We start from the raw sequence: 57466 nt of genomic DNA, 5'->3' as shown, positions 1-57466 counted from the left end.
CGCAAAATTCACAACAACATAGAATATTACTTGTACTAGCTCGGCTTAATGAGAACAAAACTAAGGAAGCATCCCTGAATCTTGCTACTGATCACATTTCAGTATCTGCTAAGATAGCCCGTGCTGATTCCGAATTATTAAGCATTTGCAAAATTCAATCCTGCGATATTGGGATTTGTCCTTGTCATAGGCTGCCTCGGATGCATTTCTTGGAAGCACAGCCGCGTCAGCGGATCGTTGAAACATGCTTGGGCGGACGGGGCACTAAGCATGGAGAGGAATATTGACACTCGCTAATGCGGCGGCCCCCGCTGGGAGCGTTCCCTCCCACGTAAGAGATTACGGCAACCGTCGGCTAAGTCGTCGAATGCATCGCCCACAGCCTGGCTCTCGTTTGATGGCCGGCGAAGCTTTGCCCTCCTCCGATTGGCGCCAGCCTTCGCGGCAAAAGCGGGGATCGCCGCCTGCAATGGCCTTCCGATATGGACGATGTCCGCCGGCAGCCAGTCGGAGGAATGAATCATGAAACTCGTAATCTGTGCGGCCTTGGCCACTGCTTTGATGGCGATCGTCGGTTGTACCACCGACGACTACGATGGTTGTCGCGGAAAGGGCTGCCTGGTTGATCGGTCCCATAAAGGGAGCCGGAAGATAGACGACCGGCCGCAGTTCGACAGGAACGGCAATCCCAACTTCGATACCAGGGGCCGTTACATCGGCTGCCATGGGCTCGGATGTAAAGTCGACGATCCTGATGACGGGGATCAAAGTATCGACGACAGACCGCAGTACGACAGAGAAGGCAATCCCAACTTCGATACGCAAGGCAACTACCAAGGCTGCCGCGGCATCGGCTGCGAGGTCGATACACCGGACGATGACAGTTCATCGAACGATGACGATTCCGATTAAGGGGGGGCGAACAAGGAGGAAGCCAATCATGTCTGAATTCAGCGGCCTGGTCCGGCGACATGCCAAAATCGTTATGGTCGGCCTCACGGGGCTGGGAATGACGCTGACGTCCGCTTTCGCTGCGAATAACGCCTGTGACGGTATAAAGGTCGAAGTGACGAAGGCGCGCAAGCAGGAATATGCCCCTCTCGTCGTCTCGGCGATGACCAATAAGTTCAAGCCCGCTCAGGCAAAGTTCTTCACGATCATGGAGAGCGGCAGCTGGAGCGCCGCCTACGTCTCCACGCCGGTGAGCGACGACGGCGTGATGTTCTTCCAGACAGTCGACGGAAAGAAGCAGTTTCGCGACGTATGGGGCGGCTATGCCGAGCCGTCGGAGAAACCTGAACTGGTATCCTGGGCGAAGAAGCTCGGAGCGCCGCAAGACCTGGCAAAGTGTTTTGCCGAGACAGTTACGGAATGACGGTGATGATCGCTGGAGATTGCCGCGCACGCCGTTGGTGCAGGAGGAGAACAACTAGCGGGGGAGCGCTCCGGGCGCCGGGCATCTGGGACATAGGTTCATCAGCTGCAGGATGTGGAAAATGCGAAGTCTTCGAAAATCCAGACTGATCGTACAGTTCGCCCGTGCATTGGCAACGTCAGTGAAAATGACGGCCGTCGTAAGCGTAGCCGTCCCGCAAACGATCAATATTGCGCATGCCAGCAAGTATGATCTGCCGAAACCCTACGTCTCCCGGGCTCTTGATGCGGTTCTGATACCGATCAATCACGCCTCTCGGCACCGCTACCAGATCCCGCCAAAACTTCGCGGCGTGTATGTCCTGGCTGTTGCACCCCATGGCATTGCCGCGCGGCAAGGTATCCGACCGGGTGACGTGCTTGCCACAGTGCGGCATCAACCGATTTCGGCGCCGGGCGACGTCGACAGACTCGTTTGGGCCGCCCTTGCCGTGAGTGCCACCAGTTTCCTGTTTGGCGTGAACCGCGGGACAGAAGTCACAGACGTCGTCGAGGTCAACACCAACATCACCGTCAACAACTTCAACACCAACATCTCGGTGAACAATATCTCGCAATGGACGAGCGTCGACAATCGAGAGGAGTGGACGCAGATCGTCGATGAGTATGACGACGAGATGGAGACGGGCCTCAATGACACGAGCTATCGCGAGGACGACTCGCAGCCTGGCGACGCCAATCCGGACGCAAATGTGTCTTCTCCCGATGCTGACGACGACGATACCAGCACCGACACTGACGACAATAGCCCGGCCGACAGTGCCGACGACAACAGTTCCGATCAGGACGATTCGAGCGATCAGAACGACGATGAAAACTCAACGGACGGTGATGATGACAAGAACAGCACCGACACCGACGACGATAGCACGGATGACGATGCGTCGGATGACAGCACTGACAACAATGATTCCGATGATCAGGACGATTCCAGCGATCAGAATGACGATGACGACCCGTCGGCAGATGGTGAAGACGAAAACAGCACCGACAGTAATGACGATGCGTCGGATGACAGTAACGACGCTGACGGATCGGACGATGACGATGCCAACTAGCGGCGACCATGCCGGCAGTTCTAGACCGAGGACAATCGATGAAAACCGCGATGCTGACCGCTGCCATCGTTCTGGCCATGCCGGCTTTCGCATTTGCCCAGGACAAATGCTACGACGCCGCCAAGGACCAGGCCGACCCGAACGAGTGCGCCGATGCCGCGTCCAAGAAATCCGACAAGAAGCTCAACGAGCTTTACCAGCAGATCGAAACCCGCCTGAACGACGACGCGGATACCAGGACGCTTCTCGTTCAAGCACAGCGGGATTGGGTCAAATTTCGCGACGCCGAGTGCAGTTTCCAGACCGCGGGAGCGGCTGGAGGAAGCGTGATGCCAATGCTCATCGCGGAGTGCATGGACAGCCTGACGCAATCCCGTGTCAAAGATTTCGAGGGTTACCTGAAATGCAGGGAAGGCGATGCGAGTTGCCCCGTTCCGGCAGCGAACACATCACATGCCGTACCTGCCGTGGCCGATGAGAACGGCCAGGCCGGCCTTGCCCAGGCTGCCGACCCGATAACTATTCCGTTGCAACATGTTAGGGGCCACGGAAGCGCTGACGTCGTTTATCACAATCTCGGGATTGCGTTGGGCATCAATGGTGCCAAGCCTCGTCTGTTCGAATTCGACACGGGGTCGGATGAGTTCAACGCCGAGATCGATTCGAGTGTCCCTGGCGTAGAGCCGGTGCACGGCAGCAAGCCCGAAATGTACGCCTATGGAGACGGCACCTATGGAGATTGGGTACAGCAGGTCCGGTTCGACAGCCTGTCCTATTACGATCCGGATGATCCCTCGCAGCCTGTCGTAACCTTCGACGGTGGCTATGGCGCCGGTCGGGTGGTGGATTACGTCTTCACCAAGAGTTTCGGCTATCTCAAGGATATGAAATTGACGCAAAAGCCCGTTGGCCACCGCGGCGATACGCCGGTCTATGCGGATCTTAATGCGCGCAAGAGCATGCAGAATGGCGAACCCGGTGGTTCGACGACGTTTTACGGTGTCTTTGGAGCCGGCGATTTTCTCGATGAGGGGGACGAGGCCGCCGCTCCCGCCAGTCAGACACAAAGCGGCTATGTGGTCTCGGCCAATGCAAATCTTGGAAAGAAGACGACACCGGGCTGCGCTCCCTGCCTGACGCTGAATTTGTCCCCCAGTCTGAGATCCCAGTTTACGGCCCTGATGCCCTGGGGCGAACTGGATTATGAATTCCGCCAGAGACGATTCCCGCGATCAGGCGCGAACGCATCCAATCACTACGAAGGGTCTTACCATTATACAATTTCTTTTGACTATAAGGGAAAGAAGCAATCGGTTGATTTCAGTGGACCTGTTTTATTGGATACTGGATCGTCGACCTTTCTCGGTATCACCACAGAAGGCTTTTTTAATAAGCTTCGCTCGAAAGGATTTAAGCTTGATGAATATGATTATACGGTAGTCGATTTTAAGATTTTGGGATTTGAAGATAGTTTCAACAACAAGGAATACAGCGATGTCGTTATGGATCGACAAAGCGATGAGGAGGGGGGCAATGGAGTTGTTGTCGGGCTACCCTTCTTCCAGTCAAATTCCGTAATGTATGATCTGGAGAACAAGACGACCGCATATTCACCCTATTTTGTCAGCGCTGCTAACTTTACCACAGACGCGGCTGCCGAGGATCAAGTGCAGCTGAATCGCGCGACCAGCGATGCTGGAAGCAAAGGATGGCTCGGACTGGCCGGCATCATCTCCGGCGCCGGCGACTTCACGATCGAGAAGGATGCGGACGTGCGTATGACCGGGGCCAATACCTACACCGGCACAACCCATATCGCGGCCGATGGGTATCTTACTCTGGCCGGGCCGGGCAGCATCGAGCATTCCTCGCGCGTCATGGTCGACGGTGTGCTCAACATTGATCAGAAAGGAAACTACCTGAAGCCCTGGGGAGTGGCGCACTCCATGAACGATACGGCCATTCGCACCCTTAGCGGTAAAGGCGAGGTCTATCTGGGTGCGGGCAGACTGATCCTGACAGAAGCCGACGGGCAATTTGATGGAACCATCGCGAACTATGATGACGCCGGCGACAGCGGCGGCCTCGTGGTCGCCGGTGGCAAGCTGACGCTGAGCGGCAAGAACAAATATTCGGGCATGACGGAAGTGGCGGCGGGAGCGGAGTTGCACGTGACCGGCTCTTTGACCGGTGACGTTTCCGTCTCGGGACTGCTTGTCGTTGACGGAGAGGTCTCCGGCGAAGTCATGGTCAAGGAGGGCGGCACGCTGACCGGCTCAGGAAAGGTCGGCAACGTCACGGTCGCCGAAGGTGGCAAAGCTGATCCAATGAAAACCAGATAATCAGGCCATGGGCCGATCGTGGCAATAACGGACAGCTGACGAGAACATAGGGCGGGGCTGAGCAACTTAAGAGCTTGACTGCAACCGGAAAGGGAAATCGATGAAAATCGCGATACTGACTGCTGCCGTGGTTCTGGCTGCGCCGACATTCGCCCTTGCCAAGGACAAGTGCGCCGATGCCAAGGATCAGGCCACCATGAACCAGTGCTTCGGTGCCGAGTTCCAAAAATCCGACAAGAAGCTCAATGAGCTTTACAAGCAGATCGAAGCCCGCCTGAAGGACGATGCGGATACCAAGAAGCTTCTTGTTCAGGCACAGCGGGATTGGGGCAAGTTTCGCGACGCGGAGTGCAGTTTCCAGACCGCAGGCGCGGCCGGAGGAAGCATGATGCCAATGCTCATCGCGCAGTGCATGGACGGCCTGACGCAATCCCGTGTCAAAGGTTTCGAAGGCTATCTGAAATGCCAGGAAGGCGACATGAGCTGCCCTGTTCCGGCCGCGAACTGACACGTGCCACAGCTGATCTGATCACGATGATGTCGGCGGCGAGCGTGATGTCGCCGCCAGACATGAAAGGATGCGAGGGGCATCATCATTGCGTGAGGGACTTGAGGGAGGTGGATTATGAAACGCTATGGATCGTCGCTCGCATTGACAATTGCGGCATCTGTACTGTTGGCATGTGTCGTGCCGGCAACAGCCCAGACTGACATGAGCTTCGACATCAACGTCACGCTTTCCAAAAAGGCAGCCGCCAAGCTCGCGGCTGAAAAGGAGCGGATCGTTGTCTTCGCCTCCTATTACGGCGACCCGAAGAGGAGCGCCGAGAAGCGTGTAAACGAAATCGGCCAGATCGATCTCACGCCGCAGGACGAAGAGGTGGAGATACCGGGTACAGCGGGCCACGCTCACATCAGCGGCACAAAGGTCGACACGAAGCGTCTCGATTGGCTTGCCGGCCCTCCCGAGGTCAACGTCAACGTTGCGTCGGCGCGCAAGAGCAGTCCGGACAATCTGCTCAGCTGCGACTTCATCGACGGTCCACTAGGCGATGCCCAAAGGAAGACTGTGACGCTTCATTGCGGATTGATCGAAGAACATGTGGACACGAAGTTGAAGCCATAAGGCTTACAAATCATGCGCCTCGCCACCGGCGCCAACGTACATTACTCGCGGCATGACCTGCTTACTTCAGGGAGGCAAAGATTCTCATGCGCCCGCTGTTCGCTATCTGTTTCGGCCTGGTCATCATGTCCTTGCCTGCGACCGCCCATGCCGAGCGCCGTTGTGGTTGGTACTCCAGCCCGACACCCGGCAACCTCGTCCTGACCGACAGTGACGGGGATTGGTGGATCCAGATGCAGGGACGACCGGATCCCAAAGGCATCGACAATGTGCCGGCCTTTGACGAGCGGCAATTCGTCGAGACCAATGTGCCTGGTTCGGGTCACGGCTACGGATGTGCGTGCATGAACGTCGTAACCAACGCCAAGCAACAGAAGATCACCAGAGTGATCTCGGGCCAAATCCTTCCGCTGCTGCGCTGTCGCAACGACAGATCGCTGCCTAACCCGGACGGATAGTTATTAGATATCTTGTGGATGCCATGGCTGACGGTAGGGCAGCCTAGAGCATTGGATCAAGAAAAAGCCCGGCAAACCGGGCTTTTTCTTGGGTCTCTGAAACCGCATCAATCGGTTCGAAACGGGAATTTGGTGCCCAGAAGAGGACTCGCACGTCTAAATCTGCTGGCACCGTAACCTGCTGATTTTGCTAATCAACTTAGCCACAGTCAATGACTCGACTATCACAGAGTCTGTTACAGGCCAAGCGTTGGCATTTCGAATGGCCGAATAGAACGATCACTCTTCAAAGCCGGTCGATTCTGCCTTGAACTTAAGCTGCTTCGCGTTGTCGCGGACGACGCTCACCTCGCTGTCAGGAAACCCCCCAGGCGCTTCTGCCGCAATCTCCAGGGTGAGCTTGACCTTCGCCCCTTGCGTCCGCTGCAGTTCCATCACGACGGCGTTGAGGATCGTGTCGAAGGACTTTACGGGCCGCACCATGTCAATCTCGACAGAGCCATAGAAGCGGGCCGGCTGGCGCGAACCGGGAGCGGGCGGAGGCGTTTCAGGTCCGCCGATGCCGGGTGCGATTGTGGTGGTCGGGCCACTGGTGGTCAGTCCAACAGTCGTCGGACCAGGCCCGCTTACCGCCTTTTGAGCCTGTGCTGCCGCTACGTCCTTTCTGACAATCACTGCACCGGGTGAAAAGCTCGTTGGCGCCAGCTTTGCATAAACCGGCCCGACGTATTGCCCCGTCGCCTCGTCATATCCGTCGGCATAGCCGAAGAGCGGATCGGCGCTCGAAACACCTTCGGCGATCGCGCTTTCGAGCACGGCCGGATCGCGCAGCTTCGGCAGGTAAACATAGGACGCAAACCATTCACGCAGGTCGGCGATCGCAAGATGCGCCTTGTCGACCGGCCATAGGCTGTCCAGCTTCGCCATGAGCATCTTCGGGCCGAGCGTGTCCTTGACGATGCTGTCTCCGCGCGGCGAGATCTTTTCGTAGATCGACGCGGCGATTGACGGGCGATCCTTCGCCATCAGCGTCGTCTGCTCGATTTCGAACGGCCTGCCGTCGAGCTTGGCCTCATCCTTTTCGGCGTAGAGGATATGCGTCCAGGCCGAACGCACAGCTTTTTCCGCGGCCTCTTGATGCGACTTCGCCTTCTCCTTCACGTCGGCGGCCTGCGCCTGCGTCAACTGCCCCTGTATGGTCCTGTCGTTGTTGATGGACGCCCAGGCCAGCGCCTTGCGCACCACTTCCCGCGCGGTCGCGAGCAACGCCTCGTCTGGTGCCGCAAAGATCAGCGTGTTCCGATAGCGCCGCTGGGAGGTCCGGCAGCGTGTCAGCGCATCGGTTGCGGCATCGATCGCGGGCGAACTCTTTGCGGCCCTCGTGTGCGTGGACGCGGGACCGAGGAGGACGAGCGAGAGGGCAGCGGCTTCGTCGACGGTGGCCGGATCGTCAGGCGCCGCATGCACGCGCGCGAAATTGGCCTTGCTGCCGGCCTCGGTGATCAGGACGCGAAGGATCTCGGCGTCGACTTCATGGGCTGGCAAGGCGGTGGCGCGTTCATCGGCGAGCCGGTTCAGGGTCGGTTGGGTGGAAAACCAATAACGGCCTGCTTCCTCGTACAGGTAGGTGGCGCGCTCGTGCAACTCACGAAGCGCCTCGCCGAATATGGCGATCTGGTCGCCGGGTTCGGCGGCGGCAAGGCGGATCGCCTGACCGCTGAGTCCGGCATGTGGCTGACCGACCGTGGGTGCGGAGCAGAGGAAGATCGAGCGCGTGGTCCGCGTCGCGGCCCGAGCTTGCGACAGGCGCCGTGACGGATTGGCTTCCATCCGGGCGGGCAGCGATCCTTCGCCGTCGACCTCGCTGTCGACGACAGCCGAATAGGCGGGGTCCAGCGGGTAGATCACACTCGCCTTGACGCGCTCGTCGGCGATCGGCACGCGCCCCGGCAGGATCAACGGGTCGCGCGCCCTCGCCTGCCACAGCACGCTGACGACGTTCGCCATGAACCGCAGCACGCCGCGGGTGCGCTGGAAATTCGGCAGGGTGGACCAATCCTTCGACAGACGCTCGAAGAGTTCAGGGTGGATCGGATACGAAAGGCGCAGCAACTCCGCATAGCGCGCTTCCTTGGTATGGGCCGGGAACTCCGCAGCGTTCTTCCTATAAAAATCGTGGAACGCCTTGACAGTCTCGTCGCGGGCCTTCTCGCCCTCCGCGTCGAGTTGCTGGAACAGACGGCGGCGGACGATCTCGTATGTTTCGTTGCCGTGCGCGGCGAGCCAGGGCGAGCCGGTGCGGCCAAATACCTTTTCGAGCCGCTGCAGCGCAGCGACGCCCTTTTCGCCGCCGGCCTCCAGCTTGCTTTCCGGCAGCGAGCCAACAAGCAAGACGTTGGAAAGCATTTTGACGGCTTCGGTCAGCGACTGGATGAACGACAGGAAGGCCTCGAACCGTTCGTCGGGAAGCTGGCGGGCAAACGCCACGACCTCGTCGAGCAGGATCACGCTCGGCCCAGCTTTGCGAAAGACCTCGACCATGAGTTCCGAGCCCGGATTGGTGCCGGCGGCCTCCGCCTCGCGCACGAGTTCCAAACCGTCCTTGCCCGCCAACCGCCAGGCGATATACCCCCAAAGCGTGCGCACCTTTGGACCGTCCCGCAGCACCAAAGCGGAATCGACGCCCTTGGCGGTGCCGACGAAAATAGCCGTTTTCACCGGCTTCCAGTCATCGATGCCGAGCGTGTCCGCGATGTCCGAGACGCCCGCGAGCACGGCAGGATCGGTGGCATTGGCGAGGTGATAGAGCGCAAGCATCGTATGCGTCTTGCCGCCGCCGAACGAGGTCTGAAGCCCCAGCACCGGGTCGCCGCCCCTGCCCGTGAGACGTTCGAGCGCGGTACGAAGTACCCGCTGCAGGCCCTCGGTCAGGAAGGTGATGCGAAAGAAGTTTTCGGGCGTGGCGTAGTCGTCGCTCGCCTGGCCCATATAGACCGCGGCGAGGTCAGCGGCGAACTCCGATTGCTTGTAGCGGTTGGCGAGCACGTCCGGATGTGGAAAGGCAATTTCGATCCAGGGCCGCAATGCGCCTGCCGGCGTCTCAGCATCGTCCAGGCCGAGCGACAACGTGCCGGGTTTTTCCGGCACCGGCGCCGGCGTGGCCGGTGCGATGCCTGCATCCACTTTGGCAACGTCGTCACGGCGCTGCTCGCCATAGAGTTTTTCGATCTCTTCTATGTCCTTCTTCGGCCCCTTCACCGCGCGGGCAAGACAGACCATAGCATCGAGGTAGCGCAGCGCCTCGGCGTCGGTCAGCGGCAGCGCCAGATGCGAGGTGGCGTTGCGGGCATCGAAGGCGGTCGAGAGAAAATTGCGGACCTTGAATTTCTCGTTGCGCGCAAAGGCGTCGTCGAAGACGTCGCGCCACTGGTCGATCATGGTTTTGAGTAGGCCGTAGCCGTCCAGCGGGTCGAGCGGGCCCGATCCCTGCGCGCGGCTGGCGAACATGATCCAGCGCTTGCCGAGCTTGGCTTCCATGCGCTCGGCGATAAAGGGTTGAATTGCCTTTTGCAGATGGAACAGCCCGTCCTGAACGCGCCTCAGCGTCTCTTTTTCCTTAGTCATGCCCGCGTCTCCTAGCCAAATGCGTTCAGCCGAACAAATCCCCTGTCGTCGCAGTTCTCAGTTCGTCGGAGATGTTCGCCGAACGGTCGAGAAGATGCGGCCACTCTTCAGCCAACTGGTTGTAGACGAGCGCTTCGGCGGCCCAACCCCTGTCCGTAGCTATCCTGAACAGCCGGTCGAGCAAAGCGCGGGCATCAGCAGCTTTCGGTCCCATTTCGGCGATCAGATGCGCGGTGGCCTGGGCGCCGCCTGCCGGGTCGTTCAATGCGCGGGCGACATGCTGCACGCACTCCCAGACCGTCAGCGTCCTGTCGCTGGACGGCGACCAGGCGGCCGAAAGCTCCTCGCGCGGCCGCAACGCCGCTTTGCCCTTCAGATCCTTGAAAACATCGGAGCCAAACAGCGAATTGATCGACGTGTTCTTGGCCGTCGCCAGGCCGATCAGTTCGCCCGAGGCTCGTGCGTCGAAACCGTAGGAGCCGAACCAGGTGAGCGCAACCTGGGTCTCGGGGTCAAAACTGGCGACGATCTCGTTGTCGATCTCTTCCCAGACGCGATTGATGACCGAAAGCGCGGTCTTGACCGGCATGACACTGTCGTCGTCCTCCAGCACTTCCTTAAAGCGCGTGAAGACGCCCATGCCGGGGCCGATCACCGATTGTTGCATGTCGACTGGCCCGACCCCGGCGACGCGGATTTTCGCGATCGCGGCGGGCAGATCGCGTTTCAGCATGCGGATGAACTCGGCGCGGGTGGCGACGCCGGCGGCAGATGACTGCTTGCGGCAGACAAGGACAACGGAGGAGGCGAGAGCATTCATTCCCGCCTTGAGAGCATTAGTTGCCTCGGTTCTCACCGGCCAGGTTCCGTCCACGGCCAGCCCTGCGTCTACAACAGCCTGCAAGAAGGAAGCCCATCCTGCCGACGTAATACCCTCCTCCGCCGCTTCGGACTGCTTGAAGGCATAGTAAACCGTCAGCGGCTCGCTATCCGTCGCGGCCTTGCGCATTGCAATCAACGCTTCGCCCATACCCTTCATAAAGAAGGCTTCTGCCTCGGCCTTTCCGTCATGGCGGTATGGGGTCGCAATAAGTTCCTCGTCCTTGGGCGTAGTAAGGCGGCGGAAGAGATCGGGCCACACTCTTGCAAGTGATCGCTTGAGCCAGACATAGAAAAAGTCGGAGAGGTCGGCATAGCCAATGTTATCGTAGTAAGGCGGATCGGTTGAGATAACGACGGGTCGGTCAGAGAAATTATTCTTTTGCGCGGCCAAGTTCTTGATTGAGCCAACCGACCCAAAACCAAGATTTTGCAAGTTCTCGGCGACTGAGACAGCCGTGCCCGCAATATCCCCGCCTGCTCCCGCCAAAGGGTTGGTTTCAGCAAACGACCATTGCATTGGAAGCGCTTGACGGCCCATTGCTCCGGCCAAGCGCCCCATACCAGTCTCCCAGATAGCAAGGGAACAGGACCGCGTTGAGGATTTGCTCACCGCAAACGCTAGATACGTCGCCATGGCGTCCGCATAGGCGGTTGCGCCCGTACTGCCCGAATGTAGCGGCGCATCGTCCTCCGCAAGATCGGCATCGCGGGCATCGGCCAGCACCTTCTCCCGCGCCTCGGAAACCAGATCGGAAAACGTCGTCAGGGCCACAAGCTGGCGCGGGGTGAAGAGCGATGCGAAGGTCCGCATCCCGTAGTTCGGCGTCTTGAAGTCGCGGGGGTTATTCGGCAACTCGCCGTCCGGCTCCCATTGAGGTCTTGCCTTCTCAGCCGCCGTGACTTGCGCCTCCGTCGGGCTAAGATAGACGCGCGCCCTCTGGCCTTCGGCGACTACAGCCATAAGCCTGACGCCGAGCCCGTTCGTCTGCCCTTGTTCGCGAACATAGCTGAATGACATTGAAGAGCCGGAGAGGATGCAGGTTCCGCCCTCGCTGCGGCCAATAGTGCCTTTCTTCAGTCGATCTTCATCCGACTTGGAGAGCTTCCCTGTCTTCACCTCGAATCGCCAGCCGTCTGGCGGCGCGGCGGCGTCGATCACCGGCTCGACCCAAGCCTTCCGGCCCTCCTTGGTGGACAGCATGAAGGAGGAGACGAGCGGAACCATCGCGCCCTTCGCGGCCGGGTCGGGCGAGCGAACTGTGCGCGCCCACAGCCAAGCGATGACAGTCGCTTCCGATCCGTCTTCCAGCTTTACTTTCGGGTAGAGATGGCCGATGCGCTTCTCCGCCTCGTCGCGCATCCATTGGCCGTAGTAGCGCACGTCCTCGGCGAGCCCCTGCGCTCCCTTGCCGTTCCAGCGGCCACCGCGCTTCAGTTCAGCTTTCGCCTTCGGATTCACCGGCGGCCGCCCACCAAATTTCGGCGGAATCTCGACCAGCGCCTTGCCGATCAGCACCGCGACCGGATTGAGGTCGGAGCCATAGGCGCGCAAGCCAAGCCGCTGTGCTTCGAGCGGGATCGAGCCGCCGCCGGAAAACGGATCATAGACCGGCGGCGCCTTGGTCTGGAGATAGTCGAGGATCGCCTTGCCGTCACCCTTGGCAGGAGGTTCTTCGTCTAGGCCCCATGCGACCGAACGTGCGATCTCGAAACGCGCCGCATCCAAGATCGTCTCGTCGTTCGAGGCTTCCCACGGCACCATGTCCTCGATCACCTTGTGCAGCCGCCTGCGCTCGGCCTCCTGCATCTCTTCGGTCGGAAACCGGTCCGGCCAGGAGGACGGGTCATCGACGAGTTGCGCAAACAGCACCGCCCGGCAAGCGGCCAGCGGCCGCCTTGCCCACCATAGATGCAACGTCGAGGGATGGCCGTGACGGATCGATTTCTCCCTTGCAGACGCCTTGTTGATGGCCTCCAGGGGGATCGAGACTTCGATAAGCTTTTTGCGGGGCATCGCCACGGTGGGGTCAGGCATCTTCGACCTTTGCGATTTCATATCTGTATGGCTCGACCCTGGCGATCCGAACCGCGTCGCCGTCCTTCATCCCGGTGCGGGCAAAGAAATCCGCCACCGGAGAACGCGCTCGCAAGATCCGCTTGGTTCCATCAATGTCGGTCTCGACCCTCTGGCCGGGGACGAACGCTATTGAGATCGTCCGCTTGGCGAGTTCGGACTTGTTGCTGCCGCCGATCGCATCCTTCGGAAAGAAATCGAGCGGCAGGTAGAGGTGGTTGTTGCGGAGATTGCCACCGGTCACGCGGACCAGACGCACGGAGCCTGTCTGCCCGCGGTCGAGGTGAGGACGCAATTGCGGGCGTGGAGCTCTCGCGGCCACGGGATGCTGGGCGGCAATAACGGACAGGGTGGAGGCGGCAGGTTTGTCAGCCGCGTCATCAGGCCGGATCGCCGCAACCACGTCATCCCTCAGATTTACCCAGATGACCGCGCCATAAGGGTGCTTGTAGGGAACTGGCTTCGGCAGCGCCTGCGCATTGCTCAGCACCCACGGTGTCCGCCAACCGTCATCGAATGCGATCTCCTGTCGAGCAAGGGGGATGCGGTGGTGTTGCTCGGCCGCAGCGTAGGCATCTCGCGTTTCGATGGAGGGCAGCGAACCTGCCACTTCAGCCGTTCCAACCACCGCCCCACTGCCCTTCCTGATAAGGGCAACCGGCCCGCGGTGATGGCAGGCTGTTTTTCGCATCTCCCAGATCTTCTCACCCTTGAGGATGAGGCCGATCCACGGCTCGTCTATGATCAGTCCCTTCAAGTGCTCCCCCTGCAATTTCCACGAAGGCTTAGAGAGCCTCGCACCCAAAGTCCAACGGCCTCCGAAGCATTCCACTTAGCCAGGCACTGACCCAAGGCTGATCAAATCCGCGATGTCGAACACCACGGCCGTTTCTGCAAAGCCCATTTCTCGTTTGAAAAATTGCCGCACATAGATGGGGTCACGCGCAAAGCCATCTTCGATTTGCACGATCGCCAGAATGAATGCCTCGGGGGCATTGAGCGAAGACAGTATCTCGTTCTTGGTCAAGATCACGTCACGGCCTTCTGCATGTCGGCCCTTCACCTCAATGAAGCGGAGGTGGGCGGCTCGTGGATCGCGACTTTCGATGTCATAGCCCTTCTTTTCTGCGGATACGTCGCGCGGTTCATTGCCGAGCATTCGCTCAGCTGCCATCACCGCTCCCATCGCGAGCTTTTCGATCACCGCACGGGCGACTGGGTCTTCCGCAAAACCGTCGGGCTTCGCCTCAGTTGTGGGAGTTACGCTCGTTCTCGCCTTCAAAAGGCCAACTGGGATCACCAGCGCGGCTCCCTTTAGGACGGGCGGTAGCGCCGAGATCTGGCGCTCGCGTTCGAGCTCCGACTGCCGACGGTGCAATCGTTCGACCAGGCGCGCCGCCGTCGCTTCAGCGTTCTGGGCGTTGATGCGCTGTTCCTTGCCCGCGCGCTCCTCTTCCCGAAGCCGTGCGGCGCGGGCATCCCAGTAATTGATCTCGCGGTTGAGCCTTGCGCGCACCTCGCGCTCGACCTTGTCGATCTCGGCGATCCGGCGCGTCCGCACTTCATTCAAATGCTGCGGCACCAGCGCGCGCACGGCATAGCCGAGCGCCCGCGTCTCGACATCTCCCGACAGCCAAGGGGCCGAAATCACGTCGGCGAGGGTCGCACGTTCCTCGGCCGTAATCGGCCGGCAATCGAGATACGGCGCCGGGCCGCCATCGGTCGCATCACCGTCTTCCTTCAGGGAAAGGAATTGTAGGCGCTGGGAAATCGTGCGCGGTTCGCCAGAGCGGCCCGAGCGGGCATCGCGGACCGCGTGTTCGAGATAAACGAGAAGTCGTGGCTGTTCGCCTTCGTCCGCCTCGTCCACCAGCACGCCGCCCTGCGACAGAAGTGGCTGGAACCGTTCAAGGATAACATCGACCAGCGCTTCCAGAAGCGGGTGACCGGGCGCCACGAGTTCGGCCTGCGGCTGACCGACGATCAGGGACTTCTCGAAGGTGATGCGGGCGTATCGATCAAGCACCGGATCAGACCTGCCGATCAGCCGGTCGCGCTCCTTTAGAATCGAGGGAACGCGCAGGATTTCGAATCGGCCCTTCTCGCGCTCGGCGATGCGCCCACCGAGCAGCGTGAAGGCCTCGCGGAAGAACGCGCCGATGAAATGCGGTTGCAGGCGGCGTGCAGCCGCCCGCTCCATCTGTTCGCGTATTTCGGCGACTGAGTTGGGGCTCATGCCCTCGGACGTGAGTTTCCGTTCGGCCACGAGCCTCTCGATGGTGTCGACATCGACTGCACCGTCGACCTTGCGGAAAAGCTCGGCCTTCGTCTCCGGGCGGTCGCCGTAGCGGATTGCGTCGACCAGGAGATCACGCAGGGCGTGGCCTTCGAACAGTTCGCCGAGGACGTCGTAGACCTTGCCGCCGAGCGCGGCGCGGGCCTCTTCCAGCTTCTCAAGCAGGCGGCGATAGACTTCGCCCTCGCGTGTGTTCGCCGCACATAGGTTCCAGAGGTGGCAAACCTCGGTCTGCCCAATGCGGTGGATGCGGCCGAAGCGTTGTTCGAGGCGGTTCGGGTTCCAAGGTAGGTCGTAGTTGACCATCAGATGCGCGCCGCGCTGAAGGTTCACGCCTTCGCCGGCAGCATCGTTCGCGATCATCACGCGTACGCGCGGATCGGAATTGAAGGCGGCGATGGCGCCGCGCCGCGCTTCACGCGCGATGCCGCCGTGGATGACGACCACAGCCGACGGGTCGCCCACGAGCGCGCCGATTTTCTGTTGCAGATATTCCAGCGTGTCCTTCGGCTCGGTGAAGATCAGCACCTTGCGGCGCAGGCCAGTCGTCGCATCAAGCATCAGCGGCTCGTCAAGGATGGATTCAAGTTCGCGCCATTTGGCGTCCTGGCCGGAAAGCTTCAGTCGAAGAGCGCGGTCTTCGAGATCCTTGAGGATCAGGATTTCGGCTTCGAGTTCCGCGAGCGTGGCGGCGGCCGTCGCCTGATCGATGATCTGTTCCTCGGCCTCTTCCGCCTCCGCGCCCGGAACCTCGTCGATGTCGTCCGGATCATAGCTGGGCAGCACTGGCGCATGGGTCAACGGTGCCGAACCGGTCTGACGCATCACTCTTTCTTCGCGCAGGCGGTCTTCCAAGCGCTTCCGGCGGCGTTCCAGCGAGCGGTGGATTGCGGCCGGAGACGAAGCCAGGCGGCGCTGAAGGATCTGCAAGGCGAAGCCAACGTTTGATCGACGCTTGTCGTCGCCCGTTCGATCCGCGCGGTTCATTTCTTCGCGCACATAGGTTGTTACGGCCTGATAGAGATCGGCTTCGACTGGCGATAAAGCGAAGCTCGCTGTATAGGCCCTGCGTTCAGGAAAGAGTGGTGTTCCATCGAAGCGATAGAGTTCTTCCTTCGTCAGGCGCCGCATCATGTCGGATACGTCGGCCTTGTGAACACCTTCACGGAAGCGGCCCTCGAAGCGGTCGGCATCGAGCAATCCCATGAATAACTGGAAGTCGGCCTCTTTGCCATTATGCGGCGTTGCCGACATCAGAAGGAGGTTCCGCGTGCGCGTCCCCAGCAGCTTGCCGAGCTTGTGGCGCTGGGTTTCCTTCACTTCACCGCCGAAATAGGACGCGGCCATGCGATGCGCCTCATCGCAAATGATCAGATCCCAATCGCCTGCGGCTTCGAGCTTAGCCTTCAGTTTGTCGGATCGGGCCGCCATATCCAGACGAACGATAAGGCGATGCTTTTCGACGAACGGATTGCCGGTGACGGAGGCTTCGATCTGATCGCGGGTGAGGAGATCGAAATGCAGCCCGAACTTTTCGGCCATTTCCTCCTGCCATTGCTCGACAAGGCTTCCGGGCGCGACGATGAGGCAACGTTCAAGGTCACCTCGAATCAAAAGCTCTTTGATCAGGAGCCCAGCCATGATCGTCTTGCCTGCGCCCGGATCGTCAGCAAGCAGAAAACGAAGCGGCTGTCGGGGCAGCATTTCGCCGTAGACGGCAGTTATCTGGTGAGGAAGCGCCTCGATCTGTGAAGCGCTGACCGCCAGATAAGGATCGAAGAGATGGGCAAGTCGAATGCGATACGCTTCGGACGCCAAGCGCAACAGGCCACCGTCCGCGTCGAACGCGTAAGCACGGCCAGCGGTTATGAATTCAAAGCCTGTTTCTTCGCCACGGTAGACGAGTCTCTCTGCGACTTTCCCACCAACCCGGAAAACCAGATTAAGGGCATCGGTTCCGAATTTGGAAACAGAAACAACCTCCGCAATACCTGCGGCATCGAGACCTTTGATTCGCGCTCCGGGCTTGATTTCTTCGAACGTGTTCATGCGACCTGCCTTTACAGGATAGATCAACGAAGTGTGCAAAAAACGCAATCAGGTCACCATCGGTGTTCTCGCGCCGAGGCAAGGGCCGAACCGAACTGGCGTCAGAAGCCTTGTATGCCGAACCGAACTAAACTGGGGAAAAAGAGAACAAGGGTGGCTTGTCGACGACAATGCGCCAGGAGCGGCCATCGCCGACCCACTACTCAGACGTCGCATTTTTTGGGCCGGTAGCTGCCAGTGCGCTATCGGATAGCATTTAGCAGAAGCTGCCTTCCGATTGCGACCTCATCCCGGACGCTATGCGGACGCTTTGCGCCAAAAGAAGATATCAAGCCCGCCAAGCCGGTTGAGAGCTTTCCAGTAGAATTACGGCTCAACAGTTTGGAAAGGGAAGACTTCACCTGTAAGTTCCGCCCGTCAAAACTTAAAATGGCAAATGATTCGCACAATGCACGTGGTCGCAGACACCCTCGATGACCTGCTACGGAAAGTCTACCGACGGCTCGTGCGAAAGAACGATGTGGTGTCGCCTAGCAAGGGGCAGACGGTCGAGGAATTCGGCAACCTCCTGACACTCAAGAATCCGCTCGCCCGGCTGAGTCGAACCGAAACCAAAGGGACCGTCTTCAGCTGCCTCGGAGAGTTTCTCTGGTACATGTCCGGGTCGAATTCGCTCGAGGTCATTGAGTACTATATCAAGGAGTATGGGAAATATTCTGACGACGGTCTGACGATATTCGGGGCCTATGGGCCACGGCTGTTCAACAAGGGCGGCATCGATCAGCTGGCGTACGTGCTGGCCAGGCTAGAATCTATACCGGCTTCCCGAAAGGCGGTCATCCAGCTCTTCGATGCAGGCGACGTTGTAGAGCACCACGAAGACGTTCCCTGCACTTGCACGCTTCAATTCGTAGCTCGATCCAACAAGCTTCATTTGAATGTGAACATGCGGTCCAATGACGCCTTCAAGGGGCTGCCGCACGATGTCTTTTCTTTCACCATGCTTCAGGAAGTAGTGGCTCGGACACTCGGTCTGGGACTGGGCCACTATCATCATTCCGTCGGTAGCCTGCATCTGTATACGGACGATCTTTCGAGGGTCGAGCAATTCCTGTCGGAGGGCTTGCAGGACGACGTGCCGATGCCGTCCATGCCGCAGGGCGATCCGGCGGCGGGTCTGTCCGCTCTCAAGGACGCCGAAAAGGTCATTCGCACTACAAAGACGATACCGGTCGTGACACCGGGAATTCCGGCATACTGGCACGATCTCATCAGGCTGTTAGCGATATTCGGGTCGTCTTCACCGCGAGAGATAGTCAAACTTAAAAACGAGATGTCGTCGAAGACCTTCGAGAATTTCATCCGCAAACGGCATCTACAACGGATTCAAGCTACCGACCTGCCTCTTTTCGACAGGATAATGGAGGAACTGAATGCAGGGTCTTCACCGTGACCGGATCGACCAGATTCAGACTGCGATAGCGAAGTTCAGCGCCGAAGTGTTCCCGTTGATGGGCGTAGTCGGCGCGGCCGAGAGGCGTGCCTGTGCAGAACAGTTGGTGTCGAGCATGAGGCGCGTTGACTACATCAGGGGCCTTGCCGCTCGTGACATGGACGCTCGGCGTGCTGATCCCTCGCACGATCTATTCGACCCATTGATGGCCGCCGCGTTGGCTGTTAAGCGCGGGAATGTGGACGAGGCCTGGTGGTTGACGTTCCTCGGCACGCATTTCGGAAAGCATATCGAAGACGGCTGGCGACTGACGCGCGACTTCTATGGAGCGTTCGGCACGCGCCCTTCTTGGACGTGGCCGGAAGCCTCACGACACCCAGCCCAGCTGAATTCCTGGCTTGACGAACAGTGGCCCGCACTCGTCAATGATGGCGTCCTTCGCCGGTTCAGCAATCATCGGAAATACGAGAGCAAGTCTCCGGCGCAGATGAAAAGCGTCTTGGGTTCCTACATAGAGTTCGTCACCACGCATGGAGATCATAGGAGACTCATGCAAGATGTCCACAGGACCGTGGGCCAGAAGCCGTCCGAAGGTTTCCACGAGCTCTATCGAAGGATGGCCGCCGTCAAGCGTTTCGGTCGGCTTGGCACCTTCGATTTCCTTGCGATGCTCGGAAAACTGGGCATCGCACCGATCGAGCCGGACGCAGCCTATCTCACGGAAGCCACCGGTCCGTTGAAGGGGGCCAAGCTGCTCGTGTTGGGCGATGCGGAAGCCAAGGCCGATCCACGACAGCTCGAGGAGATTCTTGATAGACTGGACGCCGAGCTCAAGGTCGGCAAGCAAGTCTTGGAGGACGCACTGTGCAACTGGCAGAAAACACCGGACCGTTTCGTCTTGTTCAGGGGGTGATGCTGGGCGTGCCCGAAACCACGCTTGGGTCGCGAGACAACTCTTTCCAATCGTAGCGACGCTTCAGGAAATTCAGGCGGTTTTCCGCGAGAAGCTTCCGATGCTGCATCTGCCCGACCACAATTCCAGGGGAGGTTCCGGCCCTGAACGCAAACCGGATGACATCGCGTTGGTACGGTTTCACCCTCGGAAGTTCCTCGGCTAACTGTTCGGGAATAAGCATGCGCTCCGAAAACCGGTTGGCCTCCACCTCTTCCGACTCCATGATGCCGGAACCGTTTTCGAGAAAGAGATGGTTCTCTCCGTGCAGAACCAAATGGCCCGATTCATGGAAGAAAGTGAACCAGAAGTGATCGTCGGAGAGGTGACGGAAACTCAGTTGTATGACCGCGCGGTCGCCGGACAGTATCCTGGCCGCGCCGCTGGCCCGGCACCCCTGAGGTGCCCGGGCAACTACGACCGCCACCCCGACCCCCGCGCATATTGCCCTCAACCGTGGCAGGAACTGGCCCGGCGAATTTTGCCTCATCAATGGCCGGATTTCCGAGAGAGCTTCCTTAAAGGCAGCGGGCTTCCATGGAGCGCACAGCATGTCCGCAGCCTCTCGCTCTCCCTGCCTCAGCCAGGCCAGGGTGGACAAGGTATTTTCCGTGAATGAGGAGCTCTTCCGAAACCCCACTGAATTCATGACGCCGTGATAACGCGCCTTCCATTCCGAAAAATCGCGCAGGCCAAAGAACGACAACGCGTTGGTCAGCATTTCTTCCTTCGATGCTGTTTTTCGTATCCAGCCGGCTGTCATCATGTCCTTCAAGGGCAGCTCCCTCAACCAGACAAGTGCGTCGTCGAAATCCGAGGCAGAATTTTTCGCTCCGGATTTCCGGAAATCGCTTTCACGGTTCAACCAGAAGGAAACCGAGGCCCCGAGATTTTCGGCCAGAGCTTCGGCAAGTGATTGGTCAATAAGTCTATCGCCGCGCCGCAGGGCCGCGGCAAAGCCCGCGGTCTCGCCAACCATGTCTTCGAATTCGGCTTCATCGATACCGCGAAGGCGAAGGACGTCAGCGATGGTGTCCCATGGCGACGATGACCAATCCGGGTTTGGAGCACCGGTCATTCGGTTGCCATTCTGGAAATCTCCAAGACCTTCACGCGCACCACCTTTCCCCAATCTATCTTGCCGGAAGCTGTTGTCGGATTCTGGATATGGTTGCCGACCAAGATCAACTCGAACCCGTTGGCGAGAGACACATGCATCGCTTCATAGCCTCCATCACCGACCACGCGTGTGCCCACAAGTAGGTCCAACGCGGTTTCAGCAGCTCGAACATCGGCGATACGCTTGTTGAGTTCATGCGCTACGTCGGGCCCCAGCACAGCAAGAGCGCGTCCACGCTTGATGCAAATCGTACGCAACTGTTCGTCTTCGAACGCGAGGTCCACTGGGCCTACCGTGAGCCAAGCGGCTCGGTCGTTGCTGATTCGGCCAACAATAGCGGCATGGATATAGGATCACTAGATCACACCATGAGACGCGCACAGGCAAATTGTATGTCCTTCGACGTTGGAAAGTTCGTGGCGGCTGCATAGCCAGATCTTAATTCTCTTTGCGAGGGTAAGCGCACCTCTTTGCGGCTGCTTAACGTGTCGTAATACCGATAAGCTGCAGGGCGAGATGCTTGATCAATCGCTAGGATAGGAACTCATGGCCGGTGATTGGAAGGAGTATCAGGAAGAAACGGCGGAGTTCTTCCGTTCGCTTGGTCTGGCAGCGTCCACAGACGTGACGATGAAAGGCGTCCGGACAGAGCATGATGTCGATGTGCTGGTGGAAATCGACATGGCGGGGTTCACGGTCAGGTGGATTGTTGAATGCAAACACTGGAAGCACCCAGTAAACAAGCTTCACGTTCTGGCCCTCAGGGAGATCGTTTCCGACCTGGGGGCTGATCGAGGCATTATTCTTTGTGAGGTCGGGTTCCAGTCAGGCGCTGTCGAAGCAGCCAGCCTTACCAACGTCCAGGTAAGCTCGCTTTGCGAGTTGAGCACGTCATCCCGTGATGCCATCGCTTCCTTCCAACTTAGGGAGTTGTTTGATCGAGCCGGGGTTTGCCGCGAGAGATATTGGCAGATTCCTAAAGCTAGGCGCATCGAGAAGGGTCTACGCCCCGACCTTGGTGATGCGCACCTTTACTCCGGCATCTTTGTCGTGGAGGTCGTCGAGAGGTATCTCAGCCTTGCCTTTCGGGGAGCGTTCCCCATCGCTTTGGATCTGTTCGACATTATGAAACTCGATCGGAAAGCACCCAAAACCCTCAGTAACCCCAGCGAGGTTCTTTCAGCGTTCGAACCTCTGATAGCCGAACTGGAGGGTATGCTCGATGCAGCAGAGGGATAGTTCATCTTTTTTCGGAAGAACCGCGCGGCCCATATCTACCGAGGCTTCAGCGCTCGTTTCGCGCCAACCTGCTTGCCTGCATTCCAAGCTCGTCGTTCCTGCACTGCAGGATCATATTGTGACAGTCCCATCGCATTTCTCCATCGACACCATTGGCCCGAGGGAAAACGAACGATCGAAGACACCTTTTGGGCGGCAAGCGGAACGCCTGCTATAAGAGGGTAAGCTCGGGAACCCAGTCGTCGCGCATATGGTCAAGACCGCGGATCAGCGTTGACCTATGCGTCCGCGTGGAACATCGGCAAACGATTTCCGAGGTCGCCGCGCGCGAGCCGCCCCTTGGACCCGTTTCCGCACTCAGTGCAGTCGAAGGACCTGCGTGGCGAGTCGAGCGAAACGTGACGCGCGCGTGGATCGAACCGCATGTAGGCCGTTGACGCATCGCCATTGGTCAAGCCGGTCATGTAGAACAAGAAGTCATTGGCCGCCTGCGCCGCACCGACAGCGTTGAGGGTGATGACGCTCGGCGATGCCACCTGCTGCTCGTCTACGTAACGCTGTGCGTTGCGCTCCCGTTCGGTCTGCGCTTCTTCCTGAAGCTTGGCGCGATTGATCAGCTGGTTACACCACAGACAACCGCATTCCGGTGTGATCGGACGGACAATCGTATGAACGCCCGTCAGCTGTCCGGTGGTCTTATTGTGGACGACCTTGCTGCCGACCTGCACACCCGGGACCAGATACTGATGGACGATGGCGTTCATCAGAAGCCGCGCGCGCATGGTGTCGGCAGCAAGAAACAGGTAATCGCAATCTAGAAGCTTGGCCGCGACCTCCGGCTGCAAAACGTCTGCCTGCAACGCTTCCACGATCGCCGAACGATTGGCCGCGCGGATAACGCGCGAGGCGATTCTCACCTTCGGCGTCGCGGTCGATGCCGCGAATCGGCGCATCCATTCCGGCCACGGAGACCGCACAAGAAAAGTCCGCGCATCCCACCGCGTTGCGCCAACGACACGCGGCAGGTTAGTGACCTCGATACGGTCGGGATCAATCAAGATGAAATGCCCGACGCCGAGATGGGCCAGATACTGAGCAAGCAGTGATCCGACGCCGCCAACGCCGATGATGCCCACTTTCGCGTTCGCCAAAATATGCTGCCCCGCATCTCCGAAGAGACGAACCTGCCGGTCATAACCGGCATCAGCCACGTGTGGGATGGTCGGCGGCGCGGGTGCAATGATCCGACGGCGGCGGCCGATGATAGACGCGTCACTGATTTCGACGCGGCTTTGATCGGGCAGCCAGACGTCGCCCGCAACCGCTTGGTCTGCGAAAACGAGCGCGCCCACAGGCATGCCGCCAGTAAGATCGAGCAGGGCGGGATAACCACGCTCGTGGCTACGGAAATCGTCTCCCGAGAAGCCGACACTGGTCGAGCCGCCATGGTTATGGATGGCAAGATAGACCAGCTTTTCGTCGCGGCATTCCAGAACCCGTTCGCGGATGAAATCCGCGCGCAACATCCGATAGCCGCGCTTTCCTGGCACGTAATCCACGCCATCCCGCGCAAGAAACAAACTGCGTGCAAGAAGCCGGATTCTGCCATCCGACGTGCGAGCCATCCCGGCTGCGATGACCGCGCCGTGTTCATCATGATCGCCTGGAAACAGATGGGCATGCAGGCGGTCATATATGCCTTCAGGAATCGTCAGGTGCCAAGAGCGGCCCTTCAGCGGGATTTCAACCATCGCAGCACCTTCAAAGCTTTCAAGAGAGGGGTTTCAAGGTCGGAACCGGCATCACGCTTATTGGCCCGCCGCGAAATCTGAACCGCTGCGCGTGAGCCGATTACGTCGCCGACGACGACGCCGGGCTGGGGGAATTGATGTGAGGCCGTGATGGCTTCGCCAAGATCGAGGCCGTCGGCCCGCTTCAAGTCGCCGCGGACGAAATGCGGATAAACATCGGCATAGGGGCAGGCGTGGGTAATGTGGAAACCAACCCAGGTATCTCCCTGTGCGTAAGGCTTGCCGAGCACCACACCATCCACGATGACGACGGCTCCGCCGTCCTTGTCCGGACCGACAAGGACAGCGCCAGCGCCGAAATGGCGTTTGATATCGTCAACGGCCTCGGCCACTTCCGGTGTCATCGCCGCGACCATTAGGAATTGTCGTCGTCGGCAATGGCGACGTACTTCTGGCCTTTCTTCACCTTCACCGGATCATTGTCGCCGATGATTTGCGTTTCGCCATGGCGCTTCTCAAGGCTCAGCACGAAGTCGAGCTGGATGTTGACGCCCTGCGCGATCGCCGCCTGCTTGATGTCGAGACCGGTGTGTTCGCCACGCTCCATCACCACGCGCTTCGTGTTTACCGAGATTTCCACCAGCTTCTCGACCGCACGAATGCGAAACTTCTCCAAGCCGGGCGCGGAAAGATCGACCATCTGGTCATCGTCGATTTCCTCGTCGATCTCATCCTCGCGCTCACGCACGACGATGAAGCGGTCGCGGTCCTTGTTGGCGAGACGCTTGAGAGTGATCCCGTTGATGAAGGCGACCAGCCATTCCTGACGAACGCCTTCCAACTCGAAAAAGAACGCCACATCCGTCTTGGCAACGATGAAGCGTTCCTTGCCGTCACCGCGCAGATCGGTCGTTTCGTTGAGCCGCAGCGGTTCGAGATCGCCGCTATCCAGCCACTGGAGGACCGCGTGGTCCTCGGCGGGCTGATGACCCGCGGCCATGACGATCTGCTGGCCGGTGGGCTTCGGGTCATCTATGTCAATGACGCGAAAATCAAGGTCCGGCCCCGAAACGTTGATCTTAAACCGCTCCTGCTGGCCGTTCAGAGCGGCCCTCTCCAATACATTTTCCATGTGAACCCCTGTTCCTTACGTGTTGACCGTGAGTCGCGAATATGCGACCACTGGATTACATGTAAGACACCACAGTCCGGATGGGCTGTCAACCAGTGTCTTACATGTCAACCACGAAGGAGGAGCCTATCGTATGGAAATCCTGGAAAACCTGGGGCGCCGCGTCATGGAAAAGCGGGGCACACAGGGTATCCGAGCTGCCGCAAAGGAAATCGGTATAAGTCACGCCACGTTATCTCGAGTCGAACGGGGATTTCTTCCAGACCTCGAGAACTACAGAAAGATCTGCAAATGGCTTGGAGTGGAGCCGGAAGGTGCAGCGCTACGATTGGGTGGGTCCCCTCGATCGGGGGTTGCGCAGGTCCACTTCAGAAAAGACCCAACAACTTCACCGGAAACAGCTCAGGCACTCGCGGAGCTGATTCTGGCCGCGCAGCGGGCTTTGCTGGCGGAGAAAAAGCAGGGGACTTAAGAATTGTCGCTTCTTCGTCGGGGGTTCAAGACATGGTGCGAGAACGCAGCGCGTGGCTATCGCCGCGAGCTCGGCCTTGACCTGCATGGTGCTTTGAACGCCCGACAGCTTGCCGCCCCGAGGGGAATCCGCGTCTGGGCTCCTCATGAAATTCCCGATCTCTCTGAAAACGCGCTTTATCAGCTTACAAGGAAAGACCCTTCGGGATGGTCGGCTGTGACCATCTGCGTTGAGGACATGTCGTTGATCATCACTAACGACCGCCACTCCCACGAGCGTCAGAACAACAGCATCATGCACGAGCTTTCTCACATCATTCTCGAACACAAGCCTGGACGCGTTTTCGTTTCGAGCACCGGGCAGATGTTGCTGAGCGAATATGATCGCGTGCAGGAGGAAGAAGCGAACTGTCTCTCAGGAACGCTACTCGTCCCTCGCGATGCGCTTCTTCACGTTCTCGATCGGGGCTCGGACATTGTCAGCGCGGCTCGACACTTTGAAGTGACCAGAGACCTGCTCCAGATGCGAATCAATCTGACTGGTGTCGGGCGTCAGCTGGCCGCGCGCAAAGCCCGATAAGTGGTCGATCCGTAAGGAATTGGATCGTCTCATTTCTGGCCGATGGCACGAAGCTGGCGAAGCCCGCGACGTGGATCCGACCTAGTCCAAGCGCCTAGCGCCTCACAGCTCTGTTAGCCGCTCAGCAATCGAAAGGCGTCCGAGCTTTGTCGCAGCTATGGTCAGGCATTGTAGAAAGTTGGTCTTCTCCATCAGGTGCCGGACTTCTTCTCGCGGATTGTTCGCCACTCCGTGCTCCCTGCGCTTTCGCGCTACGCTCGCCTCATAATATTCGCAGAAAATCCGGTCGCGCCCGAGATAGAACGCCGTTTCGAGGTCGGCCAGTTTCTCTGCGGGCAACCATTCGGCCAATCTCGTCACGACGTCGGCAAGGACGGCCATATGTTCTTGCATCGCCTCGAACCGTCCAGGCCCGAAATAGTCCAGGCTCGAACTATCGGCCGGCGCTTCTCGTTTCGGATGTACGCGGCGCCATTCAGCTACGATCCCAACGATGTCCTCGTCGGACAGATGCAGTAGCGGGGTCTCTACGCCTAGGATTGCTGACATCTCCCGGTTTTCTTGAACCTTGTCGAGTGCCAATGAAAACTGGCGGTTCCCCAGACTAAAGCGCTCCTTGATAGCCGACTTCTGCAGGTCAAACTCGTCTCTGTTCCAGCGATCTCGCGGAGGCATCAGCTTGGCGATCGTCAGCAAGTCGCTCCGAGAACAGCGACTCGTATAAGAGCTGGTCGCTCGTTCGCTCAGAAAATCCACCGTCCGATACTGGAGATCGGCAATTAGCCTCTGCAACACGCGCAGGCTAGCTTGAATGAGCTGCAGATTGGCAAGCGTGTATTTCGCCATGCTCGGATCGTTGTCGCTGTTACGGTGATACCGCAATTCCTGACCGTCGGAATCAATCCGGGAGAGGCTTTCAATGAAGGGTTCGAGCGCGGCCACGGTATAGCGAAGCTTCTCGTCGCCAATACCAGCTTCACTCAGACGGTCCCAATGACCCTTTATGTTGTGATCGCGCCTACGCCCGTTTCCGTTGACGACATTGACCGCGACGAGACGGTCAGTCGCGAATTTCAAGGCCAGTTCGATTGCATGCCGCGCATTGTACAGGATTGGCAGCACGAGAGTGTCGCGTTTGGCGAACATCTGTTTTTCGATGACTGCGTCAACGAGCTCGATCGCGGCCTCGATGTACCCATCAATGTAATTCTCTTCTTCACCCTGTCGCCCGATGCACGCGTTCCAATCGGGATCTCCGACAAATTTGAAGAAGGGATCATTTGCGTAAGGACCGGCCTCATCCATGTTTTCAAAGTCTCTCTTTACGGTCTGCCGCTAGGGCTGTTTGTAAGGCAGGAATGGCCGGACATCGACTCTGGGCGCCCGCTTAAAGCCGGCCGGGCTTTTTTTGAGCCGAGCCGCTTCGACGTCTCGGTCCTGAAGGGCTCACCATGGCGTGTGGGGTCTGCGGCCATAAGGCCACTGGGGCTAAACCCTCCGCCCTGCTCCGGCGAAAACCGGGCGTGCCGTCGTTTCGTTTCTGCTCGAACCGAGAGCGGCAATGTCTGCTTTCTGGAAGCAGAAAAGCTGGCGTCAACGACCGACATGAGGCGCAGGCTGTCATGCACGGCTCCGTTTGCGAGAGTCTGCTTCGGGTCAAACAATGTCCTTCATCGGATCTGCTCCAGGTGGAAGGGTCAATGGGCTTCGAGCTGCGACTCGGCATCGCGTCCACGATCTAGTAGCAAATTCGATTCGAGCCGCCGGGGACCCTGAAAATCCTTGTTCGAGTTTCGATATTGGCAATCATCCTCTATCATCTTGCAAGGACGATATTGGATGTACCTTTGTTCGGCTAGTCCGCAGGAGGATTGGATGGCGCGCATTCCGACGGATTGGGGCTTGCCGGACTGGCGAGACGCTAATGCGTACGGCAATGTGTCCGTGTGGTGTGACCATCGGTGGCGATGGGAGTTCACTCGTCGGCGTGACGATATTCGAAAAGCCTTTCTCCAATACGCTGACGAAACCCACAAATCCCTCATGGCCTCGTCGGGGTACGCGGAGATACGCCCAGAGGATGGCAAGACCCCTGACGATCCCGGCTTCTTGGCGATGACGCCACTTAGGGCAATGTTCGGTATGACTGGTATCCCGAACCCCGCCATTTCAGACCAGCCATTGCTAGAGGGTCTGTTCACAAAGGAGCACGGGGACGCCTACGAAGGCCACGGCAAGGATTACTTGAAAATCGACGAGTGGACGCCGGTGTTCTTGCCCGAGGGCACGCTGGCTATTGTCTTCGATCTCCTCCGGCCGCTCGCGCCGCAGATCGAAGCCGCCCGGGCAACCCTGAAGCGTTACGGAAAGCCTCGACAGCGGCGAAAGCCTGATAGGGTGAGGGTGTGGCTAACCTACCTCCGGGTTTTAGATGCCAGAGAGGCAAAAGCTAGTCTAAGCGAAATTGCGAGCGTGGTCCTGAACAAGAATAAATCGGACCAGGACAGTGCTCCCCAAGCTGCCAAGGAAACTTGGGATCAGGCTCGAGCCCTAATGTTTAACTGGCCAGATTAGGACTTAATTCCGGTTCACCAAATCCTCGGATATGTCCCAGCCCATCCATCGACGCCACACGGCATTTATGGATGGAGCGGAAGACACGTCGCGGGCTGGTGGGGAAACTCGCCAAATCACCCGTGCCCAGGTGACCTTCTTCTACGACTTCATATGTTTCGTAGAAGAAGGTGTTCCCGAAACTCTGCTCCTGAACACGGTCCGCGGGAACGCGGCCGAAGCGTGAAACGAGTCAGTTAACAGGAGTTTTGTGATGACGACGCAGATAACTTTCAGCCCAGAACCTATGATGTCTGAGGTTGTGGCAGCCTTGATGAAACACCCTCGCATTTCCACCCGCCGCCTGCAGGAACAAGTCTCTGCACTGAAGACGGCGGAGGAATGGTCCGGTAGGCGCCTCCAGTGCATCCAGGCGAGCGTCCCGGCCTTGCGGGATCTTTTCGAACCCCTCGAGTCAAAAGCGTTGGGCGTTAGCCGCAAACGCTTGGCCAACGTGAGGAGTCTGTGCTTGAGCGCGCTTGCAAAAAGCGAAGCGCTTTCTGGCACGCTGGCCAAACGTGCGCAGCGTCGCCCGAAGCCACCGGAGTGGGCAGAGCTCTGGAACAAACTGCGGCTTCCTGTCCAGCAGAACAGCCTCTCTCGGCTGGTCAACTGGTGCAGCCGTGCCGGCATCGCTCCGCATGATGTGAATTCGCGGGTTATCGACCGCGTCATGGCCGACATGGCGAACACGTCGCTACGGCCAAACCAGTATCAAGTTCGTCGCACCATGACAAAAACCTGGAACGAGATCGGCGATATCTTTCCGGAAAAGAACCTCCAGAAGGTTGCCGTGCCGCCATCCCGGTTGCGTAGGACGCGCATCCCAATTGCGTCGCTCCCTCAAGGTTTCATGGACGACTGGCACGATTTCGCGTGTTGGGCCAACGGCAATGACGTGTTCGCCGATAAGCGCCGGCCTCATCCACTTAAGCAGTCTACCCTCGACATTATGTTCTGTCGTGTGCATCTCGCTGCGAGCTTGCTTGTCGCAACAGGAGTCGACGTTGCGAGTATCTGGAGCTTGTCGGATCTCGTCGGAATCGACACCTTCAAGAAAATTCTCCGTCAGCTTCATGCGAAGACGAAGGGCCAGCCCAATTATGACGCGTTCTTTACCGCAACATCATTGATTCAGATCGCGCGCGAATGGGTCAAGGTTGCTCCTGATCATCTCGCGAAAATGAAAGAGCTGATCAAGGTGTTGCCCCGGCCTGAATTTGAGATGAGCCGGAAAAACAAGCTTCTTGTGCTGAAATTCAACGACCCGGTCCTCTATGAGCGTTACCTGACGGCTCCAGACAAGATCTGGCACGAAATTCAAAGAGGCTGCAAACGAGGTCGTCTGCGGTTGGCTGAGGCCCAGGCCGCGCTGGCGTTGAGCGTCCTGATGTATATGCCGATCCGGCTCGGAAATCTGACTTCGCTGGCCTTCGATGAACATCTGTTCCTCCGGCAGGATGGAACATCGACATTGTTGATCACCGCCGCAGAGACGAAGACCAAGGAGGATGTCGAGTTCGACATTCCTCCTGCGGTTGCGACACGCCTGATCGAATATCGCGATGTGATCGCACCGGCGGTAATCGGTCGTAAACCGAAGTACTTGTTCTCCAATGTTGACGGCAGCGTGAAAGGCTTCGCTGGGGTTCGCTATCTCGTGCAGCGCTACCTTAAACTGTACGTGGGCATCCACATGAACCCACACGCTTTCCGGCACCTGGCGGCCAAGTTGATCTTGGATCAAAATCCTGGCGGGCACGTCGTGGTGCAGCATCTTCTCGGCCACAAGAGCTTGGCGACGACTGCCACGTTCTATGCCGGCCGGGACACACCCCGTGCCGGGCGTCACCATCATGCGCTCCTGACAAAGGCGCTCGACGAGCGGCGTGCGAACCGGGCTCGCTCAAAGCTCGCCCGCCCGAGCCGTCGTGCAAGTGCGCAAGCATGACGCGCCATCTTAACATCGGCATGCCATTCGGCGATTGGCCCGTGCGGGACCGACAGCTCTTTGCGCGTGCATTCGAGAATGTCGACGTCTTCGAGAGGAGGCCAGCCCTGGCCCCCTCAACCAAATACGGTCGGAAATCAGACTACGGCCGGTGGCTTGGCTTCCTGTTCCAAGCATTTCCGGAAGCTCTTGAACACGCGCCTCAGGAGCGCGTCGATCAAAGCCGGGTCGAGGACTACGTCGCGTATCTGCGCCAAAACTGTCGCGACACGACAGTGGCTCACTGCCTGGGGCGATTGTTCTATACGGTCCGAGCGATGTGCCCCGATCATGACTTCCAGTGGCTCTACCGCACGATGAGGCTGATTGCCGTAAAAGCTGAACCGATCAAGCACCCTCAGGTCTTGAGTTCGGATCTCTATCCCATTGGCTTTCGGCTAATGGATCGTGCCATGGTCAAGGCCAAAGCTTTGGGGCGCCTGACGAAGAGTAGCGCTATGGCTTACCGCGACGGTCTGCTGATTGCCACACTGGTTGAAGCTCCAATGCGCAGGGGGCCTTTCTCCCGCCTGACTACCGACGACCATATCGTTCGGGTGGGCGCGCAATGGTGCCTGGCCGTGCCGGCGGAACTGACCAAAACCAAGACGGCACAAGAGTACCAGCTGTCTGAGCGCCTGTCGGCCTACGTCGACACCTACCTCGGGCGCATCCGCTTGGCGTTTCCGGGTGCGGACACACACAATGGACTGTGGCCGTACGAGGGGCGACCAATGACTGACAAGATGATCAGGAGGCGCATCATCAAGTGGACACGGCTCAGTCTGGGCTTTGCCGTCAGTCCTCATCGATTTCGGAACGCAGCAGCAACGTTGATATCGATCGCTGACCCTGCAAACATACGCGTAGCCAAAGATCTGCTGGGGCATCGATCGTTCAGCATGACCGAAAAGCACTACATCGGCGGGGCCCAGGCTCGCATCGCGGGTCGGGAGCTGGCGGCCGTGCTTACGACGCGCGCCGGCCTTAGTACGCGCTCCGAGTAAACTTCCCGCCTAATTAGCCCTTACCAGCGGCAACGAAAAGTCATCGTCCCATCGCCCGGCCCGAGCCCGGCGATGGGAGAGAAATATCGACAACGGAATCCCAATGACGAATGTGTCGTCCTGGAAACGAAATCGACCAAGACTGAAGGGCGCAATCGTTTTGGCGCGACGCCCAGACGAGAACGGCCTCGTCGGTCTTATCGAAACCAGCCTCTTCATGGTTTGGTCAGCAACGCGCGTTCGCTTCTGGTGGACGGACATCATTAGCGACGCCGCGCTTGGCCTTAGGTTCGATGTCGACAGCATGAGAGATGCCGAGGCACACGCCAGACATTGCCGAGAAGAACACCCGAACTGGGAGATCACAGTTTGGGATGTGCACGATGAGAACCTTCCAATCTCAATCGATTGGAACGCATGGGCCGAGGCAGATGACAAATACAGCAATCGGAACCCGACGTTTGCGATAAAAGAATGAGCTGGTAGGGGCGCAATTACGACGCCTCGGGCATAAGATCGTCCTGAGCGCCGAGTTTCAGCGTTGCGAATGCGCATGGGAATTGACCAAAATCGGCCAGTTTAGCCCATGAGCCGGTGCAAGAATCTCTTGACTTTTCGCAGAAAGTTCTTTACGGTTCCAACTAAGTCCAAGCTACGGGGTAGCGGCGACTTTCCCCCACCCAATACTCTTAAAGCTCAGATGCGAACGCATGCGTCAGCTGGCTTTGATCTGCGCTTGAGGTCTAGGACTGCTCCTGTGTGGTCCTTGGCGCTTGCTGATAGGGGATTCTGGAACCACAGTTTAACCAAGGAGCCCACATGCCAACGCATGATAACTTCAACGACCAGCAGATGGCAATTTTGGCGCGGGCATCGGTTTCGCGACCGCAGGATCTTCCAACACCGGAGGAGAGGCTCCATTTTGCCAACACCGCGACGTTTGCGAAGCCTGGAGAGCCAGGCAATGAGCTTCGACTCAATCTCGACAGTCGCCGAATGGAAGAGGAAGGCGTTCAGCCCGTCTCGCGGATCGAGCTCCAGCACAAGGTCGACTCCGTTTCGCAAGGTCGGTTTGAGCGGTCGACAAATTGCTCAACCAGGTCGATGACTGACGCCGAATACGTTGCTTCGATGCGTGCTGTGCTGCCTTTTGCCGACGAGGATTCGGCAGTGATCATCACCAGGATGCTTCCCCACTACATCAAAGCCGATAACTAAATTTTCCGCATAGCAGAGCGGCTGACCGGCCAAAGGCGAATGGATCGGAATAGCGGGTCGTGACCCGAAGCAGACTCTCGCAAACGGAGCCGTGCATGACAGCTTTGCGCCTAAAAATGGACGTCAGGCTCGTACTTGCGTTTCGCCAAAAGCTGACATTGTGGGGACGGGGCGGTTTTGTGCGCCCAGCTGTCGGCGCGGTTCGCCAAGGAGTTCTATCTGCGGGCGGAGATGGCTTTGGATTGATCGTCGGAAATGATCAGTGGCCATCTTTCTCTGTATCTTGCTGTCATCGATCAGCAATCGCAGGTGTCCTATATGTCACCTCTAAACGCCGCAGCGGAACTCACCATCTAGGCCGCTTCGCTCTAAGATCAATAGTCATCCGCCCACCGCCCCAGCGGTCAAGCCGCGCACAACAAAGCGCTGCGCGACCACGTAAAGAACAAGTGTCGGGAGTTGCCCAACGAGCAGTGCCGCCGCAGGAAGGTTCCAGGACACAAAGTATTGGCTCAGCTGCACTGGCAGAACGCCCACCGAAACGGGCCAGCTCGAGGAGCTGTTGAGTAGAACAACAGCGAAAAGGAACTCGTTCCAGATGTTTATGAACTGGAGCACCAGAACGGTGGCCAGCGCTGGGCCACTTAGCGGAATTATTATGCGCAGAAGCACGCCCGTATCGCTGCAACCATCCAGGCGAGCGCTCTCGTCAAGCGACCGCGGGATGCCAGCGAAGAAGCCGCGGAAAATGAGCAGGCTAAACGGAATTCCATAAACTCCGTGGATCACGACGAGGCCCGGCAGCGAACCCGCAAGCCCGATCGACCCGGCGATTCGATACAGCGGCAAGATGACCATCTGCTGCGGGACCATTAGCCCAACCAGGAAGAAGACAAAAATTGCGTCAGCGAACGGAATGCGGCGGCGCGCGATGAAAAACGCGATCGGAAAGATGATCGCCACATTGATAAGCGCGCCTCCTGCCGCAAGCACGAGGCTGTTGCCCAGCAGGTTCGGCATGTCGAGCATCTTCCACGCGCGAGCGTAGGCCTCGAACGTGGGCGGCAGGGCAGGAGAAAATGGACTTTCGCGGATATCTGCGTCCGATTTAAACGACGTCTGCAGCGAGAGCCAGAAGGGATAAAGCCACACCAAGACCACGATGCCAGCTGCCACCGAGGCGGTGATCGAGTACCGGCGCTTCGAGCGCGGTCGCGAAGTCTGCTTGCCGGGAAGCACTGTCTCAGGCATACGGAGCGAGTTTCGCTGACGAGGCCGACCGCTATCAATCATCTGATGCTTTATGCGTTGCCACTCGGCGAACATAGACGATTGCAAACGCGAGTCCGAGGAAGAGGATGACTACAGCGATCGCGGCCCCGTAGCCTTGGTTAAGGTTCACGAACGTCTGGACATACATGAGAAAAGCCAGAAGCGAACTCGCATTGTCCGGACCGCCCTTTGTCACAACGTAGATAAGATCAAACGACCGAAGCGATTGAATCCCGGTCAAAGCTATGAGGACAACCATGGCTGGCCGAACCCCTGGCAGCGTAACATGGAAGAATCGTTGGAGCCTGCTCGCGCCATCGAGTTGCGCAGCTTCGTACAGCTCCTCCGGGATCTGCTGGATGCCAGCGTTGAAGAGCGCCATGCTCAGACCCGAAAACTGCCACGCAAAGACCGCAACGAGGGAGTACAGGACGAGGTTCGGATCGCCGAGCCAGTCGTGGGTCAGGAAGCCGAGGCCGATCTTGTTGAGCGCGCCGTTCAGAGCACCGAACGAACTGTTGTAAACCAGCGAGAACATGATGCCCAGCGTCACTAGGCTCATCGTGCTCGGTAGGAATATGAGTGCCCGCAGAAGAGCTCTCCCGCGGAGCGCGGGCGAGTTCAGCGCAGCGGCATAAACCAGGCCGATCGCGACCGGCACGGTCATCGTTATCACGGTCCAGATAAGCGTGTTGACGAAGGCCTTCCGGAACGCCCGATCACCCAGCATCCGGGTGTAGTTGTCGAAGCCCACCCATTCCGGCGTCGTGAAGCCATTGGTCTTGTATAGGCTCAATCGTGCGGTCATCACGATTGGGACGATTACGAGAGCCATGTAGCCAATCGCGGGGACTATTAAGTAGAGCATGGGTTGCCCTGACCATTGGGCAATCCAAGCCCGCTTGGCTAAGTTCGCGCGCGCCGAAGGTCGCCTTACCATGTGAGGCCCCGGAACCGTTCACACATGGTCTCCAGCCTAATTCCTGCGGTCGGTCACGTCCTGCACTCGCTTCGCTGCCTCCGCCGGCGTGACGGTGTTGTTGATGACGCCCTGGGTGGCATCGAGGAACTCGTTCGCGATCTCGGCGGTGAACGCAAGGTCTACGTGCATGAAGGTGTCTCCCGTCTGCGAACTCATGAAGTTTGCTAACTTGAGCATGACGCTTGGTAATTCGAGCGTCGTCAGGTCGACGTTGATGTTGGACGGGAATAGTCGGCCACCCTTCGCCAGCATCGCCTGCGCCTCCATAGAGACGTAGTAGTCAACGAAAGCAGCCGCGGCATCCTGGTGCTGCCTGTCCGACTTTGCGTTGATCATAAGGGTATTCTCGGCATAGATTTCCATCGTGCTTTGCTTCCCGCTCGCGGCGGGGAAGGGGAAGTAGTCGATCTTTGCTGTCGAGGCCGAGTTCCACTCGGCAAGCGTGCCTGGAAACCAGTTGCCCTGAACGTTCATCGCCGCCTCGCCCTTCGTCCACGGGATGGTTGACTCCGCATAGCCGATCGAGTTCGGTGACCCGTAGTAGTAGTTCGCCTTGGACCAGTCTGCGAGCTTCTGCCAGGCCGCGACAAATGGTGGGTCAGTCCACTTGGCCTTACCCGCGACCAAGTTGTTGTAGACCTCGGGACCGTTCTCGGCCACGACAATCTGTGTCCAGTAGAATTGGGCCTCCCACTTCTCCTTGTTCGAGAGAATAAAAGGAGCAATGCCGTCGGCCTTGAGCTCGGCCGCAGCTGCCTCCAACTTCTCAATGGTTGTCGGAACCAGAATGCCTTCCTTCGCGAAGATATCAGGCTGGTACCAGACGGCACTGCTGGACATCATCGTGGGCACGAAGTACTTCTTGCCGTTAAAGGTCGCCAGGCCCTGGCCGAGCACGTTTAACTCCTTGTTCCACCCGTACTGCGAGTAGTAGCCGTCGAGCGGAGCGGCAAAGCCGGCGTCGATAATGTCCTTCGCGCGGCCGCCCGCCCATGAGTAGAAGACGTCCGGCGCGTTGGCACCCGTCAGCTGAGTGATCTGCTTTGTCTTGTACGTCTCGTCGTCGACAGTCGTCCGATTGACGTGGTACGTCCCTTCGAACTTCCTGTTGAACGCCTCCACGATGGCAGCGTCGGCGTCGTCACCGACTCCGGTCACGCGGGCTGAGTAGTCGATCTCGACGGCGCCGGAAGAGCTGGCCCCGGCGCCGACCGTCAACGCGACCGCTAGCGCTGCGATCCGTAATCTCTTCCTCGCAATCATGAATGTCTCCTCCCACTTGAGCCGATGGTTTGGCAGTGTAGCGCACAACGCTTCGGGTTAGGAGCGCCCTGTCGCCCCAGACTGATCGGTTGATCCGGAACATAACGAAACCAATTGAAAGAGACACGGAAACGGGCCGGACAAAGCCGGCGCTCACCCCTGCACACCCTCCACGAACCGGACTGCACCAAAGAACGGAGCGAACCGCGCTGTTGTGCTCAGTCAATCCGTGTTGCTGAGCCCGGATCCCCGTGGCATTGGCGTGTCATACTTCCGGAAGGGCGCGCGTGAGACAGAAATCTAGGCCCGAGATGCCGGCGACCGAAGAGGTTACCGAGGACATCCGCCGCGCCACGCGAAAGCACGATTCGGTGGAAGAAAACTGGGGAATCGGCTGACGGTCGAGCAGCTTTCGTTGAACCATAGCCCTTCACCCAACCCATGAACTCGCGCCGGCTGTGCCGGCCGGTATCTTGATAGTTGACCTTCAATGTCGCAGGAGACAAATTCTTATAGTGTATACACGGCCACTACCGTCGCTCTACCCATATGCTTCTAGTTGTCTTGTCGAATGTGCTCCGGCTGACTGAGTCCTCCTGGACAGCAGTGACTGTAAACCGCGCCTCCCCGGACGACACCAGCCGCCGAAGGGTCGGGCATCGCTGGAGGAGTTTCTCCTCGATATCTCGGGCCTGTTTTCCGTCGTGGCTGATCTGCGTCATTACGACGACGAGGTCAAAGCTACGCAGGCCACCCTCCGTGCTGACTTCGCCTATAGTGATCGGTTCTCCCGAAAACGGTGCTGCCAGGGATCCTTCAAACGTCGGAACGCGCGCCACATTCTCGGTCTCATCCAGGACGTCGTCTAGCGTTGCGCCAGGCAGGACAACCATCCTGTTGTCCAGAGGATCGAACAAGGTTTGGCTTATTCTGCCAAAATATCGAAACGAGGGTCGCGAGCAAGTTGCTTCTTCTAGGCGGAAGATGTCATCGCTTTGGTACCGGATGATGGGCTGCATCTGAACGAATGGGAAGAGCGCAGTAACAATTAATCTTCCCAGTGGCGCTTCATCTTCTTGGTCTGATTTGAAGGCAATCAACTCGGGTACAATTACCGGATCGAAATGGAAACCGTCGCAGTGCTTGCAGTAAGTCGCTCCGCCGAAGCATTCGCTCATACTATAGCGGTTGTGGATCTCGACGTTCCCTCACCGTTGCTCTAACCAGAGTCGGTTGGCCGGCGTAACGTATTCGCTCGTCAGGAATATCTCCCTGATCGGCTCCATCAGGTCCCTATGACCGTGCTCGCAGAGATAATGCGTCAAGACATTGAGTTGCGACACCGTTCCGACGATACTCGAGACACGCGGTGCTACACCCTCTAGCTCAAAATCCCTGGCCAGATAGGCGAGAGGGCGGTGAATTTGGTTCAGCGATATTAAATCGCTTTGCAACGCGAACACGGGAGACGGGACGGGCGTATGGACGCCGTGGCCAATATTCGAGAGGTTAAGGACAAGCGGACGCGCCCCTGAATTTGTCGGGGCCGAGAAGGCTTGCGAAAAAAACTCATCAATAAACGCGAACTCCTCGGCACTTCGATGTAAGAAAATAGAAGTTCCGCTCGTCCCTGATGTATTTTGGATAGCTGCACAAGTTAGGTTTCTGGCAACTGACGAAGATCCGGACTTTCGAAGCATCTCTCGCGTCACGATCGGCAAGTTCGGCAGATCCGCGACACTGAAGGAGGTCCCAAAGGACTGGTCCGCATACAACAACCTGTAGAACGCGGTGTTTTTAATCGCGTTAGCAATCGTTAATGGAAGGAGCTTTTCCCATAAGGCAAGATCCATGGCAAGTGTCCTTCCGCCGCGCAATAGGCGTACAGAGCCCGCCCCTTCGTCGTCTATTTGAGCCGACTGATAGCCATCGCTTCGTTGACTAACATCTGCATATGCGCTGCACGAATCTGAACCGCTTCGCCCACTGCGCCGTTGACCAACGTAACCGCCTCCGGATCGCCGTTCTCCACAGCCCTGGTGTAGAGATTGAGGAGTTCCACAATATCCACATCCAGCGAGACCGATTCAATTTTGCTTTTCATCGACGCCTCCTTTGGTTAGAGCCTCACGGATTGCTTGACTTAGCGATCAACGGTTGATTTCGGAGCCTAGTCCGTTCGTTAGCCGTGATCTAAAATCTGCGTTTGAGGAATGTCAACTGTTGATCGGTGTCGGAGCCCATCAACTGGAGCATTTGGAGTTAGAGATTCCGGCACCGGATTCCCTTAGCTGGGAGGAGCGGAGCCGATGAGTTCACCCCAGACACTCCGTCTTGACCCGCGAGCAGAGCGGGCCTATTAAATAAGCTATGGCAACACACCTCTGATTGGCCGCGCCTAGCGGCATTGAGCGAAGCGCAGTCCTGCAAGATACGCAGGGCCGTCACTTGCACTTGCCAAGCCAAATCAGAGATTCTAAATGCCCACGCTCTACCTCACTTGCGGTCTTCCCGGTTCAGGGAAGACGTCGCTCGCCAAGATAATCGAACAAGAAGCATCTGCCCTCCGTCTGACCGGAGACGACTGGATGCACAAGCTTTACCCCGGCCTCTCTACTCCAGAAGCAGAAACTGGTCCGTACCGAGGTAGGGTCGAGAGCCTACAATGGCAGATCGCTCTGCGTGCCATCAGGCTTCGGTGTAACGTTGTCGTGGATTGGGGACTGTGGTCACGGGCAGAACGCGACACCTGCCGGGACGAAGCGCGTGCAGCTGGTGCCCGCGTCGTCCTCTGCTTCCTCGATGTTCCGTTTGACGAGCTTTGGGAGCGGCTCTCCCGGCGAAACGCCGAACTTCCAGTCGGCACATTCGACATCGCGCGGGCAGACCTTCTTAGGTGGTCGAAGCTGTTCGAGCCGCCAACCTCCGAGGAACTGGCGCTTTATGATCGGGAAATCCACCCCGCGACGACGCGCCACGGCGCCGGCGCATTCTGAGCCGGGCATCGTAGGTGCGTCCGGATCGGCTCTTTCATTCTGCGTAAGATGACACGAGATCTTTAGCAGCATTCTGGCGGTCTTGCTCATTGTGCGAAGGTCTGCTTTGGGGCGGCAACATAACGGCAGCTATCACATGAGCAGCACCCGAAATCTGACCATCCGGAAACGGCCCCAAGGCTGCCGGGCGCAAGGCGCCTCATGTACAAACCCGCTCCGCGGGAGGGTCGCCTAGTTGTGGGGCTGCGGTAAATCATCGTCCGTGAGCAGGTAAAGGCTGCTATCAGACGATGAAGTTCCTTCAACGAGAGGAACTCCCCATGGCTACTCGCTTCAACGAAGGCCGACGTGAGGGCGTCCCAGCGACGGGGCGCTCTGTTTTTATTCGCGCGACGTGCGCGCTATCCGCCCCGCTCCGCAGTGTCGCCTCTCGATCCCGCCGAACCAAAATCCGCTCGCCTATACCCAAATGGTGGGAATGCGCTATGGATGCCGTCATGAGACAGTCGCCTGGCAAACTTGGTACGGAAGCGCGCATCTACGCGAAAAATCTCGCTTACGAGATTGCTCGACGAGAGAGAATAGGCGCGCCTGCGCTCGATCCCCGCGGCAACGCGACGACGTGGCGCGATGCGCAAGTAGCGTTGCGTCATGCGTTCATGGATGAAAGATCGCCGCCGCGACGGGTAAAGCTTCTTGATGCCGCTGCCACGCGTCTGGAGCGCCTCCCTCCCTCTGATCGTGGCTTTCGCATCGCGCTATTTTTGGAAGGCAACCGGCAGGCAACGATATTCGATCTGCGCATGCTGGTGCATGGCAGCCATCCGCTTCAAGGGTTGGAGCACGAAAGCGGAGTAACTGCACTATGCGCCACCTTCACTACAAATCGGGGCAGGCGCGACGCTTTTGACGTCGCCCCATCTGTTTACATTTCAGATCACACCATCGGGCGCCTACGCGAGCGTTCTGAGCAATGGAGTACCCCCGAGGCTGGGTTAGCTGCTCTGCATATCGCGACAGTTGCTGCCGATCTTGCGCGTCCTGACCATCGGTTGAGTTTCTTGAAAATGTCTTCGCTGTCATGTGCGATCGATGGAGGTATCCTTACGGGAGCGATGCGACGCAGCCCCGTCGACGATGGGACCGTCCCTCTATGGGACGTCCGCACGCTGCTTGATGACGATTTCAAACTCGATCCGGCGACTGTTCAGCAGGCCAGTCAAGTCGCCGAGCTTGTCACTCGCGTCCTAGTAGGTGGCGAGAACTGGAAGACGATCAGCCTTCAATCGAGGAATGGTGACGCTATCGATTTCGTTGAACCGCGCGAGGATCATGTCACGGCGACGCTGCGCGCTCGAGTGGGGGTCAAGAACTGACGCGCGGTGGGCGGCGAACGAAAGACCATCCTTGTTTTCCGGATGAGAATGCGCCACGTCCATCTGCATCCAAAGAGGCAGTGATTTTCCGTTGCCAATCTTGGGCCGGAAGCAGGCGTTCTATGTGCCTCGCGACGAATGGCAGCTATCCCACCCTCGGTGCCTGAAGCGGACAGTCTGGAACCGGCCCAAATGCAACGTCTGAGTAGTGGTTCGGCGATGACCGCTTTCGTCGCAATCAGGAAGTTATGAGCTTGCTACAGCGCAGACGCGTAGCTCTAAGTGTCTCAGGACGCGCCGCGGCGAGGCGGCAGTTCGATCTTGTCGAGCGATGATGCCATAAGCGCCAAGGCGATATGCCTATACACACCTGAGGAGCTGCTGTCGGTGTGGCCCTGGATAGCGTCGGCCACGCTATCGGGTATGCCGACGCGCGAAGCTTCGGTCTTGAACCAGTGCCTCAGCGCATGATTTGGAGCCTTGCGCGGGTCGGAAAACCCGTTCGCTCGAATCCAGGACGCCAGCCGGTTGGCAACACCTTTCGAGGCGTGCTTTCGCTTTGGATCGCCTGACGAGCGGCCATAGAAGAGTGGACCCTGCCCCTTCTCCGCCACGAACTCCAGGAAGCCAGCTTTAAGAAGCGCAGGATGGATCGGCACCGTCCTTTCGCTTTCGGCATTCTTAAGGCTACCGGCGTCGCTGGCGGGCATGATCTTGACGACCTGATATCCGTTTTCCTCAAACACATGACCGCCGTGGAGCTGCGCGACCTCCCCAATTCGAGAGCCCGTCGCGGCTGCCAGCCACGGCAGCCACTTCTTCCAGGGGTCAGAAGCATTGCTGGCCAGGTCCAGCAGACGAGCCACCTCCTCGCCGCTGTAGCCGAGCATCTTCTTGCCCGCCTTCATCTTTCGCGTGAGCTTGATGCCCTGGGAGGGATCGGACGCCGCGAGCCTGTTCGCCACGGCAAACCTGAACAGCGCACGGGCGCAGCCGAGATAGCCTCGCGAGATGGTTGCCGCCGCCTTGTCGGCTTTGACGAGCTTGTCTTTCCAGCCGACGATATCTTCGGCGGCGATGCGAGTAATGTCGTCCGCCTTGTCGCCGACAAACGACTTGAGGTCCCTTGTGATACCCCGCCAGCTCGAAAGCGTGCTGGCGCTCGGATCGGTTTCCGCCTCCCAGCGCTCGAAAAGTTCATCGAGCGAGATCGGCTTGGCGGTTGGTGCCGGCGGCAGGGAACTGCCCAAGCTAGGCGCCTCAGGATTCTCCGCCTGCCGAAAATTGCTTGCACGAAGATCGCCCAACGATGGATCGGCCTGCCCATCGGCAATTGCCTGAAGGGCATCTAACTCGTCTTGAAGCAGCAACCGGCCAAGAGCGATCGCATCCGGCCGATTCATTCCGGGTATGCGGTCCTCGGCCGTCGCAACGAATTCGCCAAGGTTTCCGGTCGCCCGCATGCCCTGCAGGATTTTGATGCGCTTGCCGAGACGAAAGCGATTGACGAAGGCGATGACTTTTTCGAGATCACCTTCGGCAACGAGGTGGTCGAAATAAGTATAGGCATCCTCTACGTCGTGCCCAAAGTCGGCCGGCACCGGCAGAGGTCCGAACTCGCCGCGCCAGAACCGAGTGGGAGCCGCGCTCGCCTGGCTGAAGAGCGCCGCACGGCGGGAGAACTCATGATCGCTCGCAGCGATGGCGTGTTCACGGGCGATCTCGCTGAAGCGGGCACGGATCGTCCGGGGGTCCGGCGGCGCAGCAAAGCCAAGATTGTCACCGGCGATCTGATCAGCACGAATCTCGTCAAACCGGTTTTCCAGTTCGACGCTCTTGCGGGCGAGACGTGATTTCGCTGTTTTCAAATCTTTTGTGCGCAAGGACCGGACCACGATTTTACGCCCGTATATAGGGGCAATGTCCGTGGGAACCCAAATCCGGCAATAAAAAGTGCCGCTTCGCGCCATCATCCGTTCGGGCAGTTTCGCCATCCGATTCGAGCCCCGACTATAACAGTCACTGTTACAACTGGGCCGAACTGGAAAAGCAAAATCAGAACCTGAATGAAATCAGGTACTTACAAGATGATGGTGCCCAGAAGAGGACTCGAACCTCCACTCCTTGCGGAACACGGACCTGAACCGTGCGCGTCTACCAATTCCGCCATCTGGGCTGGTGCGCGCTCATTAAGCGGGCGAGGGATGAGTGTCAACGCGCTTTTTTGAAAGCCGCGTTCCTTCTCCGGCTCAATGCTCCAGCACTTCTTTCGACGCCACCGTGGAATCGGCGTTGAGCGTGTAGATGATCGGCACACCGGTGCCGAGCTCGAGCTTGACGATCTCCTCGCCCGATTTGCCGTCCAGCGCCATGATCAGCGCGCGCAGCGAATTGCCGTGCGCCGCCACCAGCACGGTGCCGCCGCGCAGCACATGCGGTTGCAGATCGTGCAGGTAATAGGGCCAGACGCGCGCGCCGGTGTCCTTCAGGCTTTCACCGCCGGGCGGCGGCACGTCATAGGAGCGGCGCCATATATGCACCTGCTCCTCGCCCCATTTCTTGCGCGCATCATCCTTGTTGAGGCCGGAGAGATCGCCATAGTCGCGCTCGTTCAGCGCCTGGTCGCGAACGGTCTCGAGATCGCTCTGGCCAACGGCGTCGAGAATATGCTGGCAGGTCTTCTGCGCCCGGATCAGCGACGACGTGAAGGCGATGTCGAACTTCATGCCGCGCGCCCTGAGCTTGGCGCCGGCCGCCTTGGCTTCGGCATGGCCCAGTTCGGTCAGGTCGACGTCGCGCCAGCCGGTAAATAGGTTCTTCAGGTTCCATTCGCTCTGGCCATGGCGCACGAGCACGAGAGTTCTCGACATATTTGCTCCTTCAATTTTGTGAATCAGCCAAATCTTGTGGATCAGCCAAGTCTGTGGATCAGCCAAGTCTGTGGATCAGCTTGTCAGGCCGAGCACGTCCCGCATCGAATAGAGGCCCGGCTTGCGGCCGCGCGCCCACAGGGCTGCCTTGACCGCGCCACGGGCAAAGATCGCCCGGTCCTCGGCATGATGGGCAAGCGTGATGCGCTCGCCGGTACCGGCCAGCACCACACTGTGGTCGCCGACCACCGAGCCGCCACGCAAGCTGGCGAAACCGATCGAGCCTGCCTTGCGCACGCCGGTATGGCCGTCGCGCACGCGAACATCGTTGCCGGCAAGTGCTACGCCGCGCCCGGCAGCGGCGGCCTCGCCGAGCAGCAGCGCCGTGCCCGACGGCGCATCGACCTTGTGCCGGTGGTGCATTTCCAGGATCTCGATGTCGAAATCGTCGGCATCGAGCGCGCGCGCCGCCTGCTCAACCAGCACCGCCAGCAGATTGACGCCGAGGCTCATATTGCCTGACTTGACCACCGTCGCGTGCCGCGCCGCCGCCGCGATCCTGGCATTGTCTTCAGCCGAGCAGCCGGTGGTGCCGATGATATGGGCGATGCGCGCCTGCGCCGCGTAGCCGGCGAATTCGACGGTCGCCGCCGGCGTGGTGAAATCGAGCACGCCGTCGGCCTTGGCGAAGGCCGGCAGCGGATCGTCGCCGATCGCCACCTCGAGCCTGCCGACGCCGGCCAGCTCGCCGGCATCCTTGCCGATATGGGGCGAACCGGCCCGCTCGATGGCGCCGGCGACGCGGGCGCCCGGTATCGTGTGGATGGCGCGGATCAGCGCCTGGCCCATCCGGCCGGCCGCGCCCACCACCACCAGGCCCATTTCACTAACGGTCGGCGTGTCACTCATGAATGTCTCCCGGCCGCCTTTTTCGCGCGACCATTTTCCGCCGCACTCTGGATTGGCTCGCCGTCATCGACAAGCCCCAGCCCTTTCCTGCCTTGCACCCGGTGGAACCGGGCATAGACGCTGTGCGGGTCGGCCATCAGCGAGGCATGCGTGCCCTGTTCGACCAGCCGGCCCTGCTCCAGCACGATGATATGATCGGCATTGACCACCGTCGACAGCCGGTGCGCGATGACAATGGTGGTGCGCCCTTCCATGACATGGGTCAGCGCTTCCTGGACGCGGGCCTCGGCCTCGTTGTCGAGCGCCGAGGTGGCTTCATCGAGCAGCAGGATCGGCGCCTGCCGAACGATAGCGCGTGCAATCGATACACGCTGGCGCTGGCCGCCCGACAGCGTCACGCCGTTCTCGCCGACCGGCGTGTCGTAGCCTTGCGGCTGCTGGCGGATGAAATCGTGTGCCGCGGCCTGTTGGGCGGCGCGTTCAATCTCTGCGTCGGTGGCGCTCAGCCTGCCGTACCGGATGTTGTCGCGGATGGTGCCTTCGAACAGATAGGGCTGCTGCGATACATAGGCGATCGAGCCGCGCAGCGAATGCTTGGTGACCTTTGAAATGTCCTGGCGGTCGATTTCGATGCTGCCCGACTCGACGTCGTGGAAGCGCTGCAGCAGCGCAACCAGCGTCGTCTTGCCGGCGCCCGAGGCGCCGACGATGGCGGTCACCTTGCCGGCGGCGGCGACAAAGCTCAGGTCCTGCAGGACCGGCGCCTCTTCGACATAGCGGAAGGACACGTTGTTGAAGCGCACTTCGCCAGAGGTGAATTTCGCCTCGGCGGCTCCCGGCACGTCACCCTGCTGCGGCTCGAGGTCGAGAAGCTCGTAGATCATGCGCGCATTGACCAGCGACTTTTCCATGCCGACCTGCATACGCGCCAGCCGCCTGGCCGGGTCATAGGCAAGCAGCAGGGCGGTGATGAAGGCAAACACCGCGCCCGGCGGCTGGCCGCCGACGGTCGCCCGGTAGCCGGAATAGGCGATGACACCGGCGACGGCGAAGCCGGCCAGCATTTCGGAGATCGGCGTCAGCCGTTCCGAGACGCGGGCGATCTTGTTTGCCCGCTGCTCGGCGCCCGCGACGAGGCCGCCGATGCGGCGCGACAGCTCGTCTTCCAGGGTGAAGGCCTTGACGATAGCGATGCCTTGCGTTGCTTCCTGCATGGCGCCGATCAGCCGCGAGTTGATCTGCACCGATTCACGCGTGATGCGACGCACCCGGCGCATCAGATAGGTGACACTGTAGATCAAGGGCGGCCCGATCAGCAGCGACATCGCCGAGAGCATCGGGTCCTGCCAGATCATGACGCCAACCAGCGCGACAAGCGATACGGCATCGCGCGCCAGCGATGTCAGCGTCATCGACAGGAGATCGCGGATGCCGTTGACGTTCTCGTTGATCTGCGCGGCGAGCCGGCCCGAGCGGGTGTCGTTGAAGAAGCTGACGCCGAGCTTCATCAGGTGGTCGAAGATGCGGCGCTGGTAGCGCGCCACCAGATTGTTGCCGATTTTGGCCAGCGTCACTGCCTGGCCGTAGCTGGCCAGCCCGCGCAGCATGAAGGCGGCCAGGATCGACACGCTGATCAGCGCGATAAGATCGCCGCGCTGCTTATAGAAGATCTGGTCGACGACATCCTTCATGATCCAGGCGGTGAAGGCGGTCGTCGCCGCGATCGTCACCAGGCACAGCACGGCAAGAGCATAGTACCAGCGATAATCGCGGCTGTTCTCGGCGACGATGCGGCGGATCACCGCCACGATCTCGCTGGGCCGGGCTTTCCCTTTGGTTGGTGCTGGAAGTGTCAAGTTGGAGCGCTTTGTGGTTTTGGCTTCGGCCGGCTGCAATTCGGCAACCTCTTAACGCCCCGATGGCGGCTTGCCTATGGCCGAGGACGGCGAAACTTCGTCGCGGCGCAGCTTGTATCCTAGACCCGCCAGCGCCGCCCCGCCGTCTGCACGCCGAACAGCGACGGATTTCTGGCATAGGCGGCCAGCCCTAAAAGCGCCGCCAGCGGATGGGTGATGACATAGACCGGCATGCTGCGCATCAGGGCGCTGTGCGGCGCCTTGTCCTCGAAGGCGGCGCGGAAATTGCCGGTGCGCAGTGCCGGCAGGATTTTTTGCGCGATGCCGCCGGTGAGAAACACGCCGCCGCGGCTCATGAACACTAGAGCGAGATCGCCGGCGGTGCGCCCCAGGCAAGTGACGAAGATCGACAGCGCCTCTTCGGCCACCGGATCGTTCTTTGCCAGTGCCGCGGCGGTGACCTCGGCAGGCGTTGTAAAGGGCGACGGCTTGCCGTCCGCCTTGGCCACCGCCCGGTAGGCATTGACCAGGCCGCGTCCGGACAGGATCTGTTCGCCGGAGATGCGGCCCTCGAGCTTCTCGATATGCGGAAACACCTGGAAATCGCGCGGCGAGCGCGGGCCGATATCCATATGGCCGCCCTCGCCGGGTACCGGTATCCAGTGATGCAGCGCATAAACCAGCCCGGCGACACCGAGCCCAGTTCCCGGGCCGAGCACCACCCGCCCGGAATTCGGTTCCGGCTCGTCGCCGCCGATCTTTTCCATGTGCTCTTCGCCGAGCGCGACGACAGCCAGCGCCTGCGCCTCGAAGTCGTTGAGCACCACGACGTCGCTGAGACCGAGACTGGCGAACATCTGTCTCGGCTTGACGATCCATGGGCAATTGGTAAGCGGGATCTCGTCGCTTTCGACAGGACCGGCTACCGCCAGCACAGCTGAATTCGGCCGGACCGACGAGCGGTCGAGCACGGCCGACTGGATCGCCTCGTCTATCGTATTGAAGTTGGCGGTCTGGACGATCGTCGGCTCGCCGGCCTCGGAATTCGCGTCGAGCACAATCGAGAAGCGCGCATTGGTGCCGCCTATGTCGCCGATCAGGATCGGAAATCGCAACAGAGTGTCGTCGTCGCTTACGCCTGGCATGCTCTCGTCCGTTCCCGACGCGTATCGCCGTTCTCTCGTTGACTAGCGCATGACCGCAAAAAGGGAAATCGGTTTTCGAAGTGGAGATGCACGGATGCAGACAGCAAACACGCTGCCCGCATCAGTGCCCCGGTCGTGGCCGCGGCAGCGGAATGCCGATCTCGGGGGTCGCCACAAAGGCGTTCGCCGAGGCCGGAAGCGCTGCCGCGCCGGCTGCGACCGTCGGCGGCGGCGAAGGTTCTGCCGCGAGAGCGGGTTCTGCCGCGATCGGTACGCCGTCGCCATAGTAGGTGACTGCTTCGGCCGAGGCCGGAGCCGGCGCGTCGAGCACGAACTGGCATTGTCTGGGCAGGTTCGCCATCGTCATCACGTCGCGTGCCTTCGGCTTGTCCGGGTTCTTGTTGGGGCGCCACGGCCCCTCGGTGAACCACCAGGCCAGCGCCTGGTCGCAGCCATCGCCCGGCGCCGTCGCTTCCTGCGCCTTGCAGTCGGGTGATCCAGCCTGGCAGCCGATGCGAATGTGGAAGTGGTAGTCGTGGCCCCAGAACGGCCTGACCTTGCGCAACCAGCCGCGGTCGCCTTTGACCGTGTCGCAGAGCTTCTTCTTGATCCCTGGATTGACCAGGATGCGCTCGACTTCGGGATAGCTCGCGGCGCGCTTCAACAGCCGCGTATGCATCGGCGTCCACAGCCCGTCCTTCACCAGGTGAGTTTTTTCATCGACCATCAAGGTAGCGCTGATGTTTTCGCGCTCTTCGGTAGAAAGCTTGCGGTCGGGCATCGGCGTCAGCCAGATGTCGGAGTCGAGGCCGATCTGGTGAGAGGCATGGCCGGTCAGCATCGGCCCGCCGCGCGGCTGCGAAATGTCGCCGATCAATAGGCCCGGCCAGCCGTCGGCGGCAGCGTCGCGCGACAATTTCTCGATCAGCGCGATCATTGCGGGATGACCCCAGCGGCGGTTGCGCGACGGCCGCATCACCTCCCAGTGCCGGCCATCCATGGGCAGGGCGACGCCGCCGGAAAAACAGCCTTTGGAGTAGAAGCCGATCGATTGCGCTGCTGCGACCGCCGGCAGCCTTTTGGCGCCAAACAGGTCTTTTGCCCGTTCCTCGGCGCCCGCCGTCTGCGTTGCCAGCGCTGTCAAGCTGGCGACGGCCAGTGCTGCCGAAAGCAGCAGTGTTTTGCCGGGCAAGGCTCGCTTTAACGTCTTCCCCAAGCTGGACCCCTCCGCGATTTGAACCGCATCATACCACGCCCCGCGCAACGTATCGATCATGACCGTTTCATCGGGCTGCGCGCCTCGCCGTCGCGCCAGTCGCCGCTCGCCCACATGGCGTCGAGCGCCGAACGGTAGTCGGGGAAGCGAAACCCATAGCCGGCCGCCTTGATCGCCGCGTTGGCGACACGCTTGTTCTCGCCGTAGAAGGACCGCGCCATGGGCGAAAGTTGGGCGGTCTCGAACGGAATTTCGGGCGGCGGCTCGATGCCCATCAATTGGGCGGCATAGGCGACGACGTCCTGCGGCGGCGCCGGCAGGTCGTCGGTGACGTTGAAGATGCCGCCGCGATTGCCTTCGGCCAGATGCCAGAGCGCGCCGGCAATGTCGTCGCAATGGATGCGGTTGAACACCTGGCCCGGCTTGACCAGCCGCCGCGCAGTGCCGTTTTCCAGATTGACCAAGGCGTTGCGGCCTGGCCCATAAATGCCGGAAAGCCGCAGGATCGCCACCGGCCGGCCGGTGCCGTGGCCCAGTTTCAGCCAATCCTGCTCGGCGGCAACCCTCATCGCTGATCGCTTCGATACTGGCCGGCATTCGGCGGCCTCGTCCACCCAATTGCCGCCATGGTCGCCATAGACGCCGACGGTCGAGAGATAGGCGATCCATTCGAGCTCCGGCATGTTGGCCGTGATCACCTCGCGAGCCGCACCCAGCACCGGGTCGCCGGCCTCGTCCGGCGCGACCGAGACGACGAGATGGGTTGTCTTCCCAAGCGCATCGCCGATTTCGGAGGTCAGCGTGCCATCGAAACGCAGCGGCACGATACCGGCTTGCCGCAGCGCCGCGAATTTTTCCAGCGACCGTGTTGTACCGAAGATCGCTGTGTCGGCATCCTTGTTGGCGCGGGCAAAGGCCTTGCCCGAATAACCGGCGCCGAAGATGAAAATCTGCTGTTTGGTCATGTATGTGCCTCGATCGGCTTTGGCAGGGCCAGAAGCCATTCGCCTCTCACCGCCTCGTCATCTTCTGCTTGCAATGCGGCCGCTGCACGCTCGGCAAACTCCCGACTCGGCACCAGCCGCAACAGCGCCCATACCGCAGCTCCGCGAACCAGGGGCGAGGCGTCGTCGAGCAGCGCGCGGACGGCGCCGGCCAGCGACAAGTCCTGGGAATTGCCGGCGGCGATCAGCACGTTGCGGATAAAACGGGCGCGGCCGATGCGCTTGACCGGCGAGCCCGAAAAAAGCACGCGGAAGGCAGCGTCGTCGAGGCGCAGCAGCTCGGCGAGCGGCGGTTCGCGCAAGTCCGCGCGGGCGGCAAGCTTTGCCTCCGAAGCGGCTTGGGCGAACTTGTTCCACGGGCACGCGGCCAGGCAGTCGTCGCAGCCATAGATACGATTGCCGATCTTTTCCCGGAACTCATGCGGGATCGGTCCTTTGTTCTCGATGGTGAGGTATGAAATGCAGCGCCGCGCATCGAGCCGGTAAGGCGCCGGAAAGGCGTCCGTCGGGCAAACGTCGAGACAGGCGCGGCAGGAGCCGCAATGGTCGTCCTCAGGCGCGTCCGGCACCAGTTCGGCCGTCGTGAAGATGGTGCCGAGGAACAGCCAAGAGCCATGCGTTCGGCTGACCAGGTTGGTGTGCTTGCCTTGCCAGCCGAGGCCGGCCGCCTCGGCCAGCGGCTTTTCCATCACCGGCGCGGTGTCGACAAACACTTTCACGTCCCCGCCGGCGCGCGCCACGATCTTGCCGGCGATCTCCTTCAGCCGGCCTTTCATCACGTCATGATAGTCGCGGTTCTGCGCATAGGCCGAGATCGCGCCGCGGTCGCGCTTTGCCAGGATGTCGCGTGGGTCGTGGTCGGGGCCGTAATTCATCGCCAGCACGACGATCGAGCGGACCTCTGGCCAAAGCGTCGTCGGTTTGCCTCGCCGCTCGAGCGTTTCGGCAATCCAGCCCATCGAGCCGTGAAAGCCGTCGGCAACGAATTCGGCCAGCCGTTCCGGCGCCTGCGGAATCGCATCGGGCGTGGTGACGGCAACGGCGTCGAAGCCGGCATTCCGCGCCTCGCGGTCGATCAGCGCGCGCAGCTTTGCCGTATCAGAAATCGAGGTCCGCATAATGTGACACCGGCGACAGGCCGCGCACCCGGTCGGACAGAAGCGGCCGGAACGAAGGCCGTGATTTCACCCTTGTATACCATTCGCGCGCGGCGCTGTGTTCGCGCCAGTCGATCTCGCCGAGATAGTCGAGCACCGACAGTGCTGCCGCCGCCGCGAGATCGGCATAGGTGACCTTGTTGCCGGCCAGCCAATGACGGGTGCCGGCCAGCCAGTTGGTGTATTTCATGTGCTGGCGGATATTGGCGCGGGCGGCGCGGATCGCCGCCGAATCGGGCGATCCGCCGCCTGCCGTTTCCGGCATGACCGGCTTCAGAACGCGTTCGCGCACCAGATGCCGGGTAACCTCGCTTTCCGCCTTGTTGAGGTACCAGTCGGTCAGCCGGCGGATTTCGGCGCGCTCCATCGGATCCTCGGCGAATAGCCGCTTGTCGCGCTTGAGTACGCCGCGCGTCTCGTCGAGATATTCGGCAATGACCACTGCGCCGACGATCGGCACGTCGCCTTCGGCGAGCAGGATCGGCAGCGTGCCGGCCGGGTTCAGCGCCAGGAACTCCTTGCGCCGCGTCCACGGCTTCTCTTCGATCAGCGCCAGTTCCTCGCCATACTCGCCAAAGGCGAGGCGGACGAAGCGGCAGCTGGCGAACATCGGATGGTGGAAAAGCGTCAGCATGGTCCCGCGATAATAAAGCGCACTGGCAAATCGCCGGCTGCGCCGGTAAGTCTTGGCCGCCCGATTCAGCGGGCTGTCAGGGTGCTGGGACCTATAGGGGGAGTTCCGCGCCGTGACAAGCAAGCCGTTTCTCAAGCCCTCACTCCAACGCCGAGGTAGCCATGGAAAGCCAGACCGTCGTCGAAGCGCTGCTGCTCGGCATGCTCGAGGGCCTGACCGAGTTTATTCCGGTGTCTTCGACCGGTCATATCCTGCTCGCCGGCCATTTCCTCGGTTTTCATTCGACCGGAAAGGCCTTCGAAATCCTGATCCAACTCGGCGCCATATTGGCGATCCTCAGCGTCTATTTCCGCCGTCTCTGGAAGATGCTGCTCGAGCTGCCCTACGATCGGCTGACGCGGCATTTCGTCCTCGGCATTCTCATCGCATTCCTGCCGGCGGCCATTATCGGCGCACTGGCGCATGACTTCATCAAGACGGTGCTGTTCGAATCGCCGCGGCTGATCTGCATCATGCTGATCATCGGCGGTGTCATCCTGCTGCTGGTCGATCGCATGAAGCCGAAGCCGTATTACCACGATGTCGAGCGGTTTCCGACCAGGCTTTATCTGCAGATCGGGCTGTTTCAGTGCTTGTCGCTGATCCCCGGCACGTCGCGCTCGGGTTCGACCATCGTCGGCGCGCTGCTGCTCGGGGTCGACAAACGGGCGGCGGCGGAATTCTCCTTCTTCCTCGCCATACCGACGATGGTCGGCGCCTTCGCCTTCGACCTGTTCAAGAACCGCAATGTGCTGAGCAGCGCCGACCTGCCCATCATCGCCGTCGGTTTCGTCGCCGCCTTCGTCTCGGCATTGATCGTCGTGCGCTTCCTGCTCGACTACGTCTCGCGCCACGGCTATGCGCTGTTCGGCTGGTGGCGGCTGGTCGTCGGCATCGTCGGCCTGACAGCACTGGCCATTTGGGGGTGAGCCGGCGCGGATAGCGCAATCCCAGCCGGAACTCTATTCTTGCCCGAAGCCGAGCCATACGATCTTGTGGACGTATGGTTGGCAGGGGGAATGCGTGAGCGAAGTTCTTGACGCCCTCGTTATTGGCGCCGGTCCGGCGGGACTCGGCGTCAGCTACTTCTTGAAACGGCAGGACCGCGACCACCGTGTGCTCGATCGAGGCCGGATCGGCGAAACGTGGCGAACGCAGCGCTGGAACTCTTTTCGACTGAATTCGCCGACCATTCGCTCCATCTTACCCGGTGATTCCTACGAGGGGCCCGAGCCGTGGGGCGCGATAACCCACCACGAATTTGTCGCGTATCTCGAAGGCTATGCCGAGCGGCACCGCCTGCCGGTAAGCACCCAAACTCCGGTGCAAGAGCTGACGAGAGACGACGGGATCTTTCGCATCACCACGACGGACGGGGCATTTCTGGCGCGCAACGTGGTGATCGCCACCGGCGACCAGAATCGGCAGGTCCGGCCAGCAGGGTCGGCGGATTTGCCAACCGCAATTGGCCAAGTCGATTCCTCGGCTTATCGCAACCCGGCCGAGTTCGAGAGTGGCGCGGTGCTGGTGGTCGGCAGCGGCCAGTCGGGCGGCCAGATCGCCGAGGATCTGGCGTTGGCAGGACGTGTGGTCTTCTTGGCGACCAGCCGCAACGGCCGTTGGGTGCGGCGCTACCGCGGGGGCAACATACTTAAATGGCTGACGCTGTCCGGTTTTCTCGACGTTCCGCGCAAGGAACTCGTCCTCCCCTCCGGCAAGCTGCAGGCCCGCGCGCTGGTCGGCGCGACGCACACGATCAGTTTGCAATCGCTGAGTGCGCAAGGCGTGGTGCTGCTCGGCCGCTTCAGGGGAGTGGAGAATGGCAGCCTCGTCTTCGGCGACGAGCTCGACGACTACATGCGATTTGCCGACGAGGTCTCCGCGAATGCCAAGCGCCTGGTTGACGAGTACATCGAGCGCGCCGGCCTCGATGCGCCACTGGCCGAGGATGATCCGGCCGAGACGATTGAACCGCGCTTGCCCGATCCTCCGATCCGCTCCCTCGACTGGACGGCGAGCGGCATCAGATCAGTGATCTGGTGCACCGGCTTCACCGGCGATTTCTCATGGGTTCGGCTTCCCGGCGCGCTCGATGCAGCCGGCCAGCCCGTCCACGAGGATGGCGTCGGCGCTGTTCCAGGTCTCTTTTTCGCCGGCCTCGATTTCGGATCGACGCGGAAGTCGGGCACCATACCGGCCATTCCAGAGGAGGCGGCCGCCGTCGTGGAGCGACTTGTCCAAGCGGGAGCCGACTTGCCACGGAACGGCGTCTAAACGAGCCGTCGAACGCGGGTTCTTGAACGTGCAAGAACATGACAGCTCTGGCGCGATCAAGACGACGCACGCTGCATTTTGTCGAAGCGCACCGACAATTTTCCGTAGTCCATTGGTGCGACAGCCAGAAATCGCGGGCACCTTCGATACGGCGCTCCGATTCGCGGCTGCATCCATTGCCTCCATCAGCGTGCGGCGGCCTTGACCTCGGCTGGTCGTCGTCGTGCTGACAGCACTGGCCATATGGGATGAGCCGGCGCAGTCGTTCGGAATGGTCGCCCTGGAGACGCCAAAGGAGGTGCGTCAAGGCGCACGATCGGTCAGCGCACTCGCGCCTTCCTCCGCGGCGCAATGTGCGCAGCAGTAGATGATGTCATCCTGTTCGACGCCATGTCCGATGATCCGGCATCCGCAATGCGGACACGTCGGAGCAAGTTTCTGGACCGCGCATTCGAAGCTGTCGAATGTGTAGGTCTCGTCGGCCATCGTCACGTTGAAAGCCTTGTCGTAGTCATTCCCGCATTGATCGCATCTGGCCATAGTTCTTCTCCTTCTTTCACTGGCTTCAAGCTCGACCAACCTGTCGCGCGGCGATAGGTTCCCGCCAGGATCAGGGGGCCGTCCTAAGCCGGAGACGAGAGCGAGCCTACGCGACGGCGCTGTTCGATCACGCGGATCACCTCGTCGATATCCCGCGGCTCGATGTCGAGTTCCTTCAGGCCAGGCGCGTCGATTGCTGCCACATTGTCCTGACGCATAAGATCGATCTGGTTGCGCGTTATGGGGGCAGCCGGGAGGAGTTCCGCGACGCCAGCCAAGGCGTTCCATACCGCAAACGGCACCGGCATCAGCTTGACGTGCGTATCGAGCTGTCGGGCGATCTCCCGAAGCAGTTCCTTATAGGTATAGATACGCGGGCCACCGAATTCGAATATGGATGAACCCTGGGTTCGCCCGTCGATCAGCCGGCTCACTGCTTCTGCGACGTCTGCCACATAGACCGGCTGAAGCCGTGTGCCACCATCGCCAAACAGCGGATAGACCGGCAGGAGGCGTATCATCCTCACAATGGTCGTGAGGAAAGCGTCGTCAGGTCCTGTCATGACGGCGGGACGCACAATGAAAGCGCCGGGAAATGCGCTTTCCACGGCACCTTCTCCGCGCCCACGCGCCCTTATGTAATTCGAATCCGATTGAGGATCGGAGCCGATCCCTGAAATCTGGACGAACTGGTCGATCGCGCGGTCGCGCGACGCGGCAGCGAGATCGGCCGCGGCTTTCACATGCACGCGTTCAAAGGTCTGGACGCCCTGCTCGACGTAAAGACTGACGGCATTCACGACCGCCTGTGATCCGGTAATGGCCGACCCGATCGAGGACGCATCCAATATATCCGCCTCGACTGCTTCGGGCATCCTTGTAATCGAGGAAAAGACCAGGGCCACGCGAGCCGGATGGCGAGATGCGGCGCGCACCGTGAAACCTCTTTCCAGGAGCCGCTTCACGATCCTGCGCCCGAGAAAGCCAGTTCCGCCGAACACGGTGACGATCCGTTCCGGGTTGAGATCGTCGGGATCCATTTGCCTCGCCATCCCTTTGTCCTCGCATAGCTGCCACGCGGACTGCCCTGGCCGGCATTTGAACCAGCCCGTCGAACATCAGGACGATTGGGGAACAACGCAGGAACGCTTTTGTTCCAGTCAGCGCTGGGCGGATGCTTGACAGATCGGCAAACCATGATCTGAACCGCAGGCGCAGCAAAACGACCCCACGTCGAGAATGGCCTAGTTTCGCCCGTAAAACACATTCTCGACATGCACCGGCCAGCGCCACGGCAGCACCGCCACCATGTCGAAGCGCACCGATAATTTTCCGTAGTCGGATTGGCGCGACAGCCAGAAATCGGCGGCGCCTTCGATGCGGTGCTCCGATTCGCGACCGACGGCTTCCATTGCCTCCATCAGCGTGCGGCGCGCCTTGACCTCGACGATCAGCACCAGATCGCCACGCCGCGCGATCAGGTCGATCTCGCCGAACCTGGTGCGGTGGCGGCGGGCAAGAATTCGGTAGCCTTTCAGCATCAGCGCCGCCGCCGCCAGCCATTCGCCGTGATGGCCGCGCCGGTAGGCCTTTTGCCGGCTGGCGCTCGGCCGTTCAGCCATCGCCGTCTCCGCCGGCCCCGTCTCTTCCGGCATTCTTGAGGTCGAGCAGCCGACGATAGAGCGCCTGCTTCTGGCCACCCGTCATCTTGGCGGCTTCCGCCGCTGCCTTGGAGGCCGGCATCTCGGCGGCGAGCGAAAGCAGCAGCCGGTCGATGTCGGCCGGTTCATCAGCGACAACATCCGCCAGGCCGACGCAGATGACGATTTCGCCTTTCGGCGTATCAGCTGCGGCGTAATGGCTGGCGAGCGACTGCAGGGTGCCGGTCCGCATCTCCTCGAAGGTCTTGGTCAGCTCGCGGCCGATGGCCGCCTTGCGGGCACCGCCCAGCACCTCGACCATGGCACTGAGCGTCTCGGCCAGCCGGCGCGGCGATTCGAAGAAGATCAACGTTGCCGGCACCGCCTTCAGCGCTTCCAGCCGCGTCAGCCGCTGCCCGGTCTTCACCGGCAGGAAGCCGGCAAACAGAAACGCGTCCGAAGGCAGGCCGGATGCCGTCAAAGCGGCAAGTGGCGCCGACGGTCCGGGGATCGGCACGACACGAATGCCGCGTTCCAGCGCCTCACCGACCAGCCGGTAGCCGGGGTCGGAGATGCGCGGCGTGCCGGGAGCCGAGTTCTGCGCTCCGCGTTGGCCGGCCAGCAGCGCCGCGATCAGCTTCGGTCCGGCCTCGCCGGCATTGTGCTCGTGGTAGGCGGTGGTGCGGCGGCGGATGCCGTAGCGGTCGAGCAGCACGCGGCTGACACGTGTGTCCTCGCAAGCGACGATATCGGCGGCGGCGAGCGTTTCCAGCGCGCGCAGCGTGATGTCGGCGAGATTGCCGATAGGCGTCGCGACCAGGTAGAGCGCCGGCTCGAGCGGCCGGGCGGCGATTTCGGTCTGCCCGACCACATAACTGCGTTTGGCCGATTCGCCGGTCACCTGCACAACTCCGTTCGACCCTGTTTGGCACGGCTCACGCTTGGTTGCAAAAGCCTGGGTTGCAAAGGCCCTGGTTCCAAAAGGGATGCCGACGTGAACCGGCCGCCATGCCTTCGCCACAGTAGGGAACGAAACCGTTGCCGGCGAATTTTACCCCTGATCTCGGGAGGAGCAGGATGAACAGCCTGACGATACAGGACGTTTTCGAACCCTACTATGCCGGCCGCAAACGCTTCGCCGCGCCATGCGACAAGAGCCTGCCTGCCGAAGCCGCAGATGGCAGAGCCAAGAAGCCGCTTGCACGCCAGCGATCGGCAGAGAGCAAGCCCGCAAACGAAACCGACCGCACGATGGAGCACTGACCGGACGATGCCCAATCGCTTCGACATTTTCATCACCCGCCTCGAAACAAAAAGCGCCCGCGATGGCGCAGCGTCACATTCCACAGACGACCAGCACCATGCCTCACGCGACAAAAGCGAGATCAAGCCGGCCCGTTCCGGAGAGACCAGCGAAAAAGATC

The 57466-nt window shown here is 60.0% G+C and carries 51 protein-coding genes and 1 tRNA gene; 22 read left to right on the top strand and 30 right to left on the bottom strand.

Going from position 1 to position 57466, the window contains the following annotated elements; translation table 11 throughout:
* Positions 1 to 522 precede the first annotated feature (522 nt).
* The 7 genes from NKI47_RS17010 to NKI47_RS16980 all read left to right on the top strand — a co-directional run bounded on the left by NKI47_RS17010 (position 523) and on the right by NKI47_RS16980 (position 6418).
* Positions 523 to 912, top strand: a complete 390-nt coding sequence (locus NKI47_RS17010; protein ID WP_352575394.1) for a hypothetical protein — start codon at positions 523 to 525, stop codon at positions 910 to 912.
* A gap of 28 nt (positions 913 to 940) precedes the next feature.
* Positions 941 to 1375 (top strand): hypothetical protein, encoded by a 435-nt coding sequence (locus tag NKI47_RS17005; protein ID WP_352591850.1) that lies wholly within the window; start codon positions 941 to 943, stop codon positions 1373 to 1375.
* A 181-nt stretch (positions 1376 to 1556) separates the two neighbouring features.
* Positions 1557 to 2492: a PDZ domain-containing protein gene (locus NKI47_RS17000; RefSeq protein ID WP_352591847.1), complete on the top strand. Its 936-nt coding sequence runs from the start codon at positions 1557 to 1559 to the stop codon at positions 2490 to 2492.
* A 38-nt stretch (positions 2493 to 2530) separates the two neighbouring features.
* Positions 2531 to 4834, top strand: a complete 2304-nt coding sequence (locus NKI47_RS16995) for a lysozyme inhibitor LprI family protein (RefSeq protein WP_352591844.1) — start codon at positions 2531 to 2533, stop codon at positions 4832 to 4834.
* A gap of 100 nt (positions 4835 to 4934) precedes the next feature.
* Positions 4935 to 5342 carry a lysozyme inhibitor LprI family protein gene (locus NKI47_RS16990; RefSeq protein WP_023678958.1) on the top strand — a complete coding sequence of 136 codons (408 nt, stop codon included), beginning with the start codon at positions 4935 to 4937 and terminating at the stop codon, positions 5340 to 5342.
* A gap of 117 nt (positions 5343 to 5459) precedes the next feature.
* Positions 5460 to 5960, top strand: a complete 501-nt coding sequence (locus NKI47_RS16985) for a hypothetical protein (protein WP_156937407.1) — start codon at positions 5460 to 5462, stop codon at positions 5958 to 5960.
* 86 nt (positions 5961 to 6046) lie between these two features.
* Positions 6047 to 6418, top strand: coding sequence for a DUF4087 domain-containing protein (locus tag NKI47_RS16980; protein WP_352591841.1), 372 nt, complete (start codon positions 6047 to 6049; stop codon positions 6416 to 6418).
* A 279-nt stretch (positions 6419 to 6697) separates the two neighbouring features.
* On the opposite strand, the gene NKI47_RS16975 is transcribed toward NKI47_RS16980, so the two are convergent.
* The 4 genes from NKI47_RS16975 to NKI47_RS16960 all read right to left on the bottom strand — a co-directional run bounded on the left by NKI47_RS16975 (position 6698) and on the right by NKI47_RS16960 (position 17343).
* Entirely contained in the window at positions 6698 to 10042 is a 3345-nt protein-coding gene (locus NKI47_RS16975; protein WP_352591838.1) for a DUF499 family protein, read from the bottom strand.
* Positions 10043 to 10067: 25 nt separating this feature from the next.
* Entirely contained in the window at positions 10068 to 12959 is a 2892-nt protein-coding gene (locus NKI47_RS16970; RefSeq protein ID WP_502898041.1) for a DUF1156 domain-containing protein, read from the bottom strand.
* On the bottom strand, positions 12952 to 13755 hold the full coding sequence (locus NKI47_RS16965; RefSeq protein WP_352591835.1) for an ASCH domain-containing protein: 804 nt from the start codon (positions 13753 to 13755) through the stop codon (positions 12952 to 12954). The genes NKI47_RS16970 and NKI47_RS16965 overlap by 8 nt, the downstream gene beginning before the upstream one ends.
* 75 nt (positions 13756 to 13830) lie before the next feature.
* Entirely contained in the window at positions 13831 to 17343 is a 3513-nt protein-coding gene (locus NKI47_RS16960; RefSeq protein ID WP_352591832.1) for a helicase-related protein, read from the bottom strand.
* A 448-nt stretch (positions 17344 to 17791) separates the two neighbouring features.
* On the opposite strand from NKI47_RS16960, the gene NKI47_RS16955 reads away from it, so the two are divergent.
* Entirely contained in the window at positions 17792 to 18796 is a 1005-nt protein-coding gene (locus tag NKI47_RS16955; RefSeq protein WP_352591829.1) for a thymidylate synthase, read from the top strand.
* On the top strand, positions 18777 to 19709 hold the full coding sequence (locus tag NKI47_RS16950) for an alpha-glutamyl/putrescinyl thymine pyrophosphorylase clade 3 protein (RefSeq protein WP_352591826.1): 933 nt from the start codon (positions 18777 to 18779) through the stop codon (positions 19707 to 19709). The genes NKI47_RS16955 and NKI47_RS16950 overlap by 20 nt, the downstream gene beginning before the upstream one ends.
* Here the strand turns inward: NKI47_RS16950 and NKI47_RS16945 are convergent.
* Together NKI47_RS16945 and NKI47_RS16940 are read right to left on the bottom strand one after the other, a co-directional pair.
* Complete coding sequence (locus NKI47_RS16945) at positions 19699 to 20826, bottom strand: ImmA/IrrE family metallo-endopeptidase (protein WP_352591823.1); 1128 nt, start codon at positions 20824 to 20826, stop codon at positions 19699 to 19701. The genes NKI47_RS16950 and NKI47_RS16945 overlap by 11 nt on opposite strands.
* Entirely contained in the window at positions 20823 to 21152 is a 330-nt protein-coding gene (locus NKI47_RS16940) for a hypothetical protein (protein WP_352591820.1), read from the bottom strand. Before NKI47_RS16940 ends, NKI47_RS16945 begins: the two co-directional genes overlap by 4 nt.
* 262 nt (positions 21153 to 21414) lie before the next feature.
* Between NKI47_RS16940 and NKI47_RS16935 the strand changes: the two genes are divergently transcribed.
* Positions 21415 to 22107 carry a restriction endonuclease gene (locus NKI47_RS16935; protein WP_352591817.1) on the top strand — a complete coding sequence of 231 codons (693 nt, stop codon included), beginning with the start codon at positions 21415 to 21417 and terminating at the stop codon, positions 22105 to 22107.
* 278 nt (positions 22108 to 22385) lie between these two features.
* Here the strand turns inward: NKI47_RS16935 and NKI47_RS16930 are convergent, their stop codons facing one another.
* Genes NKI47_RS16930 through NKI47_RS16920 form a run of 3 tightly spaced genes read right to left on the bottom strand, consistent with a single transcriptional unit; the run spans position 22386 to position 24990 of the window.
* A complete protein-coding gene (locus NKI47_RS16930; RefSeq protein WP_352591814.1) occupies positions 22386 to 23858 on the bottom strand; it encodes a ThiF family adenylyltransferase in 1473 nt (490 codons plus the stop codon).
* Positions 23840 to 24274 carry a hypothetical protein gene (locus NKI47_RS16925; RefSeq protein WP_352591811.1) on the bottom strand — a complete coding sequence of 145 codons (435 nt, stop codon included), beginning with the start codon at positions 24272 to 24274 and terminating at the stop codon, positions 23840 to 23842. Before NKI47_RS16925 ends, NKI47_RS16930 begins: the two co-directional genes overlap by 19 nt.
* The gene (locus NKI47_RS16920) at positions 24274 to 24990 is read right to left on the bottom strand and encodes a multiubiquitin domain-containing protein (protein ID WP_352591808.1); all 717 of its coding nucleotides are present in this window, start codon (positions 24988 to 24990) and stop codon (positions 24274 to 24276) included. The genes NKI47_RS16925 and NKI47_RS16920 overlap by 1 nt, the downstream gene beginning before the upstream one ends.
* A gap of 133 nt (positions 24991 to 25123) precedes the next feature.
* Here NKI47_RS16920 and NKI47_RS16915 point away from each other — a divergent pair, with 133 nt between their 5' ends.
* Together NKI47_RS16915 and NKI47_RS16910 are read left to right on the top strand one after the other, a co-directional pair.
* Positions 25124 to 25462, top strand: coding sequence for a helix-turn-helix domain-containing protein (locus NKI47_RS16915; protein WP_352591805.1), 339 nt, complete (start codon positions 25124 to 25126; stop codon positions 25460 to 25462).
* Between the two features lie 3 nt (positions 25463 to 25465).
* Positions 25466 to 26041, top strand: a complete 576-nt coding sequence (locus NKI47_RS16910) for an ImmA/IrrE family metallo-endopeptidase (protein WP_352591802.1) — start codon at positions 25466 to 25468, stop codon at positions 26039 to 26041.
* 102 nt (positions 26042 to 26143) lie between these two features.
* On the opposite strand, the gene NKI47_RS16905 is transcribed toward NKI47_RS16910, so the two are convergent.
* Positions 26144 to 27346, bottom strand: coding sequence for a hypothetical protein (locus NKI47_RS16905; RefSeq protein WP_352591800.1), 1203 nt, complete (start codon positions 27344 to 27346; stop codon positions 26144 to 26146).
* Between the two features lie 570 nt (positions 27347 to 27916).
* On the opposite strand from NKI47_RS16905, the gene NKI47_RS16900 reads away from it, so the two are divergent.
* The 5 genes from NKI47_RS16900 (at position 27917) to NKI47_RS16880 (ending at position 32869) form a co-directional block, all read left to right on the top strand.
* Entirely contained in the window at positions 27917 to 28615 is a 699-nt protein-coding gene (locus tag NKI47_RS16900) for a hypothetical protein (RefSeq protein ID WP_352591797.1), read from the top strand.
* A gap of 508 nt (positions 28616 to 29123) precedes the next feature.
* The gene (locus tag NKI47_RS16895; RefSeq protein WP_352591794.1) at positions 29124 to 30605 is read left to right on the top strand and encodes a tyrosine-type recombinase/integrase; all 1482 of its coding nucleotides are present in this window, start codon (positions 29124 to 29126) and stop codon (positions 30603 to 30605) included.
* Complete coding sequence (locus NKI47_RS16890) at positions 30602 to 31651, top strand: tyrosine-type recombinase/integrase (protein WP_352591791.1); 1050 nt, start codon at positions 30602 to 30604, stop codon at positions 31649 to 31651. Before NKI47_RS16895 ends, NKI47_RS16890 begins: the two co-directional genes overlap by 4 nt.
* A gap of 103 nt (positions 31652 to 31754) precedes the next feature.
* The gene (locus tag NKI47_RS16885; RefSeq protein ID WP_352591788.1) at positions 31755 to 32129 is read left to right on the top strand and encodes a hypothetical protein; all 375 of its coding nucleotides are present in this window, start codon (positions 31755 to 31757) and stop codon (positions 32127 to 32129) included.
* Positions 32130 to 32470: 341 nt separating this feature from the next.
* A complete protein-coding gene (locus tag NKI47_RS16880) occupies positions 32471 to 32869 on the top strand; it encodes a hypothetical protein (protein ID WP_352591785.1) in 399 nt (132 codons plus the stop codon).
* Positions 32870 to 33250: 381 nt separating this feature from the next.
* On the opposite strand, the gene NKI47_RS16875 is transcribed toward NKI47_RS16880, so the two are convergent.
* From NKI47_RS16875 to NKI47_RS16850, 6 genes are all read right to left on the bottom strand, one after another.
* Positions 33251 to 34120, bottom strand: a complete 870-nt coding sequence (locus tag NKI47_RS16875) for a carbohydrate ABC transporter permease (protein WP_352591782.1) — start codon at positions 34118 to 34120, stop codon at positions 33251 to 33253.
* 34 nt (positions 34121 to 34154) lie between these two features.
* Positions 34155 to 35009 carry a carbohydrate ABC transporter permease gene (locus NKI47_RS16870; protein WP_352591779.1) on the bottom strand — a complete coding sequence of 285 codons (855 nt, stop codon included), beginning with the start codon at positions 35007 to 35009 and terminating at the stop codon, positions 34155 to 34157.
* Between the two features lie 108 nt (positions 35010 to 35117).
* Positions 35118 to 36386: an ABC transporter substrate-binding protein gene (locus tag NKI47_RS16865; protein ID WP_352591777.1), complete on the bottom strand. Its 1269-nt coding sequence runs from the start codon at positions 36384 to 36386 to the stop codon at positions 35118 to 35120.
* 530 nt (positions 36387 to 36916) lie between these two features.
* The gene (locus NKI47_RS16860; protein ID WP_352591774.1) at positions 36917 to 37303 is read right to left on the bottom strand and encodes a hypothetical protein; all 387 of its coding nucleotides are present in this window, start codon (positions 37301 to 37303) and stop codon (positions 36917 to 36919) included.
* A gap of 291 nt (positions 37304 to 37594) precedes the next feature.
* Positions 37595 to 38239, bottom strand: coding sequence for a phenylacetate--CoA ligase family protein (locus tag NKI47_RS16855; RefSeq protein WP_352591771.1), 645 nt, complete (start codon positions 38237 to 38239; stop codon positions 37595 to 37597).
* Positions 38240 to 38292: 53 nt separating this feature from the next.
* A complete protein-coding gene (locus tag NKI47_RS16850) occupies positions 38293 to 38490 on the bottom strand; it encodes a hypothetical protein (RefSeq protein WP_352591768.1) in 198 nt (65 codons plus the stop codon).
* Between the two features lie 376 nt (positions 38491 to 38866).
* On the opposite strand from NKI47_RS16850, the gene NKI47_RS16845 reads away from it, so the two are divergent.
* Both NKI47_RS16845 and NKI47_RS16840 read left to right on the top strand, forming a co-directional pair.
* On the top strand, positions 38867 to 39382 hold the full coding sequence (locus tag NKI47_RS16845) for a P-loop nucleotide/nucleoside kinase family protein (protein WP_352591765.1): 516 nt from the start codon (positions 38867 to 38869) through the stop codon (positions 39380 to 39382).
* 485 nt (positions 39383 to 39867) lie between these two features.
* On the top strand, positions 39868 to 40758 hold the full coding sequence (locus NKI47_RS16840; RefSeq protein ID WP_352591763.1) for a hypothetical protein: 891 nt from the start codon (positions 39868 to 39870) through the stop codon (positions 40756 to 40758).
* A 287-nt stretch (positions 40759 to 41045) separates the two neighbouring features.
* Here the strand turns inward: NKI47_RS16840 and NKI47_RS16835 are convergent, their stop codons facing one another.
* The 10 genes from NKI47_RS16835 to NKI47_RS16790 form a co-directional block, all read right to left on the bottom strand.
* A complete protein-coding gene (locus NKI47_RS16835; RefSeq protein ID WP_352591760.1) occupies positions 41046 to 42752 on the bottom strand; it encodes a DUF6538 domain-containing protein in 1707 nt (568 codons plus the stop codon).
* Between the two features lie 97 nt (positions 42753 to 42849).
* Positions 42850 to 42934: transfer RNA gene (locus tag NKI47_RS16830), tRNA-Leu, on the bottom strand.
* 73 nt (positions 42935 to 43007) lie between these two features.
* Complete coding sequence (locus NKI47_RS16825; RefSeq protein WP_023678961.1) at positions 43008 to 43628, bottom strand: 2,3-bisphosphoglycerate-dependent phosphoglycerate mutase; 621 nt, start codon at positions 43626 to 43628, stop codon at positions 43008 to 43010.
* Between the two features lie 75 nt (positions 43629 to 43703).
* Entirely contained in the window at positions 43704 to 44537 is an 834-nt protein-coding gene (dapB, locus tag NKI47_RS16820; protein ID WP_023678962.1) for a 4-hydroxy-tetrahydrodipicolinate reductase, read from the bottom strand.
* A complete protein-coding gene (locus NKI47_RS16815; protein ID WP_352591757.1) occupies positions 44534 to 46393 on the bottom strand; it encodes an ABC transporter ATP-binding protein in 1860 nt (619 codons plus the stop codon). The genes dapB and NKI47_RS16815 overlap by 4 nt, the downstream gene beginning before the upstream one ends.
* A gap of 119 nt (positions 46394 to 46512) precedes the next feature.
* Entirely contained in the window at positions 46513 to 47538 is a 1026-nt protein-coding gene (locus tag NKI47_RS16810; RefSeq protein WP_352451886.1) for a glucokinase, read from the bottom strand.
* Positions 47539 to 47659: 121 nt separating this feature from the next.
* Positions 47660 to 48754 (bottom strand): penicillin-insensitive murein endopeptidase, encoded by a 1095-nt coding sequence (gene mepA / locus NKI47_RS16805; protein ID WP_502897405.1) that lies wholly within the window; start codon positions 48752 to 48754, stop codon positions 47660 to 47662.
* A gap of 56 nt (positions 48755 to 48810) precedes the next feature.
* The gene (locus tag NKI47_RS16800; RefSeq protein ID WP_352591751.1) at positions 48811 to 49719 is read right to left on the bottom strand and encodes an SDR family oxidoreductase; all 909 of its coding nucleotides are present in this window, start codon (positions 49717 to 49719) and stop codon (positions 48811 to 48813) included.
* Positions 49716 to 50876, bottom strand: a complete 1161-nt coding sequence (gene queG / locus NKI47_RS16795) for a tRNA epoxyqueuosine(34) reductase QueG (RefSeq protein WP_352591748.1) — start codon at positions 50874 to 50876, stop codon at positions 49716 to 49718. The genes NKI47_RS16800 and queG overlap by 4 nt, the downstream gene beginning before the upstream one ends.
* A complete protein-coding gene (locus NKI47_RS16790) occupies positions 50857 to 51549 on the bottom strand; it encodes a glutathione S-transferase family protein (protein ID WP_023678968.1) in 693 nt (230 codons plus the stop codon). The genes queG and NKI47_RS16790 overlap by 20 nt, the downstream gene beginning before the upstream one ends.
* A gap of 161 nt (positions 51550 to 51710) precedes the next feature.
* On the opposite strand from NKI47_RS16790, the gene NKI47_RS16785 reads away from it, so the two are divergent.
* On the top strand, positions 51711 to 52517 hold the full coding sequence (locus NKI47_RS16785) for an undecaprenyl-diphosphate phosphatase (protein WP_352591745.1): 807 nt from the start codon (positions 51711 to 51713) through the stop codon (positions 52515 to 52517).
* A 94-nt stretch (positions 52518 to 52611) separates the two neighbouring features.
* Positions 52612 to 53862 (top strand): flavin-containing monooxygenase, encoded by a 1251-nt coding sequence (locus NKI47_RS16780; protein ID WP_352591742.1) that lies wholly within the window; start codon positions 52612 to 52614, stop codon positions 53860 to 53862.
* A 303-nt stretch (positions 53863 to 54165) separates the two neighbouring features.
* Here NKI47_RS16780 and NKI47_RS16775 read toward each other — a convergent pair whose 3' ends face one another.
* From NKI47_RS16775 to rsmI, 4 genes are all read right to left on the bottom strand, one after another.
* Positions 54166 to 54402, bottom strand: a complete 237-nt coding sequence (locus NKI47_RS16775) for a metallothionein (RefSeq protein WP_254817997.1) — start codon at positions 54400 to 54402, stop codon at positions 54166 to 54168.
* An 83-nt stretch (positions 54403 to 54485) separates the two neighbouring features.
* On the bottom strand, positions 54486 to 55454 hold the full coding sequence (locus tag NKI47_RS16770) for a complex I NDUFA9 subunit family protein (RefSeq protein ID WP_352591739.1): 969 nt from the start codon (positions 55452 to 55454) through the stop codon (positions 54486 to 54488).
* Positions 55455 to 55646: 192 nt separating this feature from the next.
* Positions 55647 to 56024 (bottom strand): YraN family protein, encoded by a 378-nt coding sequence (locus tag NKI47_RS16765; RefSeq protein WP_023678973.1) that lies wholly within the window; start codon positions 56022 to 56024, stop codon positions 55647 to 55649.
* On the bottom strand, positions 56017 to 56943 hold the full coding sequence (rsmI, locus tag NKI47_RS16760) for a 16S rRNA (cytidine(1402)-2'-O)-methyltransferase (RefSeq protein ID WP_352591736.1): 927 nt from the start codon (positions 56941 to 56943) through the stop codon (positions 56017 to 56019). The genes NKI47_RS16765 and rsmI overlap by 8 nt, the downstream gene beginning before the upstream one ends.
* Positions 56944 to 57119: 176 nt before the next feature.
* Between rsmI and NKI47_RS16755 the strand changes: the two genes are divergently transcribed.
* Positions 57120 to 57305 carry a hypothetical protein gene (locus NKI47_RS16755; RefSeq protein ID WP_023678975.1) on the top strand — a complete coding sequence of 62 codons (186 nt, stop codon included), beginning with the start codon at positions 57120 to 57122 and terminating at the stop codon, positions 57303 to 57305.
* Positions 57306 to 57466 lie beyond the last annotated feature (161 nt).

Origin of the sequence: Mesorhizobium sp. M0633 (genome assembly GCF_040320645.1) — a bacterium.
GTDB lineage: Bacteria > Pseudomonadota > Alphaproteobacteria > Rhizobiales > Rhizobiaceae > Mesorhizobium.
The sequence above is the reverse complement of the archived record's forward strand: the minus strand, read 5'-3'. Positions and strand labels throughout refer to the sequence as shown.

Excerpts from the sequence above, each read along its gene's own strand:
- NKI47_RS16755 (WP_023678975.1), top strand. The coding sequence starts at position 57,120 with ATGAACAGCCTGACGATACAGGACGTTTTCGAACCCTACTATGCCGGC.
- NKI47_RS16980 (WP_352591841.1), top strand. The coding sequence starts at position 6,047 with ATGCGCCCGCTGTTCGCTATCTGTTTCGGCCTGGTCATCATGTCCTTG.
- NKI47_RS16950 (WP_352591826.1), top strand. The coding sequence starts at position 18,777 with ATGCAGGGTCTTCACCGTGACCGGATCGACCAGATTCAGACTGCGATA.
- NKI47_RS16960 (WP_352591832.1), bottom strand. The coding sequence starts at position 17,343 with ATGAACACGTTCGAAGAAATCAAGCCCGGAGCGCGAATCAAAGGTCTC.
- NKI47_RS16790 (WP_023678968.1), bottom strand. The coding sequence starts at position 51,549 with ATGCTGACGCTTTTCCACCATCCGATGTTCGCCAGCTGCCGCTTCGTC.
- NKI47_RS16955 (WP_352591829.1), top strand. The coding sequence starts at position 17,792 with ATGCACGTGGTCGCAGACACCCTCGATGACCTGCTACGGAAAGTCTAC.
- NKI47_RS16855 (WP_352591771.1), bottom strand. The coding sequence starts at position 38,239 with ATGGATCTTGCCTTATGGGAAAAGCTCCTTCCATTAACGATTGCTAAC.
- NKI47_RS16835 (WP_352591760.1), bottom strand. The coding sequence starts at position 42,752 with ATGGCGAAACTGCCCGAACGGATGATGGCGCGAAGCGGCACTTTTTAT.
- NKI47_RS16845 (WP_352591765.1), top strand. The coding sequence starts at position 38,867 with ATGCCCACGCTCTACCTCACTTGCGGTCTTCCCGGTTCAGGGAAGACG.
- NKI47_RS16915 (WP_352591805.1), top strand. The coding sequence starts at position 25,124 with ATGGAAATCCTGGAAAACCTGGGGCGCCGCGTCATGGAAAAGCGGGGC.
- NKI47_RS16825 (WP_023678961.1), bottom strand. The coding sequence starts at position 43,628 with ATGTCGAGAACTCTCGTGCTCGTGCGCCATGGCCAGAGCGAATGGAAC.
- NKI47_RS16900 (WP_352591797.1), top strand. The coding sequence starts at position 27,917 with ATGGCGCGCATTCCGACGGATTGGGGCTTGCCGGACTGGCGAGACGCT.
- NKI47_RS16930 (WP_352591814.1), bottom strand. The coding sequence starts at position 23,858 with ATGGTTGAAATCCCGCTGAAGGGCCGCTCTTGGCACCTGACGATTCCT.
- NKI47_RS16920 (WP_352591808.1), bottom strand. The coding sequence starts at position 24,990 with ATGGAAAATGTATTGGAGAGGGCCGCTCTGAACGGCCAGCAGGAGCGG.
- NKI47_RS16765 (WP_023678973.1), bottom strand. The coding sequence starts at position 56,024 with ATGGCTGAACGGCCGAGCGCCAGCCGGCAAAAGGCCTACCGGCGCGGC.
- NKI47_RS16890 (WP_352591791.1), top strand. The coding sequence starts at position 30,602 with ATGACGCGCCATCTTAACATCGGCATGCCATTCGGCGATTGGCCCGTG.
- NKI47_RS16885 (WP_352591788.1), top strand. The coding sequence starts at position 31,755 with ATGACGAATGTGTCGTCCTGGAAACGAAATCGACCAAGACTGAAGGGC.
- NKI47_RS16945 (WP_352591823.1), bottom strand. The coding sequence starts at position 20,826 with ATGACCGGTGCTCCAAACCCGGATTGGTCATCGTCGCCATGGGACACC.
- NKI47_RS16785 (WP_352591745.1), top strand. The coding sequence starts at position 51,711 with ATGGAAAGCCAGACCGTCGTCGAAGCGCTGCTGCTCGGCATGCTCGAG.
- NKI47_RS16990 (WP_023678958.1), top strand. The coding sequence starts at position 4,935 with ATGAAAATCGCGATACTGACTGCTGCCGTGGTTCTGGCTGCGCCGACA.
- NKI47_RS16840 (WP_352591763.1), top strand. The coding sequence starts at position 39,868 with ATGGATGCCGTCATGAGACAGTCGCCTGGCAAACTTGGTACGGAAGCG.
- NKI47_RS17005 (WP_352591850.1), top strand. The coding sequence starts at position 941 with ATGTCTGAATTCAGCGGCCTGGTCCGGCGACATGCCAAAATCGTTATG.
- NKI47_RS16975 (WP_352591838.1), bottom strand. The coding sequence starts at position 10,042 with ATGACTAAGGAAAAAGAGACGCTGAGGCGCGTTCAGGACGGGCTGTTC.
- NKI47_RS16810 (WP_352451886.1), bottom strand. The coding sequence starts at position 47,538 with ATGCCAGGCGTAAGCGACGACGACACTCTGTTGCGATTTCCGATCCTG.
- NKI47_RS16865 (WP_352591777.1), bottom strand. The coding sequence starts at position 36,386 with ATGATTGCGAGGAAGAGATTACGGATCGCAGCGCTAGCGGTCGCGTTG.
- NKI47_RS16800 (WP_352591751.1), bottom strand. The coding sequence starts at position 49,719 with ATGACCAAACAGCAGATTTTCATCTTCGGCGCCGGTTATTCGGGCAAG.
- NKI47_RS16870 (WP_352591779.1), bottom strand. The coding sequence starts at position 35,009 with ATGCTCTACTTAATAGTCCCCGCGATTGGCTACATGGCTCTCGTAATC.
- NKI47_RS16770 (WP_352591739.1), bottom strand. The coding sequence starts at position 55,454 with ATGGCGAGGCAAATGGATCCCGACGATCTCAACCCGGAACGGATCGTC.
- NKI47_RS16995 (WP_352591844.1), top strand. The coding sequence starts at position 2,531 with ATGAAAACCGCGATGCTGACCGCTGCCATCGTTCTGGCCATGCCGGCT.
- NKI47_RS16970 (WP_502898041.1), bottom strand. The coding sequence starts at position 12,959 with ATGCCTGACCCCACCGTGGCGATGCCCCGCAAAAAGCTTATCGAAGTC.
- queG (WP_352591748.1), bottom strand. The coding sequence starts at position 50,876 with ATGCGGACCTCGATTTCTGATACGGCAAAGCTGCGCGCGCTGATCGAC.
- NKI47_RS16985 (WP_156937407.1), top strand. The coding sequence starts at position 5,460 with ATGAAACGCTATGGATCGTCGCTCGCATTGACAATTGCGGCATCTGTA.
- NKI47_RS16935 (WP_352591817.1), top strand. The coding sequence starts at position 21,415 with ATGGCCGGTGATTGGAAGGAGTATCAGGAAGAAACGGCGGAGTTCTTC.
- NKI47_RS16850 (WP_352591768.1), bottom strand. The coding sequence starts at position 38,490 with ATGAAAAGCAAAATTGAATCGGTCTCGCTGGATGTGGATATTGTGGAA.
- dapB (WP_023678962.1), bottom strand. The coding sequence starts at position 44,537 with ATGAGTGACACGCCGACCGTTAGTGAAATGGGCCTGGTGGTGGTGGGC.
- NKI47_RS16875 (WP_352591782.1), bottom strand. The coding sequence starts at position 34,120 with ATGCCTGAGACAGTGCTTCCCGGCAAGCAGACTTCGCGACCGCGCTCG.
- NKI47_RS16905 (WP_352591800.1), bottom strand. The coding sequence starts at position 27,346 with ATGGATGAGGCCGGTCCTTACGCAAATGATCCCTTCTTCAAATTTGTC.
- NKI47_RS17010 (WP_352575394.1), top strand. The coding sequence starts at position 523 with ATGAAACTCGTAATCTGTGCGGCCTTGGCCACTGCTTTGATGGCGATC.
- NKI47_RS16880 (WP_352591785.1), top strand. The coding sequence starts at position 32,471 with ATGCCAACGCATGATAACTTCAACGACCAGCAGATGGCAATTTTGGCG.
- NKI47_RS16775 (WP_254817997.1), bottom strand. The coding sequence starts at position 54,402 with ATGGCCAGATGCGATCAATGCGGGAATGACTACGACAAGGCTTTCAAC.
- NKI47_RS16925 (WP_352591811.1), bottom strand. The coding sequence starts at position 24,274 with ATGGTCGCGGCGATGACACCGGAAGTGGCCGAGGCCGTTGACGATATC.